Raw genomic sequence first — 57,671 nt, 5'->3', positions numbered from 1 at the left:
CTTGACATGGCTGTGGAAGCCAATGTTGTTAACAAAGCAGGGGCATGGTATTCCTACGAAAGCAACAGGATAGGCCAAGGGAGAGAAAATTCAAAGGAATTCTTGCTGGCTAACCCTGAGCTCATGGAAGAAATAGAAAAGAAAGTAAGAGAAAAATTTGAAATGGGAGACATTAATTTAAGCTCCGACGATACTGAAAAAAATGATTTAGATGATTAATAGGCACTCATGTGCCTTAGACTTATTGACAAACTTTGACGCTGTCATCCTGAACGATAGTGAAGGATCTCATCTTTGTTGAAACATGAGATTCTTCGAGCAAGCTCTCAGAATGACAACGTCAAATATATTCTTTTATAATCAACCTTAGGCACTCATGTGCCTTTTTTTATTGTTTGCAATATTTTTAATCTCTTATTTCATTAACAAATTATTTTATGCAACAATTCGCCAAAAATTATATAAAAATTCATATTCTTGCAAAATAAAGATTACCGAAATATAAATATGTAAACTAACATAGCTTGTCAGAAGTTTATAAAACGCCTAAAATTGCAAACTTTAACATTATATCTTGACATTGGGCATAAAAAATTATAAAATATAGTATATTCAAGTATAAAGAAATAACTTTTACTATTTAAATATAACTTAGAAGATAAACATTTTTTATTTTTCATACTATAGGATATGTAAAGAATGTATATATTTCGCAGCTTGAAAATTTAATATTGGGAGGTGCTGAATTGTTATTCAAAGAAGTAATAGTAGGTATTATCTGCGCAATAATAGGTATAATTGTAGGAATTATAGTTCGTAAAAATATATCTGAAAGCAAAATAGGTAGTGCTGAAGAAGAAGCTAAAAGAATAGTTGATGATGCAACAAAAGAAGCCGAAACAAAGAAAAAAGAAATACTTGTTGAAGCAAAAGATGAAGCTCACAAAATGAGAAATGAGTACGAAAGAGAAAACAAAGAACGCAGAAACGAATTACAAAGATCAGAAAAACGATTAATTAAAAAAGAAGAAATGCTCGACTCCAAAAGTATGCTTGTTGAAAAGAAAGAAGAAACGCTTCAAAAGAAACTAAAAGATATTGAAACAAAGCAAAATAAGTTAGAAGCGATTCATGAAAAGCAGGTCGAGGAATTAGAAAGAATTTCCGGATTGTCAACAGATGATGCAAAGAACATGTTAATCGACAATATCAAGAGGGAAGCGGAACAAGAAGCCTCAATAGCAGTCAAAGAAATTGAGAGAGATGCCAAAGAAACTGCAGACAGAAAAGCACGTGAAATTGTTACATATGCAATTCAAAAATGTTCTGCAGATCATGTAGCGGAAACAACTGTATCAGTAGTTGACTTGCCTAACGATGAAATGAAGGGCAGGATTATAGGAAGAGAAGGTAGAAATATCAGGGCTCTTGAACAACTTACGGGTATAGATATAATAATAGACGACACACCAGAAGCCGTAGTAATTTCTGGATTTGATCCTATTAGAAGAGAAGTTGCCAGAATAGCTCTTGAAAAACTCATTGCAGATGGAAGAATACATCCTGCAAGAATTGAAGAAATGGTTGAAAAGGCCAAAAAAGAAGTTGAACAGCAAATCAAAGATGAAGGTGAACAAGCAACTCTTGACACCGGTGTTCATGGTCTTCACCCTGAACTTGTAAGATTGCTGGGAAGATTGAAATTCAGAACAAGTTACGGTCAGAACGTATTGAAACATTCTGTTGAAGTATCATATTTGGCTGGAATTATGGCAGCTGAATTAGGCGCTGATGTTAAATTGGCTAAGCGTGCAGGTTTATTGCATGACATAGGCAAGGCAGTTGACCATGAAGTTGAAGGACCTCATGTTACAATAGGCGAAGATTTGGCTAGAAAGTATAAAGAAAGCAAAGCAGTAATAAACGGTATTGCAGCTCACCACGGAGATGTGGAACCTCAGTCTGTTGAAGCAGTATTGGTTCAGGCAGCCGACGCTATATCAGCAGCAAGACCGGGAGCAAGAAGAGAAACACTTGAAACTTATATCAAGCGTTTGGAAAAATTAGAAGAAATTTCGAATTCATTTGAAGGGGTAGAAAAATCTTTTGCTATTCAGGCAGGAAGAGAAATTCGTATCGTAGTTAAACCAGAAGTTACAAGCGATGCAAGCATAATCCTCATTGCTAAAGACATAGTTAAGAAAATTGAAGAAGAAATGGAATACCCTGGACAAATTAAAGTAAATGTCATAAGAGAAACAAGAGCAACAGAATATGCAAAATAAATAAAACGAAATATACGGAAGTAAACAAATTTATTGTTTACTTCTTTTTAATTTAGTTATAGAATATTAAAAAAAGCAATTAAGAATTAAGAGTTAAGAATTAAGAATGAAGGTAGGAAAGATTAAATGTCAAGAGATACATATGAAAACCCGTTAATAACCCGCTACGCAAGCAAGGATATGAGTTACATTTTTTCAGATGAAAGCAGATTTTCCACATGGAGAAAACTTTGGATTGCATTGGCTGAAGGAGAAAAAGAATTAGGACTTAACATAACTGATGAACAAATAGATGAAATGAAAGCAAACATTTATAATATTGACTACGACCTTGCAGCTAAAAAAGAAAAAGAATTCAGACATGACGTAATGGCTCATGTCCATACTTTTGGCACCGTATGTCCTAAGGCAATGCCCATAATCCATCTTGGAGCAACCAGCATGTATGTGGTTGACAACACTGATGCCATACTCATGAAGGAAGCACTTCTTTTAATTAGGAAGAAACTTGTAAATGTTATTAAAGTATTATCTGATTTCTGCATGAAGTATAAAGATGTGCCAGCCCTGGGATACACACACTACCAGCCTGCCCAGCTTACTACAGTAGGCAAGAGAGCCAGCCTCTGGCTTCAGGATCTGTATCTTGATTATGAAGAAATCAATCACGTAATAGATATGGTTAAATTAAGAGGAGTAAAGGGAACTACAGGAACTCAGGCAAGTTTCATGAGCTTGTTTGACAACGACAGTGAAAAAGTGAAAAAACTAGAAGAACTTGTGGTCGCTAAAATGGGCTTTAAAGAAGCGTTTAAGCTTACAGGGCAGACATACACAAGAAAGGTAGATTTTTATGTGTTGGCTGCTTTAAGCGGAATAGCGCAGAGTCTTCACAAGGCTACCAATGACATAAGAATTCTCCAGAGCCAGAAGGAAATAGAAGAACCGTTTGAAAAAAGCCAGATAGGGTCTTCGGCCATGGCATACAAAAGAAATCCTATGAGAAGCGAAAGAATTGCATCGCTTTCAAGATTTATCATATCAAATGAAGCAAACATGGCAAACACCGTAACAACACAGTGGCTTGAAAGAACATTAGATGACTCTGCAATAAAGCGCCTGAGCATTCCTCAGGGTTTTCTGGCAACAGATGCAGTGCTTGGAATTGCCATAAATGTTTTCAATGGAATGGTTGTAAACGAAAAAGTAATTGAAAAGCACATTCTTGAAGAACTGCCGTTCATGGCAACTGAAAATATAATCATGGAAGCTGTTAAGCGCGGCGGAAACAGACAGGAACTTCATGAAGAAATAAGAGTATTGTCCATGCAGTCTGCAGAACAGGTTAAAAAATTCGGAAAGCAAAATGACCTCATAGAAAGAATGTATGGAAGTAAAATAATAAACATGACTAAGGAAGAAATAGATACAACTATAAATCCTTCCAATTATATAGGAAGGGCACCTCAGCAGGTGGAAGAGTTCTACAATGAAACTATAAAGCCAATATTGGAAGAAAACAAAGAACTGCTAGGTGTAAATATAGAACTTAACGTTTAATATTAGTTTGAAAGGTGACATTTAAATAAATCATCCGGGCAATGACTTTTAGTTGTTGCCCTTTTTATAAATATTTATAAATAATAAGGAGAGGGAAATGAAAGTAGCTGTTGTTTATGGAACTGAGCATAAAGGAAGCACTTATAACATAGCTCAATTATTTTTAAAAAAACTTGAAAATGAAATTACTGAAGTGACTGAATTTTTTCTTCCCAGAGACATGTCAAATTTCTGCAGAGGCTGCGCTTTATGTTTCATGAAAAATGAAAATTTATGCCCGGATTTCGATCAGGTGAACAAAATCAAGGAGACAATGGAAAAAGCAGACTTGCTGATTTTCACAAGCCCAGTATACGCATATCATGCTTCAGGGCAGATGAAAACGTTGCTTGATCATTTTGCATATCAATGGATGGTTCACAGACCAAATAAAACAATGTTCAAGAAAATGGCGCTTGTTGTTACCACTGCAGCGGGAGCCGGCATGAGGAAGACAAATACAGATATGATCGACAGCCTTTCTTTCTGGGGAGTGGGAAAAATTTATAAGTTTGGAAAAGGCGTTGCAGCAATAAACTGGGACGGAGTCAAAAAAGAAAACAAGGATAAAATTGAAAAAAAAGTTGACAAAATAAGTTCGAAAATCATCAGCACTTCAAAAAATGTAACACCAAATTTAAAGGTTAGAATTTTGTTTTACTTAATGAGGTATGCCCAGCGGGGCGGAGGGTTTAACCCAGCTGACAACAATTATTGGAAGGAACAGGGATGGCTTGAAGGAGCAAGACCCTGGTAATTCATAATAGGAGGATAACATGGAATACAATCCATCTGAATACAAGTACAATTCTAGAAGAAACTTAGTTTACGGACAAAAAGGCATGGTTGCTACATCACAACCTCTTGCAGCTCAGGCAGGACTTGAAATTTTAAAGAAGGGTGGAAATGCCGTGGATGCTGCTATTGCCACTGCAGCATGTTTGACAGTTGTTGAGCCCACATCAAATGGTATTGGAAGCGATGCCTTTGCAATAGTTTGGTTCAAGGATAAACTACACGGGCTTAACTCAAGCGGTTATTCTCCATACAGCATTTCCATAGAAAAATTAAAGGACAGAGGCCTAAAGGAAATTCCAAAATACGGAGTTATTCCTGTAACAGTTCCGGGAGCTCCTGCTGCATGGGCAGAGCTTTCTAAAAAGTTCGGCAGATTATCACTTGAAGAAGTATTAAAACCAGCCATAAGCTATGCAAGAAACGGATTTGCAGTTTCAGTAACTGTAAAAAATGCATGGGATAGAGCTTTTAATATTTACAGCGGTCAAAATGGTGAAGAATTCAAAGGATGGTTTGATACATTCACAAAAGACGGAAGAACTCCAGGGTATGGCGAACTGTGGAAACTGCCATGTCATGGAGACACCCTTGAATCCATAGGAAGAACAAATGCTGAATCCTTTTACAGAGGAGATATAGCTGATAAAATTTCATATTTTTTTGAAAAGCACGGCGGATTTCTTTCAAGAAAAGATCTTAACGACTACAAACCACAGTGGGTTGAGCCAATCAGCGTAAACTACAGGGGATATGACATATGGGAAATACCTCCCAATGGACACGGCATTGTTGCTCTCATGGCGCTTAACATATTGAAGGGATATGAATTTTCCAAAAAAGAAGATGCAGATACAATCCACAAACAAATTGAAGCAATGAAACTTGCCTTTGCAGATGGCAGGAAGTACATAACAGACAAAAATCATATGACAACAGAAGTTGAAAAACTATTGTGTGACAGTTTTGCAGAAAAAAGAAGAGATTTGATAAATGATGCAGCTCAAATGCCGGAAGCAGGGGATCCGGACAGCGGAGGAACAGTTTATCTTTGCACTGCTGACGGCGATGGAAACATGGTTTCTTACATACAAAGCAACTACATGGGTTTTGGCTCAGGCATAGTAGTACCAGAAACAGGCATAGCTCTTCAAAACAGGGGACATAATTTTAATTATGACAACAATCATGACAATTGTCTAGCTCCTCACAAAAAACCATACCACACAATAATACCCGGATTCATAACTCATGGCTGCAAACCAGTAGGACCTTTCGGAGTTATGGGAGGATTTATGCAGCCACAGGGCCATATGCAGGTAGTTATGAACATGATAGATTTTAACTTAAATCCACAGGAAGCACTGGATGCACCAAGATGGCAATGGATCAAAGACAAGAATATTGAAGTGGAATACGATGTTCCCGTTCATGTTGTTAAAGAACTTATAAAAAAAGGACATGAAATAAAAATACAAACAGATGAAACATCTTTTGGAAGAGGGCAGATAATAATCAGAACAGAGGAGGGGACTTTGTGCGGCGGCACAGAAAAAAGAGCCGACGGTCACATAGCAGTGTGGTAAAATGAAGACTTTGATTGTGTATTATTCAGCTTACAGAAAAAATACCGAAAAAATAGCAGAATGTATGGCAGGACAATTTAGCGGAGATTTAGTACATGCAAAAGACTACAATGAAAATGATATTGATAATTACGACATGGTAGGGTTTGGTTCAGGCGTTTACAATCAAAAAATGCATCCGTCAATTTTTAAAGCAATTGAAAAATCAAATTTATAAAACAAAAATACTTTTGTTTTTTCAACAAGTGCTGTTGGTATAAAAAAGTACAATAATGACGCTATAAAGCTTCTTTTAGACAAAAACGCAAAAGTTGTAGGAAGCTTTTCCTGCAGAGGCTTTTTTACAACAAAAATTTCTTGATATCTTTGGAGGCACTGCAAAAGGTCATCCTAACAATGTGGATTTTCAAAATGCAGAAAAATTTGCAGAAAACATTATAAAGGAAATCAATTAATATTTAACATTAAAAATATACACAAATGTTATTAATTGCCGATATGTTATAAAATAATTGCATGATATAATCATTTATCTATGTATATTTAAATTTGCAAGGAGATAAAATGACAAAAGAATTATCATTAAAGAACTTAATTCACAAAGATGAAAAAAGATATTTTACAGTGGCACTGATAGTCAGCATTATAATTTATGTATCATTACTATTTTATTTGGAAGGATTGGGAGTGCTTTTATTATTAACTGCAATTTCTTTATTTTCAAATGGATTAATGATAGCCCGCATTAGGACAAACGGAGTACGCTTAAGTGCTAATCAATTTCCTGAGGTTTATAATAAAGTTGTTGAATTATGTAACTCTATGGAAATACAAAGTATTCCAGAAGTTTATGTAATTGAATCAGGCGGAATATTAAATGCATTTGCTGCAAAATCATTTAGAAAGAATATAGTTATTTTATATTCAGACATATTTGATTTGATAAATACTGAAAACAATGATGAATTATCATTTATAATTGCTCATGAGCTTGCTCATATTAAAAGGCGGCATGTAGCTAAACATCTGTTTATTTTGCCGGCTATGTGGATTCCTTCGCTTGGAAATGCTTATTTAAGAGCTTGCGAATATACCAGTGACCGCATTGCTGCTTATTATATCAATAATTCAGAAGCTTCTATGAATGCACTGACAATACTTGCAATAGGCAAGACATTGTTTAATAAGGTTAATCGTGATGAATATCTTCTTCAACACAGCAAAAATAAAGGTTTTTTAAATAAAGTAGCTGAAAAAAGCTCCACACATCCTTCATTGCCTAAAAGAATTTATGAAATTAAAAACTATTTTGAGAATAATTTTAATCCCATTGAAAAGAATTTTAAAAAAATATTATCATCATCAATGTTAGTTCTTGTGGTAGGTATTATAGCATTTATTGTAATAAAGTATAACAATAATATAATGATGGCAGCAGATAACTTTTTATCAGATACACTTGTTGAAGAAGACGCAACAGCTATTACTGAGGCAGTAGCTGAGAGTGATGTTGAAAGGGTCAACGAATTATTAAATGATGGAATGTATGCTGATGTACAGGACATGGACGGATGGACGCCACTAATGTGGGCAGCTCAAGATGGTGATGTTGAAATTATGAATATTTTAATCCGGGCAGGAGCCGATCCAAACATGGTTGATTATTATGAAGAAACAGCGTTAATAAGAGCCATATACAGTCAAAATGTTGAAGCAATCAATTTATTGCTATTATCTGGCGCTGATCCAAATATGGCTGACTCTTCTGGTTGGACTCCATTGATGTTTGCAGCAGCCAACGGTGTTATTGAACCTGTTGAAGCATTATTAAATGGCGGTGCTGATCCGGAATTAAAAGATGCAAATAATTTTTCTGCATTTTTATATGCAAAAAAATACGGATACAATGATATTGCAGATTTATTAAAACAGTAATAAGAGAATTAAATTCATGTGATAAATAAATTAAATCTATAGCTAAGAGCTGAGAGAAATTCTCAGCCTTTTTTTATTAAAGGAACATAACGTACTGGTAAATCGTCTATTTATATGTTAGGCTATATTATGAAGAGCTTTGCATTAATAATATGGTGTATATCAATTTAACTGTTTTAATAGAGGGGGGATAGTAGTGAGAAAATCAATACTTTTATTTGCGGTGATATTAATGACATTAGTTCTTGTGGGGTGCTCTTCAAATTCCATGAAAGAACCGCCGGAGTTAGTAATTAATATTGGGGATAAGGAAATTGAATATATTTCAGCTAAAAATAAATGGAATGGAAGTATTTATGATAGAGAAGATACATTTGTTACAATATTAAAGGAACAAAAAGATATTCCTGTTTTTGAAAATGACAGCATTGTTGAAATAGCTTTTAAAAGCAATCCACCTGGCAAATTTACTGTTTCGGATATTTTAATTGATAAAAACGGACGGCAAATTTATACGGACAAAGAAATAAAAAATATTCCCGTAGAATTAGTTGACGGTAAGTATGCTTTTGAAATAGAGAATCATTTTGCCTCAGCCTTAAGTTCATATTATGAGCCAAATAAACAAGAATTGAGAGGATTCAGGATGATTGCTTCCTGGGGTGAAAATGAATGTGAATATGCTTTTGTTATCAAGACATATTCTGCTTCAGAAAATATAAACCGAAAAAATTAATTAATAAATTAATAGCAATGTAAATACCTGAAAGTTTTAAATATCACATTAAAATATTGTTTAAATTTAAGGAGAAATTATGAAAATTAAAAATGTATATTTAATATTACTTATTATTTCACTATCAATATTTGGATTAGTGGGTTGTAATAAGAATGATTCTAAAAATGAAGAAATTGGAAGTGATACTGGTTCTGGATCAAGCTTCAAAGCCACTCATAAAGTAGAAATAGAAGTAGAAAACTATGGAACTATTTATGTTGATTTAGATGCAGAGAGTGCTCCGATTACAGTAAATAATTTTGTTAAATTAGCTGAAGAAGGTTTTTATGATGGATTAACATTTCATAGAATAATTTCCGGTTTCATGATTCAAGGAGGCGACCCTCTGGGGAATGGCAGGGGTGGTTCAGATGAGAAAATTAAAGGTGAATTTGCTGAAAACGGAGTAAATAATACGTTGTCTCATACAAGAGGAGCCATATCCATGGCTCGTTCAGATGATTATGACAGCGCCAGCTCTCAATTTTTTATTGTTCACGAAGACAGTACTCCATTAGATGGCAGCTATGCGGTTTTTGGTTATGTTACAAAGGGAATGGATATCGTTGATAAAATATGTGCCCAGACACCGGTGCAAGATAAAAATGGAACCGTACTCAAAGAAAATCAGCCGGTTATTAAATCAATTAAAGTAATAAAATAATATGATAGGGTTCATTCCGGCAAAGAAAAAGAAAAAATCAGGATGTTTTATTAGTTCGAGTTCCTGAATCCAGAGGGGGTAATACAGTGAATGATTTGTTAAAACAAAGATGTGAACTGTTTGTAAGAAACAGAGATGTAATGAAGGAAAATTTCAGATGGGAAAATTCAATGATGTTTCCGTTATGTGCAAGTATTTACACAGAACGCGGATTGGAAATGCATGCAGACAAAATTAAGCTGTGCAAGGAAATAATAAAGACTAATACAGGAATTTTTTCAAGCTTTAAAGGTATTCCATTTATGGCTTTGGTAACATTGCTTTCTTTAGAAGATTATCCTGAAAGAAAGTTTTCAGAAGTATTAAAAGTATATGATATTTTAAGAAATGAATTTCATTCGTCATCATATTTGCCTTTATCAGCATTCATTATTTCATATATATCAGAAACCGATGATTACGGGAGAATAGCTAAAAAATCCAAGGACATTTATAACAAGATGAAAAACGAACATCCATTTTTGACTTCAAATGAGGATTGCAGTTATGCGGTATTAACTGCATTAAGTAATTTAAACGAAGATGAAGCTATAAAGGAAATGGAAAAATGCTACCATATTTTAAAAAGTAAATTTTTCTCATCAAATGCTGTGCAGTCACTTAGTCATATTTTGGTCTTAGATGAAAAAAACGCAGTTGACAAATGTAATATTACCATTGATATTTTCGATAAATTAAAAGAAAAAAATTGTAAATTTGGAACCGGCATTGAACTTTCGGTGTTAGGCTTGCTTGCCATAACAACAGAAGATATTGATACAACAATTAATGAAATAGTTGAAGTAAATGAATATCTTTCATCTATTAAAGGCTTTGGCACTTTTGGAATAGGAAAGACTCAAAGGATTATGTATTCAGCTATTTTAGTTTCACAAGAATATCAAAAACAATTTTCTAAACATGCAATGAATATTGCAGCAGTTAACAGCATAACAAACTTAATTATTGCACAACAAGCTGCCATGACAGCAGTTATAGCATCCAGTGCAGCTGCTTCATCAGCAAATTCTAACTGATATTAGACTATAATTTCATATAAATAGCAATTCGTATTGCAAGTATGCTCATTGTAGGATAAAAATGTATAAAGGAGTAGAAAATGAAAGATAGAAATATTAATGTTAACACTGAAGAATATAAAAAACCCAATGATGATGAAATTAAGAAAATGCTTTCTAAAGAGCAATATGATGTAACCCAAAAGAATAACACAGAACCTCCTTTTCAAAATGAATACTGGAGCAATAAAGAAAAGGGCATATATGTTGATATAGTTACCGGAATGCCTTTGTTTGTATCTTCTGATAAATATGATTCCGGCTGCGGCTGGCCCAGCTTTACTAAACCAATAGATAAAAACGCTATTGTTTATAAAAGAGATACATCCCATGGAATGGAGAGAACAGAAGTCAGAAGTAAAAACGCTGAATCTCATTTAGGTCATGTTTTTTCAGATGGGCCTATTGAAGAAGGCGGTTTAAGATATTGTATAAACAGTGCATCATTGAAATTCATACCATTGTCTCAAATGGAGGAAAATGGATACGGCGATTATATTGAATTGATTGATGTAAAATAGAGTGACTTACCATTTGAATTATTGTTAAATATAGAGTGGGATATTATGAGTGATATAAATAATTTAAAACCAATAAAAAGAAGCAAATGTCGGTTATTAGTAGGGAAAGTTTATTATACATTGTCCCGTTACTTGTTATGGCATTGTGGAAAATTTAAATTTGCTAATCAGAAAAGTGAACAATCATTAAAATTTGAGTGTTATTCACATATGTCTCCGCTATTTAGAGAATTAAAGGAAGTAGATATGCAATATCAGTATAATAAAATCATTAACCTGAAAATAGCTATAAAAAGGATTGATGGTATTATTATTAAACCTGGAGAAACATTTAGCTATTGGAAGCTAATCGGCAAGCCAACATCAAAAAAAGGGTATGTTCCTGGAATGGTATTGTATTGTGGCAATTACACTATGGGTATTGGAGGAGGGTTATGCCAACTTTCAAATTTGATTTATTGGATGACTCTTCACACTCCATTGACTGTTGTAGAACGTTACCGTCATTCTTTTGATGTATTTCCTGATTCAAAACGCACGCAGCCTTTTGGCAGCGGAGCCACATGTGTTTATCCATACAGAGACTTAATGATTAGAAATGACACTGCAGAAGACTTTCAGCTAAGAGTTAATGTAGGACATTCTTTCCTGAAAGGCAGCTGGTTATCAAACAATAAACCAATTTATACATATGAAATATTTGAAAAAAACCATCAGTTCAAGAGTGAATTCTGGGGTGGCTTTAGCAGGCACAATGAATTGTACCGCAGACGATACACCATAACAGGTGAAATAATAGATGAAGAATATATAACAGAGAATCATGCTTTAATGATGTATTCACCGTTTTTAGAAACAGATTCAGATGTGGGAAAAGTTCATGAATAAAGAACGAAGCGGGTTTATAAGTAAAATTATACAATGATGATGGGATAATTTTATTTTAGCTATTCAATAAATTATTATAAAGGTGGTTTATATGAAAAAGAAAAATATTTTTGTAGTATTCATTTTTATAGTAGCAATATTTATGATTTTTTTAAACAGAATAAATAAAAATGAAAAAGGTATTCCCGATAAAACAGGCTCATGGGCACAAATTAATCAAAATATACAAAGAAGCAGTAATTGGCAGCAATTTGTAAAAGACAGTGAATTTAAGCTGGGTGAAAGAAGGGTGAAGGGAAGCTGGAATACTCCAAACGGTAAAGAAGATTACTATGAAATTAAGTTTGGAACATATCCAAGCCTTGATGGATCAACAGTTGCAATACCAATGGCAGTTGAATTTGCAAGGCAGCACCTGGGATTTTCAGATGAAGATGCCAATGATTTTGCTTCATTTTCAACAACTCATTATGCATATGAAAATTTAATATTGAAGCAACCTAACACGTTGGGGATGATAAGAACCACCAATACTTTTTTAGATGAATATCACCCTGTTGATTTAATTATTGTAACTGAGCCTTCAGATGAAGAAATTAATTTAGCAAAAGAAAAAAATGTTGAAATGATAATAGAACCTGTTTGTTATGATGCATTTGTTTTCATAACACATAAGGATAACGCTGTTGATAATCTCACTATTGATCAAATACAAAAAATATATTCCGGTGAAATTACAAATTGGAAAGAGGTTGGGGGAAATAATCAAGAAATCAAGGCATATCAAAGAGAACAAAATTCAGGCAGCCAGACTGCTATGGAAAATTTAGTAATGAAGGGTATACCTATGCTTCCGCCAAATATAATTAAGATTGCAGCAGGAATGGGAATGCTTGTTGATGTTGTCGGAGAATATGAGAACAGCCAGGCAAGTATAGGATATACATATAAATATTACATAGATACTCTATATAAGAATGAAAACATTAAAGTTCTTAAGGTGAATGGTGTTTCACCTGAAAATGAAAATCTAAAAAATAAAACGTATCCATTCACTACTAATTATTATGGGGTTATACGCAAGGAAGATGAGCAAAATACTGCAGGTAAGTTTTTAAAGTGGATGTTGTCGTCAGAAGGACAGAAATGCATTGAACAAGCAGGCTATATACCATTAAACTAAAATTAGGTTAGAATATACTCTTTTTTTATAAAACAAAACTTTTAATAATGTAAATATGAGACTATGATTAAATTGAACTTTGTAATTTACTTTAATAATCTTGATGGCAACTCCATCTGGAGGTACAATGAAAAAAATCATTCTATTAGTTTTAATTATGATGTTGTTAACATCAGCATGCACTAAAAATGTGCAAAATACTGTTAGCAAGGCAAGTGGTAATGTAGCGAAAGAAGCAGATAATAATAATACTGCACTTGAAAGTACTGAAAACGTTGCCTTAGATTCAGAAGTTGATTATTCTAAATTACATGAATTCGTTGCTTTAAATACAGAAGTTGATTATTCTAATTTAAATGAATTTGTAAAGCAATATGAAAAATTTGCAGGAGGCAATTTAAATGATTTAACGCCGGTATTTTTTACTATAGGTATTTTACACGAGCTAAATAAAGATGAAGAGTTTAAAGATGATAATTTTTATACAATGCCTTATGAAAAGGTAAAAGAGATGGCACCTTTGTTTTTTAATGATGAGCTCATTAAATATTATGAAAATGATCTTTATGCTTCGGATTTTAACACATATAAGGATATCATTCTTGAACCATTTGAAATATGTGACAGTGGCAAAGAAATAAGTGTTTTATATGGTCGGTTCATAAATGATGAAGAGGGCAGATGTCATTGGCTTTACCCTGTCAGATATACAGTAGAACCCTATATTCTTAATGAAGATGAAATACCCTTGATTTTTTCTGACGTTTTTAAAGACGGAGAACAAAGATATAGAATACTAAATGTTGAAAATTATGATTTTAAAATGGCTGAAGAAATATATTCAAGCAATGGATATAGTGAGCTTTTTGAGCAAAAGGAATATGAAATATACAGCCCAGAAGATATTATCGAAATGTCAAAAAGAGTAAACAGCAAAATTTATAATGAATTAAATGCAACATATATACTTAAAAATGATATAGATATGAGCAATGTTGATGGGTTTTTACCAATTGGAAAGAGCAATTCATATAAATATCCTGATCATAGGGATCCAAATAGCAATGGATTTTCAGGAATTCTTGAAGGAAATAATTATACAATATCTAATTTAACCTACATGGGGGAATCTTCCGATAGTGATTTGACCGAATTTATTGGATTTTTTTCTATTTTGGGTAAGGGTGCACATATTAAAAATTTAAATATAGAAAATGCCAAAATAGGATATAAAAATGAATGTTCTAATGTATCAGCAGGAATACTTGCAGGTAGGATTATATGTACAAAAATTGAAAACTGTAGCGTCAGTGGAACGGTTAAAGGAATTTATGATGTAGGCGGACTTGTTGGTTCTTCATCATTTGATTTAGAAGATATATACAGTGAAATTATAAATTGTAAAGCAGATGTAGAAGTATTTGGCGAGAATTGGATTGGAGGTTTATTAGGCAGTGATTACAGGACGATTGTAAGAAATTGCAATGTAGAAGGAATAGTTACATGTGATAAATTTACCAATAGCGCCAATATGCCAATAGGTATTGGAGGACTTATCGGTCACAATATTGAGGCTGAAATAAGAAACTGCGGAGCAGATGTATGGGTTAAAACAATGGTAAATGCAAGCTGTGTCGGCTCTTTTGCTGGGTTAAATGAAGGATATACATATGGGTGTTTTTATAATTCCGATATTTCTAACTGGAAGGCTATAGGAGACAGTCCAAGAGAAGAATTTCAAAATAATATAGTTGGTCTTTCCAATGATGAGTATAGCAATAGGATGTTAATTTATCCGGAGTTTTATCCTTTATTTGAAAAAGCAACAGAGGCCTGGGGATGGTTCTGGGTTGATACTATGCCATTAGAAGTAACATATGCATATGGCCCTAACGGTGAAATCACAGTAGAACACAAAGAATATAACGAAGTTGATTATAAAGGTATAGAAACATTGAAAGATTTGGAGAACTATTTAAAGACAATTTTTTCGGATGAAAAGGTTGAAGGCATGCTTAAATCGGGCAGGTATTTTGATGTAGACGGTAAATTGTGTACCGTTGCTATGGGGAGAGGTACTAATAACAGCTATGGCAAAATAGTTGAGGTAAATAAAAACATTATAAATGACACCAAAATCGAGTATATTGTTCATGTTGAAAAATTTGGTGATTATCAAGAGTTAAAGGGATATGAAGAATTCACTTTTGTTTACGAAAAAGAAGGGGACAGATGGGTATTTACTGAATTTCCTGCTTGGTGGTAAATTAATTAACTATCAAAAACAATAACCCCATCTACAGAGACAAATACAAACAAATACAAACATAAACATAAACTATTAAATGAGGATGGAAATTATTATGAAACTTATTATAATATTTGGACCACATGCAGTGGGTAAAATGACTATAGGGCAGGAGTTGGCCAAAATCACTAAACTTAAATTATTTCACAATCATATGACAATAGATATAGTCAGTGAATTATTTGAAAACATACCCAAGGAAAGAAACAGACTAATAAACCTTTTTAGAAGAGAAATATTTGAGGCATATTCTAAAAGTGAAGAATATGGAATGATTTTTACATATATGTGGGCTTTTGATCGTAAAGAAGACTGGGAATATATTGAATATGTTGAAAATTTATTTTCTTCCAGAGGAGCAGAGATATGTTTCGTTGAATTAGAAGCAGATTATGATCTGAGGATTGAGAGAAATAAGACTGATAATAGACTTCTGAATAAGCCTACAAAAAGAAACATAGAAAAATCTGAATCATTATTTATAAGTTTAGAAAATATGTATAGATTAAATTCATTTGATGGGGAAGTAGCAAAAGAAAATTATATAAGAATAGACAATTCAAATCTACGGCCGGAAGAAGCAGCTTTAATTATAAAAAATAAGTTTTCGCTTATTTAGTACATAGAAAGTAGGTTTTATGAAAATATACATAGCATTATTCATATTATCAATTTTAGTTCCGTTCCTATTTTGGCAGAACAATAATATTGATATAACAAGATTTAATTATATAAATAGTAAGATTCCAGATAATTTAAGCGGTTTGAAAATTGTGCATATATCTGACTTGCACAACAAAAATTTTCATGGAAAATTAACAAAGATAATTAAAAAAATAAATCCTGATATTATCTTTATAACTGGAGATTTAATAGACAGAAGAAAAACAAATGTAGCTTTGGCAGTCAAATTTGTAAAAGAAATTGTTACAATTGCACCTGTATATTATGTTTCCGGCAATCATGAACAGTTATCAGGAAATTATAAGGAACTAAAAAAAGAATTAAATAATTTACACGTTATAATAGTGGATAATTCTTATACTAAAATTAATATCGAAGGTAGTGAAATTGGCTTGTTAGGTATTGCTGATCCTGCAATTAACCAAAATGAAAAAACATATCATATTGAAAACAATACAACATATATGAGAAATACATTACATGAGCTAACTCACTACATTAAAACAGATTTTAATATACTTTTATCTCACAGACCTGAGCATTTTGAAATTTACAAAGAATTTAATGTAGATTTGGAATTCAGCGGTCATTCTCATGGTGGTCAAATAAGAATTCCTTTTTTAGGAGGGATTTTGTCTCCAAACCAAGGTTTTTTTCCAAAGTATTCAGAAGGAATGCATAGGGAAGGCTTAACATCTATGGTTGTAAGCAGAGGATTGGGGAATAGTCTCTTTCCCTTTCGAATATTCAATCAACCGGAATTAATTGTTGTTGCTCTAAATAAAGAATAAATGCAGTGTTATAAAATATTTTATGTACACTTTAACCAGTACTTAACTTAAAAATATTTAACAAGTGTCATGACATATTAATTAATGTTTTTATTATATAATTCAATAAACAATTTCAAAATCAAAATGAGATTTTTCAGATTTATGCAAGTTAACAATCTATACATGACAGCAAATTGTATATGATGAAATTTTAGAAATATTCCTGTGGAAATAGTGGAGATTTGACATTTTAAGAGAAAAATGTGCAAAAATCTCCACTTCAAAGGACCTTTTAAATGTCGCAAAATAGATATTTTGCGACAAAAGGAATTCTAAAAAAAGGGGAAGGTTCTAAATATATTGAAATTTAAACGTTTATTGAATTGCAGTCTCTCAACGTTTTTTTGCTTTTAATAATTAATTTTTACAGTTCTGTTGACAACTTTTATATTATTTTTGATTTAGCTTTTCTGATATCATTTTTAAATTGCAATTTTAGTTTTCGATTATTGTTTTGACAAATATTTTTACTTATTTAGTTTTTACTGCAGTTATAAATTTATGTTAAACATTCTTTAAATGTTCAAAATTTCAAAGCTTCAAAATGCGTTTAAACAAAAGATATTTTCCTTGTCAAGTATTTATACCTTTTGATTTTGTTAGCCAATGCTTTGACCTGCTAATTTGCACTTCATGGATAATAACTCTTCAATTTTTATCTTAAAAAACGAGGCCGTAAAATGCGTTTAAACGAAAGATATTTTGTTTGTCGATATTTATACCAATGAATTTTATTATTAATGTTCTATTTTGAGGTTATTATTATTAATTGAGCAAATTAATTAGCTCATGTAAAATTTTTTGATTAAAATTCATGATTCAATTTGTATTATTCGAAATAATAATTAAATTTGCAGTTTCCATTGCATTTAATGTAAATTTTGTCTATAATTGTATTATAATTATTTTGCGACATTTTTGCAAAGGAGAAACTATGTACATAAATTACAGTGACCTATGCCCTGCTCCCATGAGCAATTTTTTAGAATATCTTTTGTCCATCAGAGGTAAATCAGAAAAAACAGTTAACGAATATTTTCTTGATCTCCGCACTTTTTATAGATTTCTTGTAATGAGATACAAATTAAGCGACAATATTGATGTGTTTGAAGATATAGACATTTCCCTGGTGGACATTGACACCATCAAAAAAATTAAGATCATGGACCTTCACTCCTTCATAGGTTATATTGACAGGGAAAGAAACAACTCCAACAGGACTAAAGCAAGAAAAATCGCATGCCTGCGTTCTTTTTTCAAATATTTGTATTCAATTGTAAAACTTATTCCGGAAAATCCGGCATTAGACCTTGAAACTCCAAAGAAAAACAGCCGTCTTCCAGTTGCCTTGTCACTGGATGAATCAAAAAATCTTCTTACATCAATAAACGGCTCAAACGAAAAGCGCGATTATGCAATCATTACTCTCTTTTTGAACTGCGGACTGCGTTTGTCTGAACTCATAAGTATTAATATTGATAAAATCAAGGGAGACACTCTTACGGTTGTTGGAAAAGGAAATAAGGAAAGGACAATATATCTCAATGATGTATGTGTACAAGCAATTGAAGAATATCTGGAAGTCAGGCCTGATCCTAAGCCCGGTCATGAAAAGGCACTTTTCATCAGCAACAGAAAAAGCCGGTTTTCGCAAAAAGGTGTCCAGCACATGGTTGACAAGTACCTGGCTGAAGCTGGATTGTCAGGTAAGCACTACTCTCCTCACAAGCTTCGCCACACAGCTGCAACGCTCATGTATCAATACGGTCATGTGGATATTCGAACTCTGCAGGAGCTCCTTGGTCATGAAAGTGTTTCAACCACACAAATTTACACTCATATAAATAAAGAACAGCTGCGGGATGCAGTTAAATTAAATCCGTTAAATTTAGAAGAATCTGAAACATAAAAGGACTGTTGCATTAAGTTCATGTCATCCTGAGGGGTAGCGATGGATCTCATCTTTTGAAGTATGAGATTCTTTTTGGCTAGGCCTCAGAATGACACGATAGTAATCACTATGCAACAGTCCCTTTATTACTGCCTTTCTTTTCTTGCCTTCTGCAGTTTTTTAAGTGCTTTTTTTGACCCTCTTGCAATATCTTTTTCTAATTTTCTATCTGCAAAGCTTGTAAATAAAGAATTCAAATCATAATCTTCCGGATACAGCTCTGAAGCCTTAAATTCCAATTTGATTTGTTTTACATTCACTTCCATAAACTTATTACTATATAAGACTGTTACATTGTTGAATTCGTCTTTTGGTTTATAAATCAAGCCGCTTTTTTTGTATTCTGTCAAATAAACTTTGTCGCCAATATCATAATCATAATTTTCATATGGAACATTTTCTGTAATCTCTTGTTCGATTCTTATTTTATTTTTACTTACAAAGTTGTAATTGTAATCTTTGTTTTTAATATAATGTTCTGCTCTTTGTATTACGTCTTCATGAATACCCATTTTTTTAGAAATCCACAATGCGTTGCTCTTTCCTGATTCGCCAATTGACAATTTATATAATGGTTCTAAAGTATCGCTGTTAAAAAGCATTGCAGCATTTTGAAAATCGCTGTGTCTTAATGAAAAGTTTTTAATTTCGCCGTAATGTGTTGTTGCAACGGTTATGGCGCCTCTATGATATACTTCTTCTAATATGGAAATAGCCAGTGCTGCACCTTCGTTTGGTTCAGTTCCGCTTCCTATTTCATCAAAAAGTAAAAGAGTTGATTTATTTGTTTCTTTTATGATTTCAGCAATGTTCTTTATGTGGGAAGAAAATGTACTCAATGCATTTTCAATGCTTTGATCATCACCTATATCTGCAAAGATGTGACTGAATACTGAAATTACACTTCCTTTTTCACATGGTATATGAAAACCTGATTGTACGGCTAATGTCAACAATCCCACAGCTTTTAACACAACAGTCTTGCCGCCGGCATTAGGTCCTGTTATAACAAGTGTTCTGTAATCCTTTCCCACCGAAAAGTTCAAAGGTACAACTTTTCCTTTAAGCAGCGGATGTCGACCATTTATTATATTTATATAACCATAATCATTGATGTCCGGAGAAATGCCTCCTATGGATATGCTGTATTTTGCTTTGGCTAAAATCATGTCATATAAACCTATTACTTCTACATTTGTTTTTAATTCATTTATATACTCACGAACCATGCCTGTTAAATAACATAAAATCTGATATTCTTCATTTGACTCTTCAGCCCTTAGCTGCATTAGTTCTGCTGTCAGCTTGCTCACCATGGATGGTTCAATAAAAACAGTTGAACCTGTAGAAGAAGTGTCTACTAGAATTCCATCAACCTGATTTTTGTAGGATGATTTAATTGGTATGGTAAATCGTCCATTTCTTTTTGTCACAAAGAAATCCTGTATTAAAATTTTATTGTTTGCTGATTTTAAAAACCCCTCCAGTTTTTCTTCTATTTTAATTTCTGCGTTTTCAATGAGTCTTCTTATCCTTTTCAATTCTTTCGTTGCATTTGAGTCAATAACATTATTGTGAATAGAATTATTTATTTCTTCTTCAACGTTTTCAAGCTCTCGTATTGAATAACTGTAACTCATTAATGTTGGAGCAAAAAATTCTTTATCTTTCATGTAAAACTTTATTTTTCTGCATCCTCTCAAAAAGTCGGATACATTACTTAATTGTTCAGGGTTTAAAACACCATCTTTTTCAACGTTTATAATAATATTATCAATGTTGACTATGCCTTGCAGTGGAACAGTGCTGCTTTCCAGAAGTATTTTTCCTTCTGAAGTTTCAAGAAGTCTATTTTTGACAGTCTGAATATTTGAAGAAGGCAAGAGCTTTTGGATCATATTTTTTCCAAGATTGCTTACACAAAAATCTTTTACAATATTTTTTAATTCTTCAAATTGTAATTTTGTTAAGGTTGTATTATTCATTTTCATTCCTTTCTTATTTAAAAAAATAAGCTATGGAAGTACCAGGTAGACATTTAGTTGCACAAAAATAGCTGCGGATATCTCCACAGCTATATATTTTCTCTATTTTTAAAAGGAAATATAACATTATAAATAATGCTTCAGTAGTGTGATTGTATCTTCCATAGACAATGATAATAAGCAAATTCAAATAAGCGTGACATTTTCGTTATCACAGCTTTTGCTTATTATATATTAATTTAATCTATTGGTTAGATACACTCTCTAACATAAAATTCTCCTATTGATCACTTAAAATCTATAATCTACCTTTAAATTTATTATATTCACTGAAATGATGAATGTCAATAAAAACTTAATATATTATTCTACATTCATAGGAACTTTAATCACATCACCGGGATGAATAGAAGCATTATAAATGCTGTTTTCATTAGAAATTTCGTAAACCAGTTCCCTTATGTCCGCATTGCTGTCAGCAGCATAGCTTGATGCAATTGACCAAATTGTATCTCCGTACTGAACAGTTACAATGTCAAACTGCGGTATGTCTTTGGAATATGCATTAAAAGTTGCAGCAAATGTAAAAACAAGCATGCTGATTGATAATATTGATAAAAACATAAATCTTTTAAACTTTTTCATATTGGTTACTTTGTACTTGTTAAATATTATCATAATTCACCTCGAACATATTTTCTGTATTAATTCTAGCAGAACATCTGTTCGATGTCAACATGTTTTTGAAATTTTCTCAAACAAATGTTTGATTTATTATGAAAAGTATGGTAATATAAAGAAAAACAAAAGAGGTGGAACCATGAATTATGAAGGCTTAAGCGATAAGCAAGTTAAAATACTGCAATACATAAAGAATGAGCTGGCGCTGAGAGGTTATCCCCCGTCAATCCGTGAAATCTGCAAAGCTGTAGGTTTAAGCTCTACTTCTTCAGTACATGCGCACTTGAGCACATTGGAAGAAAAAGGTTATTTAAAAAAAGGAACAAACAAACGACGAGCTCTCGAACTTATTGATATAGATGATATTTGCTGCAATCTTCCCAAAAAAGAAATTGTGAATGTTCCAATTATAGGTACAGTTACCGCCGGAGCTCCCATACTTGCCGTTGAAAATGTTGATGACACTCTTCCTATTTCCGTAGACTTTGTAGGAAACAAGGAATCTTATGTGCTTAAAGTAAAAGGTGAAAGCATGATTGAAGCAGGAATTTTAAACGGCGACTTTGTAATTGTAAACTCTCAGAATACTGCAAAAAACGGAGACATAGTTGTTGCTCTCATAGATGATGAAGCAACAGTAAAAACTTTTTACAAGGAAAAAGACCACATTCGTCTGCAGCCTCAAAACAGCACAATGGATCCTATTTTAGTAAAAAATCCTTATATCCTAGGTGTTGTAAAAGCAGTTGTTCGCAAATATTAACAGATTTATATTAATTATAAAAGGAAGCTTTCAGTACAATCAGCTTCCTTTTTTTATGCTACAGATTACTAATAATATTTTTCACTTCTCCAAACTCCATCATTTTTTCAAGAGACAACATTACACCCAACTTGCAGTGGTCATAAAACAACCCACCCTGTATGTATGCTATGTATGGAGGTCTCATTGGTGCATCGGCGCTTAATTCTATTGATGAACCCGATACAAAGGCACCGGAAGCCATGATTACCTGGTTTGAGTATCCCGGCATATCCCATGGAACAGGTGAAACATGAGCATCAACAGGTGAGGCGTTTTGAACTGCTTCACAAATTTTGACAACCATGTCCTTGTTGTTGAACTTAATTGCTTGAACAATATCGCTTCTTTGTTCCTCCAGTGCAGGAGTAACTTCAAATCCAAGCGAACTGAAAACTCCTCCGAACAACATTGCACCTTTTACTGCTTCGCTTACTATGTGTGGAGCAAAGAAAAGTCCCTGCAGTGTGTTTCTGGTTGTACCAAATGTAAGACCTATTTCCTTTCCAACTCCCGGTGCTGTAAGACGATTAGCTACACGGTCTATTATTGCTTTTTTACCTGCCACATATCCTCCGGAAAGAGCAATTCCTCCTCCTGGATTCTTGATCAAAGATCCTACTATTACATCGGCTCCTATGTCAGAAGGTTCAATTTCATCTACGAATTCTCCGTAACAGTTATCAACCATTATATAAATGTTAGGATAAACTTTTCTGATTTTTGCTATTGCATTTTTTATTTTTTCAAGTGTAAGAGCAGGTCTGAAGCTGTATCCTGTGGAGCGTTGAATCATGAGAAGCTTTGTCTTCATAGTAACAGCCTTTATTGCACTTTCCCAATCGATGTCGTTGTTGTAAAGAGGAATTTCCTTGTATATTATTCCTGCTTCTTTCAAATTGCAGGGCTCATTTCCTTCTTCGCCAAGAACAGTCAATAATGTGTCATATGGACGTCCTGATATAGCAATGGCTTCGTCGCCATACTGAAGTATAGCTGACAATGTAAGATAAAGAGCATGTGTTCCTGAAGCTATAGAAGGTCTTACAAGTGCATCTTCAGTATGAAAGACAGAAGCAAATATTTTTTCTGCTTTTTCTCTACCTACATCATCGTATCCATATCCCGTGTTCCAGTAAAAGTTTGTGTAGTCAAGCTTGTGTTCCTGCATTGCATAGATTACTTTATATTGATTTGCTTCCCTTATTTTTTCGATTTTATCAAAATAATTTTCTTTTAAATCTTTTTCGATTTTTGTTACATAATTATAAACAGTTTCGCTTATGCCAAACTGTTTACATAATATTTCTTCTGTCGACATTTATTACTCCTCTATAATTTCGTTGCTGAAAAGTCTTACCTGCTTGTATGGCAGTATTGACGTTATTGCATGTTTGTAAACAAGCTGCTGTCCCTTGTCTGTTTCAATAAAAACCACATAGTTGTCAAAGCCTATTACTGTGCCTGTAAGTTTATAACCGTTGTTTAAAAATATTGTTATTGTTATTTTTTCTCTTCTGACATTGTTTAAAAAAGCGTCCTGCAAATTGATTGAATTCATACAATCTCTCCTTTCATGGTTAAATAAGGTCTAGGTAATCATATATATTTTCTAAAGATGCATCAATTTTATTTACATCTTCAATGTCAAACCATTTCACATTTTCATCCTTTAAAAACCATGTGAACTGCCTTTTGGCAAAATGTCTGGTATTTTGCTTGAGAATGTTTACGGCTTCTTCAAAAGTGATGTTTCCTTCTAGAAATTCTATAATCTCTTTATACCCGATTGCTTGCATTGAAATCAGGTTTTTTTCAAAACCTTTGTCGATAAGTGATTTTACTTCTTCTACCAGTCCTTCATTTATCATTTTATCAACCCTTTGGTTAATTCTTTCATAAAGGATCTTTCTGTCCATGCTAAGACCAATAAGTATGAAGTCATATTTGCTGCTTTTTTTTCTTATGTCAGTGTTCGTTTCTGAAAACTTTCTTCCTGTGAGGTCATAAACCTCCAATGCGCGTATTACGCGCTTTACATTATTTTTGTGTATTTTTTCTGCAGATTCAGGATCAATTTTCTTAAGTTTTTCATAAAGGGCATCTTCACCGTGTTCCTTATGATAATAAGTGTAATAGTCTCTTAGTTTTTCATTGGATTTTGCATTGGAAAAATCAAGATCATAAATGAGGGAATTTACATAAAGGCCGCTTCCTCCAACAATTACGGGAACCTTTCCTCTTGAAATCATTTCGTCGATGTTTTTTTCTGCTTCTCTTTTAAAATCCGAAACAGAATAATTTTCATCGGGATAGATTAAATCAATCATATGATGTTTTATCCCCTGCATTTCCTCAGTTTTGATTTTTGCGGTACCCACATCCATACCTTTATAAATCTGCATTGAGTCTGCTGAGATTATTTCAGTGCCCAGCTTTTTTGCAAGCTCAATTGAAACATAAGTCTTTCCAACAGCAGTAGGTCCGACTATAACTATTATTTTATTACTCATTTTAAATTTCCTTTAACTTTGGATTCTTTCAAACATTTTTTCTATTTCATATTTTGTCATTTTAATTATTACCGGCCTTCCGTGAGGGCACGTATACGGATTTTCTGTTTGTTTAAGATTATCCAGCAGTGCTCTTACTTCTGATATATGCAATCTGTCTCCAGCCTTAACGGATTTGACGCATGCGTTCTTAATAATTTTGTCAAGGAGTAAGTTTAAGTTGGATTTGCCAGAGTCTTTCAACGAATCCAAAATGGTGAAAAACACGTCCTTGATATTTGAATCTACGAATATGGTCGGCACATTATTTATAAGTATAGCATTTATTCCAAAGTTTTCAACGGAAAATCCTAAATTTTCGAAAATTTCCATATTATTTGATGCTGTGCAAAAGTCATCATATGACAAATTTACAACTTCAGGCACTAAAAGTTCCTGCTTAATGATTTGTTTGTTGTTGTATTGGCCAAGGAATTTCTCGTAGTTTATTCTTTCATGGGCAGCGTGCTGATCGATCATAAACATCTGGTTTTTTTCCTGATTTTCGCAGATTATATATGTGTCCATGACAATTCCAACAACCACGAGCTCCGGAATTTTTTGTTCAGTTTGCTCCTCATGTTCTAAAAACGTGTGCTGCATGGGAATGTTTATGTCAATTTCGTCTTCTGCATAATCTAGTTGTTTTTGTTCATTTTCTTCAAAGATATCCATGTGGCATAAATCGGCATATTTATGTTTACTTGATTCTTCTTCTATAGCATTTTCAAAAATATCAATTGTGTTATTTTCAGTGAAGCTTACTTCCTTGAACTTTATGTTATCATAGTTTGAACTGTCAGAATAATCCGTATTGTCATACAGGGACGGATTGTTATCTTTATTTATTTTTTCAAATACAGAAAAATTGCTTGAGGGTTCTTTTGTTGCCCTATGTTCTTCTCTTAAATAAATATCGTTTGTTACTTCCTTCATTATGCTCTTAGAGTTTAGTGATTTGTATATGGCTCTTTTCACTTCATTTAAGATGAATTCCTCATTTTGGAAGCGCACTTCAGTCTTGGCTGGATGCACATTAACATCAACAAGTGAAGGATTTATTTCAATTTTTAAAAAGCATGCAGGATATTTATTTTTTGGCAGAAGCGTGTTGTATGCAGCCTCAATAAAATAATTTATTCTCTTGTGTTTTATGAATCTGTCGTTGACAAATACCACCTGCTGCTTTCTGTTTCCTCTGTAGTAATTAAGATTTGTTGTATAACCAGTTATTTTTATGTTGTTCTCTTCATATTCCACTTTCAGTAGTGAATTGTACAAATCCTTATCGTAGAGGCTTGAAATTGTGTTTAAAAAGTTTGTTGTCTTGGGTGTTCTGAATGCCACAGAGCCGTTGTTCACATATTTAAATGAAATATTTTGTTTGCTCAGTGCAAGTGACACAACTACTTCATTTATGCTTCCGCTTTCCGACGCATCGCTTTTTAAGAACTTTTTCCTGGCCGGAACATTGTAAAACAGTTCTGTCACCGTGATAGTTGTTCCAACAGGACATCCCACATCTTCCTTTAATTTAATTTCTCCGCCTTCAATTGACATCTTTATGCCGTAGTCATCATTTGCAGTACGTGTTATCACTTCCACATGAGCAACTGCTGCAATGCTTGCCAGTGCTTCTCCTCTGAAACCAAGAGTGAAAAGAGAATTAAGATCGTCTGATGTCTCAATTTTGCTGGTGCAGTGTCTTCTGAAGGCATCCTCAACTTCATCCTTGTTGATTCCTTTACCGTTATCTGATATTCTGACTAAACTTTTACCGCCGTTTTTAATTTCAACTATAATTTCGTCAGCTTTGGCGTCGATGGAATTTTCAACAAGTTCCTTCACTATTGATTTAGGGCTTTCAATAACCTCGCCTGCAGCAATTTTGTTGATTGTTTCGTTGTCCAACAAATGTATTTTAGCCATGGTCCACCTTCTTTAAATGTGTTTTGCCTTTTCAATTATATCATTTAAAAGTGTAAAGGCTTTAACCGGAGTTACATTGTTTATATCAATGTTTTTTATTATTTCAGAAAGTTCCTTGTATTCTTTGTTCTTGCTGTTTTCAATGGAGTCGACCTGGAACATGGAAACCTGGAATGTATCGGTTATTCTGTCTTTCTTTTTCCTTGCAAATGGTTTGTTTATGTCGCTTTCGTCAAGCTGTGATAAAATTTCCTTTGCTCTTACTACAACTTCATCCGGGAGACCTGCAAGATTTGCTACCTGGATGCCGTAGCTTCTGTCCACGCTTCCTTCAACTATTTTTCTAAGGAATATTATTTTATCGTTGTCTTCCTTTATTAAAATCCTGTAATTTTTAACACTTTTCAATTTGCTTTCAAGCTCTGAAAGCTCATGGTAGTGAGTTGCAAACAATGTCTTAGCTTTGATTTTTTTTGTGATATACTCAACAACGCTCCAGGCAATGCTTAAGCCGTCATATGTGCTTGTGCCTCTTCCGATTTCATCAAGTATGAGAAGGCTGTTTTCCGTGGCATTGTTCAGTATGTTTGAAACTTCGCTCATTTCAACCATGAACGTGCTTTGTCCCTGGGAAAGATCATCGGAAGCTCCAACACGTGTAAATATTTTGTCCAGAATGCAAAGCTCTGCGCTTTTGGCAGGAACAAAGCTTCCTATGTGAGCAAGGAGTGCTATAAGGGCAACTTGTCTCATGTACGTGGACTTACCGGCCATGTTTGGCCCTGTAATGATTGACATGCGGTGTTCTTTGTTGTCAATGTATGTATCGTTAGGAACAAACATTTCGTTTTTCATAATTTTTTCTATTACCGGGTGTCTCCCATCAACAATTTTCATGTAGCCGTTGTTGTTCATGACAGGCCTTACATAATTGTTTCTGACAGCTGCAATTGCAAGTGAATTAAGTGTATCTATAATTGCTATATTAAATGCAGTTTCCTGAATTCTAACAACCTGACTTTTAATTTGTTGTCTTATTTCAAGAAACAGTTCATATTCAAGCTTCATGAGCTGTTCATCGGCATTGAGAATTTTTGCTTCCATTTCCTTTAGTTCCGGTGTGACATATCTCTCACAGTTTGCCAGTGTCTGCTTTCTGATATAGTGCTCAGGTACATTTCTAAGATATGACTGTGTAACTTCAAGGTAATATCCGAAAACTTTTGTATAGCCAATTTTTAAGTTTTTAATTCCCGTTGATTCTCTTTCCTTGTTTTGAAGTTCAGAAATCCAATTTTTGCCGTGTACGGTTATTTCCTTTATTTCATCAAGCTCAGAGTTATAGCCTTCTTTTATAATACCTCCTTCTTTAACTGAAATTGGAGGTTCGTCAACAATTGATGAGTCTATAAGAGCATAAATGTCTCTCAGTGTATCAAAACTTTCTTGAATTTCTATAAACATTTTGGAGGAAAGTTCCGAAAGCTCACTTTTTAAATCAGGAAGGCTTGAAACAGACTGCTTCAGTGCATTCATGTCTCTTCCGTTGCAGTTTCCGTAAACTATTCTGCTTATGAGTCTTTCTATGTCATAAATGCTCTTTAAGCATTCTTTAATGTTGTTTGAAGCCATTACATTTCCATAAAGCTCTTCAACTGCATCAAGTCTCTTGTTGATTAGAACAATATTTTTTAACGGTTCTTCAATCCATTTTTTAAGATGTCTTCCTCCCATGGCTGTCATGGTATGGTCAAGGACGTGGTACAGTGTGCCCTGACCTTTTTTGCCTCGAACAGTTTCAATGAGTTCAAGGTTTTTTCTTGTGCTTGAATCAAGGTACAGATATTCTCCCACATTGTAAAAATGAAGTTTGTTAATGTGGTCAAGATTAGTTTTTTGTGTATTATTAAGGTAGTTTAAAAGCATGCCAAGAGCCATGACTGCATAGTTGTTGTCAGAAAGCCCGAATGAGTCAAGGGATACCACTTTGAAGTGTTTGAGTATTATTTCCTTGTATTCGCTGTAGCTTAGAGGCTCAGAGCATGTTATCATGGAATCAATTACATCATTATGTGTGAGCTTGTTTGAAATAATTTCTGAAGGGTTTATTTTATATAATTCTTCCTTCAAAAGATCAAATCTGTTGCTTTTTAGATCAAAATCACTTAGTGATATGTTTTCAGTTACATATAAATCTCCAGTAGAAATGTCTGTGTAGCACATGCCGAAACCCTTGTCTACATATGTGCAGCAAAGGTAATTGTTGCTTTTTTCATCAAGCATTCCCTGGTCGATTATTGTTCCTGGCGTAATGACTCTTATGACATCTCTTTTTACGATTCCTTTGGCAGCTGACGGATCTTCAAGCTGCTCGCATATAGCAACCTTGTATCCGTTTTCAATGAGCTTTGAAATGTAATTGTCAACGGCATGAAAAGGAACACCACACATGGGGGCTCTTTCTTCCTGGCCGCAATCACGGCCTGTCAATGCAATTTCAAGTACCTTTGAGGCTTTTAGTGCATCATCAAAGAACATTTCATAAAAATCTCCAAGCCTGTACAAAAGAATGCAGTCCATATACTGCTCCTTTATACTGAAATACTGCTCCATCATAGGTGTATATTTTGCCATTATGAATCCTCCCGATTACAATTAAGAATTAAGAATGAAGAGTGAAGAATTAAAAGTTTGAATTATGCATTGCACAATTCCTTCACCCATTCTTAATTCTTAACTCTTCATTAATTAAACTATTTCGCCTTCCATGTGGAATGTTTTGACGTTTGTTATTTTTACATTCACTATCTGCCCTAAAAGCTCCTCAGTTCCTTTGAAGTGAACAAGTCTGAAGTGCTCTGTTCTTCCTGTGAGGAAGTTGTCGCTTGTCTTGCTGGTGGATTCAACCAACACAGGATACGTATGTCCTATGCACTGGGAGTTTCTTTCAAGAACTATTTTGTACAGAACATCTAATAGCCTGTCAAATCTTTCGTGCTTAACTTCATCAGGTATCTGGTCTTCCATTAAAGCAGCTTTAGTTCCCTCTCTCATGGAATAAAGGAATGTAAATGCAGAATCATACTGCACATTTTTAACAACATCCACAGTTTCCAGGAAGTCTTCCTCTGTTTCTCCGGGAAAGCCTACTATGATGTCAGTAGTGATTGCAACATCTGGTATTTCTTTTTTTAGCTTGTAAACTAAATCGAGATAATGTTCCTTAGTGTATTTACGGTTCATTTTGTTCAATATATCATTGCTTCCGGCTTGAACAGGCAAATGAACATGGTTGCAAACTTTGCTGCAATGTTTTATTGCCATTATTAAATCGTCATTCAAATCCTTAGGATGGGAAGTCATGAAGCGGATTCTTTCAATTCCGTCAATTTTGTTAATTTCATATAAAAGCTCGGCAAAAGTGAACTTATTTTCAAGATTGCTTCCGTAGGAGTTTACATTTTGTCCTAAAAGCGTGATTTCTTTGCATCCGTCCTGTGCCAGTGCTTTAACTTCATTGATTATCTCTTCAGGCTCCCTGCTTTTTTCTCTTCCTCTTACATATGGAACAACGCAGTATGTGCAGAAATTGTTGCAGCCGTATGTTATGTTTACCAAAGCCTTGTATTTGAATTTTCTCTGCTTTGGCATGTTTTCATATATAAGTTCAGTGTTATCTATGATGTCAATGCTCTTATTTTTATGAACTTCGGCATTGTATATAAGGCCAGGCAATTCGTGTATTGTATTTGTACCGAAAATTATATCTACAAATGAATATTTTCTCATAACCTTTTGTCTGATATCTTCATTTTGCATCATGCAGCCGCACACGGCAACAAGCATATCCGGATTGTTTCTTTTTAATCCTTTCACTTCCCCTAATTTTCCAAAAAATTTAAGTTCAGCATTTTCTCTTATAAGGCATGTGTTAAAAATAACCAAATCGGCATTTATATCGTCATCTGTTTCTTCATATCCAATGGAGGTGAGCATTCCTGATATTTTTTCAGAATCATGCTCATTCATCTGGCAACCATAAGTAAGAATGTGATAAGTCTTTCGCTTGCCGTTCATTATAAAAAACTGCTCGTTTATATTTTTCAATTCTATTAATTTGTCGCTACTAAGTTTAGCATCATTAATGATTACTCTTTTGCTCATAATTCTCCAACTTTCTAAATATCCTATATAATTTCATCCTGAGTATTATATCATTTAATAGAAATTTGTTCAATAAAAACTCTTTCAATGTATTTATAATGAAAAAAAAGTAAACTATGAATACTGCTCTAGTATGCCTTTGAGGGCACTTGCACTGCTGCTGTGTGAGCGAGTAATAACAATTTTGTTTTTTTCAGACTCATTTACTGCACAATGTACCATTTTATGAGATGCTGTGGATGTAAAAAGAATCATCAGATCAGGGTTTCCTATCTGATCCTTTAGATTTACGGACATCTTAGTGAAAATTTTCGCTTTGAATTTATATTTTTTGCATATTTCCTTGTATTGAGCTTCCATTCGCTCATGTCCTCCAATTATTACAACGCTCATATATCCTCCTTAGGTTAGTTATAACTAACTCAACTGTAAAATTTTTTATTTATTTATTATATGTAGATTCAAAATTATTTTATATAGTTAGTATATGCTAACTTCAACCCAAAGTCAATATTGAAATAGATTGATGCTAAAATTTTATTTTATTCTAATATGAATTCCAGTTATTCTAAATTTAAAAAGTGTTGCCGTAAATCGTTACATATTTTATAATGTATGTGAACTGTAATATCATTGATAAAATATAACGGGGGAAAAAATGGCAACTATTAAAGATGTAGCTAATTTGGCAGGAGTTTCAGTTTCCACAGTTTCTGTAATAATAAACAACAAAGCAGAAGAAAGAAAAATATCAACAGCCACAAGAGAAAAAGTCGAAGAAACAATAAAACAATTGAATTATCAGCCCAGCGTTTCTGCAAGAAAATTGAGGAGCAATGAATCTAATGTATACACTGTGGGAGTTTTCTGGGCTTCTGACTTTCGCATGTCATTTTTAAGCCGGTTCATGTCAGGGCTGCAGTCAGAAATTTTAAAGCTTCAAATACCCATTGACATAGCAATATGTCCTTATGAATCTGACAAGCTGAGGTTTGAAAAAAGACTGTACAGCTTGAATACTTATAATGCAGTAATAATTGCCAATACCACTGATGACGATAATGATTATATAAATAATAATCCACTTCCCATTCCAACTGTATTGTTTAATAGAGAATCTGAAATATACCACACGGTAGGAATAGACAATGAAGAAGCAGGAAAAAAAGCAGCTGCTCACCTTATTGCTTCAGGTGTTAAATCAGTTAATATAATTTGTCAGAAGAAAAGCTATCTGGCCATGTCAAGAAGAAGCGGAGCTTTTTTAAATGAGTGCATAAAAAATAATATTAACATAAATGACATAATATATGTGGAAGGTTCAATTGCTGGCGGAGCTGAAGCAGGAAAGACTCTTATAAACAGAGGAAATCTTTCGGACGCTGTTTTTTGTGATTCAGACAGTATTGCCCAGGGGCTTATCTATGCATTAAAAGAACACAGTATTTTAGTTCCTCAGCATATAAAAGTAATGGCTGTCGGTATGGGAAATCCTGAATTCAGTAGGTTTTTCATACCTTCCATTTCAGTTGTGGATATTCCTATGGAAAAAATAGCAGCAAAATGCATGAAAATAATTACAGAGGTTGCATCTCACGAGTTAACTGTCCCCAGTCACACTATATATGAATCTGTGCTTCATGAAAGAGAATCAACACGTAGCATTAAAGCATTAAATCATAATTTATAATACATTCAATAATTTGCACAAATTATGGTTAAATTAAAAATAATCATTTTAATTTTATCAAATATGATGTAAAATACCATGGATAGAATTTGTAATATTTTAGAAAGGATTTTAAATGAATAATATAGATATTATTAACAAAAGACGAATTTTCGGTATAATTTCTCACCCTGATGCAGGAAAAACAACTTTGACAGAAAAACTTCTGCTTCACGGAGGTGCCATAAGAGAAGCTGGTACTGTAAGAGCAAGAAAAAATTCAAAATATGCCAAATCAGACTGGATGGAAATTGAAAAGCAGCGTGGTATTTCGGTTACATCTTCTGTAATGCAGTTTGAATATAACGACAAGGTTATTTCAATCATGGACACTCCCGGTCACAATGACTTTGGTGAAGATACATACCGTATTTTGACTTCTGTTGACAGCGCAGTAATGGTTATAGATGCTGCAAAAGGTATAGAAGCACAGACAAAAAAGCTGTTTCAGGTTTGCAGCATGCGAGGAATTCCAATTTTTACATTCATAAACAAACTAGACCGTGAATCAATGGATCCCTTAGAATCAATGCAGGAGCTTGAAGATGTATTGGGTCTTCCGTCAGTGGCAGTTACATGGCCTATAGGCTGCGGCAAGGAATTTGAAGGAGTATACGATCGTCTGAGAAACACAGTTTATTTGTTCAGAAAAAACGAACAAATTCATCTTGATGAGAACCGTGTAAATTCAAGTAAACTTGATGGAGTTTTAAGTCCCATAAATTTGAAGAATTTAAGATATGCAATGGACCTTTTGGACGGCGCAGGAAATGAATTTGATCTTGAAGCAGTTAAAAATGGAAAGTTGTCACCTGTATTTTTTGGTTCTGCTCTGGCAGATTTTGGTGTTACGGAATTTCTGGAACATTTTCTTCAGATATCCCCTCCCCCTTCTGCAAGAAAAACGACAAAGGGTGTTGTTAATCCAACAGATGAGGAATTTACCGGATTTATATTTAAAATTCAGGCAAACATGGATCCTAATCACAGAGACCGTCTGGCATTTTTAAGAATTTGCTCAGGAACATTTGTAAGAGGAATGAATGTTACATTGTCAAGGACAGGAAAGCAGCTTAAACTCAGCCAATCCACCCACCTCATGGCCAATGAACGTGAAACAGTTGACACAGCATATGCAGGAGATGTAATAGGAATTTATGATTCCGGCAATTTCCAGATTGGTGACACTCTCACAAATGGAAAGGATAAAATATTTTTCGAACCTCTTCCAACATTCCCTCCGGAATTGTTTAGCCGCGTAAGCGCTAAGAATTCCCTTAAGGGCAAGAACTTTCAAAAGGGTGTTGAACAGCTGGCACAGGAAGGCGCAATACAGGTTTACAAGAATGAATACAATGAAATTATTCTAGGAGCTGTTGGTATACTTCAGTTTGAAGTTTTCGAATACAGACTTGTAAATGAATACAATACAGACATACGCATGGAAAATATTGATTTCACTGTTGCTCGCTGGGTTAAGACTGATAATCCAGAAGAACTGAAAAAATATCAAAACTCAAGATGCATGCTTGTATATGATCATTATGACAGGCCGGTTTTATTGTTTACAAACACATATGCTCTGAAAAGCTTCCAGGAAAGAAACGAAGACGTTGAATTGGTTGAAGCTCTTGATGTATTAGACGAAATTGATGCTTAAAATATGATATATAAAAATATGAAAACCAGATAGCTGTCAGATTATAATCTGAACAGAGCAATCTGGTTTTTGTTTTATCTCTTAACTCTTAACTTTTAAATGGTTAAGCTTTTTGCTGTTCAGTTTCAAATAAAAATTTTATATATCTGTACAACACGTAAAGCACGATTAAAACAGCTGCTGCTTCCTGGAATTTAACAATATATTTGAGCACTTCAACAGTTTGGTTTGTCTTTATTAGAAATCCGTTTGTAAGCTTCATTGATATTCCGCTTATAACAAGAGGAAATGTAAATGCTGAATAGCTTGGGTAAAATTTATGCTTAAGAAGATTAAAAAGTGCAGTTAATGCTCCTATGTACATTATTATTGACAAAAAAGCCAGGAATACTACCATTGTCATGTTCTTTGTTTCAAAGGAATTCATATATCCTGCCAAAAGCAGGCTCGCCGGTGCTGCAAATATTACAAGGGTAGGTTTTGCAGGTTCTGCTATTTCCTTAATTTTAAAAACTCTGTACAAAACTATGGGAAGGAGTACAAGGTATGTAACAAATCCAAACCAAAATGCTGCTTGACCAACAGCCATCATTTTGTAAGCAGGAGCTGTAACACTTGAAACAACAATCCCCACATACACTATGAACCAGGACGGAAATACAGTCTTGATTTTAAAGTTCAAAACATATTTTTTAGTAAACAACACTATCAATGCTGTGTGAAAAATGACTGCTGCAATCCACATAGCAAAAGCAAAAGAAGGAGCAAGCGGCTTTATGTAAGTAGACAACAGCATTGCTGCCATTGAAAATGTAGGAAAAACACTGTCGACTACAGGATTGTCAAGGGCTTCCTTCACTCCTTTTGGAAATTTGATTATTTTTACGATCATTAAAATAAATAATGCTGCAGAAATCATTCCAAACGTAGTTCTTAAAATTTCGCCATATGATTGAACCAGGTTGCCTGCTGCAGCTAGGCCCAAAATAAGTCCTGTTGCCGGAACAGGATATTTTTTTAATATTGCGTTCATTGTTACCTCCAAGTAAAATTTCAAAGTAATTAATTATAGCATATGGACTGAAAAAGTTATCATCAATTAAAATTATATTGAGTCTTATTATCATGAATTTTATTTATTGGTAATTTTACTGAGCACAAACTATAATTATATAGATTACTAAATCGGAGGGTGACATGACTTTAATTAATACAATGGATTTTACAAAAGAAGAAGTTCTTGACAAAGTTCAGACTGATGCTGAAAATTTGTTTAAAAGCGGAACATATTTTTGCAGTGAAGCAGTGCTTCAAACTATTAACGAACTTTTAGGCTTGCCTTACGGTGCTGATGTTGTTAAGCTTGCCAGCGGATTTCCAATTGGAATGGGAAAATCAGGATGTCTTTGTGGGGCTGTATCAGGCGGACAAATGGCTCTTGGCATTGTTTATGGAAGAGTTGAAGGCGATCCAATGCAGGATAAAATGTTTGACATATCCAAGAATCTTCATGATTACATAAAAGATGAATACAATTCAACTTGCTGCAGAGTTATTACAAAACAATGGCAGGGAGACAATTTCAAAAGCCCTGAAAGAAAACAGCATTGTTTTACAATAACAGGCAAGGTTGCAAGATGGGTTGCCAACGAACTTATTGAAGACGGAAAAATACAAGTTAAACAATAGCGGCTATGCCGCTTTTTATTTTATCTTTAATTAATTCTATCATGTTTTTCTGGCTATGTCATATTAAGTTAAATTTATCTTCTTAAATATTTTATGATCAAATCTCCCATTTCACAGGTTGTAACTTTCGTTCTTTCCTCAGTACAAAAGTCTTCAGTTGTATATCCCAGTGAAATTACATTACTGATACTTTTTTCAATGTCATTCTGAGGGCGTAGCCGAAGAATCTCATGTTTTCAATAAAGATGAGATCCTTCACTATCGTTCAGGATGACAGCGTCAGGGTTTGTCATCAGCCTGAACCGCATATATCCGGCTATATTTTTAATTAAGAGCTATGAATAAATTTATCCGTTTACTATGTGGCCGCCGTTTATGTGTATAGTCTGACCAGTAATGTATGATGCACTGTCAGAAGCAAGAAACACATATGCTTCTCCAAGTTCCACAGGCTGACCCGGTCTTTTAAGAGGAGTATCTGCTCCAAAGGAATCCACTTTTGCTTTGTCAAATGTAGATACAATAAGTGGTGTCCAGATTGGTCCCGGAGCCACTTGATTTACCCTGATTTTTCTTCCTGAAAGGTTTGCAGAAAGACTTCTTGTAAAAGACGTCACTGCACCCTTTGTAGATGAATAATCAATAAGACTTGCATTTCCCTTGTAGGCAGTCACCGAGCTTGTGTTTATTATCGAACTTCCCTCTTTAAGGTATTTGAGGGCATATCTTGTAATATAAAACATGGAAAAGATGTTTGTTCTAAATGTATCATCAAGCTGTTCATCTGTTATGTCTTCAAGATTTTCCTGAGGATGCTGCTCTGCTGCGTTGTTAATTAATATATGAAGTCCTCCGAAGTGATTAATTGTTCTTTCAACAACATCATTGCAAAATGAAGAGTCTTTTATATTACCTTTTATAAGGAGCACATTGCCGCCATATTCTTCAGCTGATGCCTTTGTAATATTTGCATCGTTATCAGCAATATTGTAGACTATGGACACATTGCAGCCTTCCTTGGCAAATGCTACGGCAACAGCTCTTCCGATTCCGCTGTCACCGCCTGTAATTATGGCTGTCTTACCTTTTAACCTCTCAAAGCCTTTAATATTAGTGTCGTCATAGATAGGCTCCGGGTCCATATGGCTTTCCCTGCCGGGCTGAGCCTGAGTCTGTCCCTTTATGTCATCGGGTGTATACATTTCATTGTCTTTCATGTTTCCTCCTTATGCAAGCAAATCAATTTTAACATCAGCTAATTTGCTTCCCCACTTGCCGCAGCGGTCACCAAAATATCCTATTATTTTATTCTCTTCACAGATTTTTACAACCTCACATTTATTTGAACAACCTTCGCAATCAAAGCTTCTTGAAAAAATGTCTCTATCAGCAACATCAAACCCCCTGAAATTTGTGAATCCGTTTTTTCTTACGGCAGATTTGGCAATTATTGCAGCACCTATGGCTCCCATCATATTGAAATGTTCAGGAACAATCACTTCAGTTCCAAGGGCGTTTTCAAAAGCTTTTTTCATTCCGATATTTGCGGCTACGCCACCTTGGAATAAAATTTTTGCTTTGATTTGTTTTCCTTTTGCAATGTTGTTAAGATAATTCCTTACTAAAGCATCACAAAGGCCGCGTATTATTTCAGCCTGATTGTATCCTAGCTGTTGCTTGTGAATCATGTCTGATTCTGCAAATACGGCACATCTGCCTGCAATTCTGACGGAAGATGTTGCCTTAAGTGCGTAATTTCCAAATTCCTCAATAGGAATGTCAAGCCTTTCAGCCTGTCTGTCAAGAAATGATCCGGTTCCTGCGGCGCAAACTGTATTCATAGCAAAATCTGAAACAATTCCGTCATTAAGAAGAATTATTTTGGAATCCTGTCCTCCAATTTCAATAATTGTCCTCACATCTTGGTCTATTTCAAGGGCAGCAGTAGCATGAGCAGTTATTTCATTTTTAGCGGCATCAGCTCCGATTATAGCAGAGGCAATCATCCTTCCGCTTCCTGTTGTACCTGCACCTGTTATTTCATGCTTTTCATATTTGCCATTCAATATTCTGAATCCTTCCTGTATGGCATTTATGGGATTTCCCTTTGTCCTCAGGTATATTTTTTCTAAAACTTGCGAATTTTCATCAAGCAGCACAATGTCAGTGCTAACTGACCCTACATCAACTCCCAGATAATACATTGCTTCTCCTCCTTTCAAGCAAATCAATAAAAGCCTCTATTCTGGTTATGTATCCTGCTTCTCCCGTCATGTCATCAACAACCAAAGACATAATCGGAAAATTCATGTCATTAGAAATTGTTGGAAGTATAGATTTAGACACAATTTCAGGCATGCAGCCCATGGGGAAAATCTGAATAGCACCGTCAAAACCTTCCAGGGATGAGGCAACTGCTTCACCTACACATTCAACAGCATGGCCTCCTATACCGAGAGACAGGTACTTTTTTGCATTTTTTTTAATGGTTAATGAATTAAGCTTAAATGGGCTCAATGCCATGTTTTTAACCCACCAGCTTGGGGTCAGCCCTCTTTTTGAGGAAACTCCGTAATCCATGAGTTTATCTTCTATGAAAAAGTTTGAATATGGTTCGATTACAGTGTAAATTTCTCCGATTATTGCAATTTTTAAGGGATTCTTGTTTATGTCAACAGATAGGTGATGGATTTTTCCCTTGTAGTCTTTTAATAGCTTAAGCATTTCAGAAGGATTATTACATTTCATTGCTTCATCCTTGCAGTCTTTCAGCAATTTCTTACATTCACCCTTGTTTCTTTCATAGCCAGCATACATATGAGCAAGTCCTTCAATTTCATCAATTAATCTTGTTGATTTTAAAGCATCAGAAAGTGCAATTATCTTTTGATACGTTTTTTTGCTGCTGTTAGATGATATCATCCTTATTCTTCTGTAAAGTTCCTTTAAGCCAATGTCTCTTGGAAAATCAAGAACAACAAAGTCCAGATTGTGTCCTATACTTTTCAATAAATTCATCTGTAGTTCGCAATATTCTCCAAACCTGCAAGGTCCGCAGCTCCCTGGAAGTATCACTGTGTCAGCTCCATGTTCAATGGCCTGTATGTAGTTTCCAATCATTATTTTGAATGGAAGGCATATTTCTTCGGGAGAATAAAGTGATCCTATGTCAAGAGCAGTCTTGTTGCTGCTGGGAGGAACAGCATAATCAATGCCAAGACCGTCAAAAAGAGTTTTTACACCTATGTATACATTACCCATGTGTGGGAATGTTGCTTTCATTGTGGACCCTCCTTTCCAGCATGTCGGCAAATGCTTCAATTCTTGTATTTAGACCTGCCTCTCCTGTATGCTCATCAATTTTCAGGGTCAAAAATGGAAAGCTCCCTGAGATGTTTTTTATTAGTTCGATTATAACTGAATCGGTCCCGCAGTTGAATGATGAAACATAAATGATCCCTTCAACATTTTTCTCCTTAAGCACGTTTGCAGCAAAACCGTAATTTTCTTTTAAATATGTCCAGAAAGGCTTCTTGAATAATTGCTCTATTTCAAGGTCGATTGATAATGACTGAGTAAACTCCATTGTTTCAACACCTATTCCTAAATTGTTTAGTTTATTTACAAGATTCATGTTAACATAGCTGTCATAGATGTTGTAAGGGTGGCCTATAAGTGCCACATTTATATCATAACCTTCATCCTTTATACCGCTTGTACTTTGTAAATGCTTATCATATGCTTTTATAAACGCATTTTTAACAATAAAAGAGTTGGGTGTAATTTTTTTTCCTGCTGTCTTGGCCCAATTGTAAAGACTTTTTTTTGAAAAAGCATAAATAGGATCTGTAATGGACGGTGGCATGTTGTCAATGCTGTTTAGGACCATTTCAGGAAGTCCGCAGAACTTTGGACAAATATATTCATTTTTGTATAGCTGCATAATTCTTGGAAGCACAATAATATCACATTTATCTTTTATCTTTGAAACATGTCCGTGAAATATCTTCACAGGTAGACACGCCTCATCAACGCAGTATTTTACACCTTCATCCAAAATTGCTTTGTTTGTATCTTCTGATGTAACAACTTCAGCACCCAGTTCGCTGAAGAACACAGTTAAGAAATCATTGTACTTGCAATACAACAATCCCTTTGGAATTCCAACCTTCATAATACCTCCACAATAAAATAATATCACAAATTACAGTATTGCCTATAATTTGTGATATTATTCCTGTTGTGTAATTTAATTTATTTTATACCATATACTAATAAAAGCTGGGTATACATATCAATATTTATGTCAACCGATTATCTTTATTAAGCGTAATTATCATATAATCCTGCATCAAAAGATCTATAAAAAGCATCTTTTTTCTTAAAAGTTCACCCTTTCCAAGAAGATATTTAATTGTTTCTGCAACTTCTGCAGAAGCAATCATTGCCGGTGTAAATGATGGGTTGCCTAATTTCTTTTCTACTCCGGCCCCCTGCTTATCTGTGTAAATTAAATCAAGAGTATCGTCTCCGGGAGCAATGAAGCAAACCTGACCGTACCATCCTCCTATGGAGCCGTGAACCAAGGGAAGATTTAAATCTTTACAAATTTTTTGCAGAACAAAACGGGTTGTTATATTGTCAACAGCATCTACAACAATATCAACGCCGGAAAGCAATTGAGATGCAGTGGATTCATCAAAATAAGCTGAATGACATTTCAAATTTACATTTGAGTTAACCTTGGCAAGTCTTTCCTTTGCTGCTTCAGCTTTTAACTGTCCTATGTTTACTTCTGTTGCAAAAAGTTGCCTGTTCAAGTTGCTTTCATCAACTTTATCGGCATCAATCAAAACTAAAGTTCCTATTCCCAATCGAGCAAGCTGCTCAGATATGTGACCTCCCAAACCTCCCAGACCTATAACTGCAACAGTGTAATCAGCAAGTTTTCTTTGTTCATCTTCGCTTATGAGTTCCTTGTTTCTTGAATATCTTGGTTCTCCCATTTAATCCTCCTGTTAGTTTCTGCCATTGGCCAGTAAAAATTCCTGGCTTTCTTTGTTGTATATGAATATTTCTCCTGTTTCTATTATATAATGCCATCCGCTTAGTTTCAACGAGCCGGCACATACTTTTTCCTTAATATAAGGATAGGTTAAAAGATGTTTGAGCTGTTCCACTACATTTCCTTGTTCCATCATCCATTCTCTTATTTCAGGATATTCTTCTCCAACTTCACTCATGACTTTGTCCCTGATTGGATAACTTAATTCAAGCCACTTTTTAGTGTGAGGAAGATTATTCAGGGAGTCTATTGGCTTAAGACAAGCTGCACAGCCTCCGCAGTTTGAATGTCCGCAAACAATTATGTTTTCAACTCCAAGATTAAGAACAGCATATTCAATGGCTGAAGTTGTGGCAACATATTCTGCAGTCTCTCTGTATGGCGGGACTATGTTAGCAATGTTTCTTATTATGAATAATTCTCCAGGCAATGTCTTTGTTATCATGTTTGGATCAATTCGGGAATCAGAACATGATATGAACAGTGTATGCGGATTTTGACCTTCTTTAAGCCCCATAAACAGCTCCTTGTGGTTTTCAAAATCTCCCTGTCTGAACTTTACAATACCTTCTAAAAGTTTTTTCATAGAATCCTCCCATTCTGGTATAAAACAAACAGGATACCGTAGTATCCTGTTAATATAAAAATTATAGCATTGTAATTTATGATTGTAAAGAAAACTGATTTTTTATTCCTGTTCCGTACTTACTGAGCCGATTATTGTGGCCGGATCATCTTCTATTTTGTAGATGAACAATTTAAGGAAACCGAATATAACAACAACAAGTGGCATCATGTAATTGAATATGGCATATTTACCGTATTCCCATGCAGTTACACCTAATACTCCATACAAAAATGCTCCGCAAGTATTCCATGGAATAAGAGATGATGTTACCGTACCTGCACCTTCCAAAGTGCTTGAAAGCTGTTTTGGATGAAGTCCTCTTTCCTTGTACGCGCTGTGATACATTCTTCCCGGAAGAACGACAGAAATATATTGTTCAGGCATTGTAGCATTGCATGCTATACAAGTAAGTACAGTGGTTGCTATAAGACCGCCTGTTGATTTTATTCCCTTTAATAAAGTGTTTACTATTACTTCAAGCTGTTTTGTTTTTTCCATTACTCCGCCAAACATCATGGCGATGATTGTAAGAGAAATAGAATACATCATGTTGCTCAGTCCACCTGCAGAAAGAAGTTCATCTATTACAGCTATTCCTGTTTCTGATGTGAAGCCGTCATATGCTGCAGACAACAAAGCTCCTAAATCAGCTCCCTGGAATATAAAACCTTCTATTGCACCTATTAATATACCAATTGTAATACCAGGTATTGCCGGCATTTTAAATGCCATGGCAAGTATTACGGCTAAAGGAGGTAAAAGTAGCAACGGAGAAATATTGAAGTTTGCTGCCAGACCTTCTCTTATTGATAATATTGCGCTTACATCTGAGCCTGTGTTGGCATATTGAAATCCCATAACAAGGAAAGAAACAAAAGCTATTAAATATGCAACCAATGTTGTAGGTAGCATGGCCTTAACGTGAGTAAATACATCAGTACCTGAAACTGCAGGAGCAAGGTTTGTTGTATCAGACAAAGGTGACATCTTATCACCGAAGTATGCTCCGGAAATTATTGCGCCGGCTGCCACAGGAGCAGGAATTCCCAGACCCTTTGAGATACCCATGAGAGCTATACCGATTGTACCTGCTGTTCCCCAGCTTGTTCCTGTTGCTAATGAAGTAATTGAGCAGATAATCAATGTTGCAGCAAGGAATATACTTGGCTTTAATATAGCCAAGCCATAGTAAATCATGCTTGGTACAACTCCTGATACCAGCCAAACACCAATGAGAACACCAATTATGGCAAGTATGATTACTGCCTGAAGCGCCTGATAAATTCCATCAAACATGGATTTTTCGATGTCATTCCACTTATACCCTATTTTCATAGCTATTAGTACTGCAAATAATGTACCGATAAGCATCGGTATGTGTGGATTAGCTTCATATTTGGCAATACCAATTGCCATTACTAATATAAGGAATCCAAAAGATAGCATTGCTTCCCATAAATAGGGTTTTCTTACTGTTGTGTCTTTCATTATTAAACCTCCGTTGATTTATGTTTGCTTTATATAAAGCAATAATCGTACCAATATGAAAATATTTTCCCAAGAAACATATTTTACTTTTAAATTTCAATACATATTTTTAATAAAAAAAGAATGATAAAAATGTGTCATTTATCAGTCTTTTTAAGTTGAGCAATTAATTTCCCAGTGCGTGCAATTTATTTCCACATCAGTGTTTAATATCGTATTCCACAAGCTTGTTGAAGAGCTGCCTTCTGCTTATGTCCATGAGCCTTGCTGCTTCACTGACGTTTCCGCTGCACATAGCAAGGATATTTCTGATGTATTTTTCTTCTGCATTTTGTCTTATGTCCTTCAGTGATTTTATTTCTTCCGGTGACTGCAAAGAGTCATCGTACATTTTCAAATCCGGCAAGTCCCTTTTTCTGATTGTTCCGTCGTCAGCAAGCACCACAAGCCTTTCAATTATATTTTTAAGCTCTCTTATGTTCCCGGGATAATCATAGACAGTCAGCAAATCTAAAAGACCATCTTCCACTCTTGTAATTTTTTTCTTCATTTCCTGCTGCAACTGGTTTAAAAAGAAATTCAGTAGAATGGGGATATCTTCCTTCCTTTCTCTGAGAGAAGGAACTTCAATAGTTATGGTGTTTATTCTGTAAAACAAATCTTCTCTGAATCTGCCGATTTTAACTTCCTCCGACAATTTTCTGTTTGTGGCGCTAATAAGTCTTATGTTGGTGGAAATGTTCTTGTTGCTTCCTATTCTTTCAAAAGATTTGTTTTCTATGGCTCTTAGAAGTTTCACCTGCGTGTTCAGGGAAAGTTCTCCTATTTCATCTAAAAACAAGGTTCCGTTGTTTGCTTCTTCAAATCTGCCTATACGCCTTTCAATTGCACCTGTAAAGGCTCCCTTTTCATGGCCGAAAAGCTCTGATTCCAAAACACCATCTGAAAATATCTGACAGTTTACAGCAACAAAGTTTTCATCTTTTCTTTGGCTTACATGATGAATGTATTTTGCTATTACTTCCTTGCCTGTTCCTGATTCTCCGAGAATCAAAATATTGGAATTGCTAAGAGCTGCTTTTTCAGAAACCTTAAGAATATTTTTAAACTTTGTGCTGTTGCTTTCAAGCAGGTAATTGAAATCATTGAGCCTGCTTCTTATTTTCATGTTATCTTGTTCAAGAGTCTTTATTTTTACCAGCTTGTCGATTTCTTTCAATAATACCTCAGGGTCATTTCCTTTGATAAAATATCCAAATGCTCCAAGCTTCATGGCATTTACTGCACTTTCTATGGTTCCATAGCCTGTTACAAGCATCACTTCGCAGTTGTATTTATGCTCATGAATTGTTTTTAAAAGTTCCATTCCGTTCATGCCGCCCATTTTCAAATCAGTTATGACAAGGTCAAAACTTTGAACTTTCAATAGTTCAAGACACTCTTCCCCTGAAGAGACACTATAAGTTTCAAAACCCTTATCTTCAAAAATAATTTTATAAACGTCCGTGAATTCTGTTTCATCATCAACTACCAATATTTTAAAGCCAATCACCTAGTCCTCCTTTAATAAAAACTTCAATTTAAATGTTGTGCCTATTCCTTTCTGGCTTTCAACAGATATATCTCCGTTTATTTTTTGTATTTCATTGTAAACAATGTATAATCCTAAGCCCGTTCCCTTGCCTGTTGTCTTTGTGGTGAAAAACGGGTTGAAAATATGTTCAATGTCAGTCTTTGAAATTCCTTCACCTGTATCTCTTACGTTAATATACAAATATTTAGTATCGGTCCAGCAGTCTATTTTTATACTTCCTCCTGATGATACAGCATCAATAGCATTTGAAAGCAAATTAAGAACAATATGAGTAAGAGTTTCCAAATTTGAAAAGAACATCAGATTTTTATCACAGTTTATTGTTACATCAATATTTTTTTCAGATATTCTCTTGCATTCAAAAGCAATTATTTCATTTAATGATTCAAAAAGGTTGATGTCTGTTAATTCATGATCATTGATCCTTGAAAAATTAAGCAGATTATCTACCATTTTTCCGGCTCTTAAAACAGACGATTCAATAATGTTTATTGATTTGTCAATTAGAGGATCTTTATCTTTTACCGGAAGTTTCCCTTTTAGAACATAACTGTAGTTTCTAATAAGACCCAGAGGATTTCTTATTTCATGAGCCACACCGGCAGCAAGCTGTCCAACTGCTATCATTTTATTCTGCTGCAGCATTTGCTGTTGTGTTATGATTTTATCCGTATCATCTTCGATTACTATGAGGTCACGATTGTCATCATATTTAAGGGGTGTAATGTACAGCACATAGTGACGTCCGTTGTAATTGGTTTCAATGATTAAATTTTCTTTTACATTTAGTGACGCTTTGTCTAAAACAGGAAACATTCTCAAATTGTTTCCTATTACTTCATCTCTGTCTTTTTTGAGCCATTGACAAAATGAATTGTTTACATTTTCTATAGTTCCTTCTTCTGAAACCACTGCAATGAAATCAGACATTGCATCAAAAGTCATTTGCAAATCGTTTCGACTCCTTAAAAGTTCAAGAGTACGCTTTTTAACCTCAGATTTTAGAGTATAGCTCCATAATATTACCACAATAAAGAAAATAACAAAAATAACTATTATGGTCATGAAAAAAAGCATTACATTTGCAGACATTCTGTCATTTAATATAGGTTCTGAAAGTCCCAGCCACTTTTGCTGGATTTTTTGAACAAAATCTTTTTGCTTAAGGTTTAGTATCCCCTTGTTTAATATGGTTAAAAGCTGTGAATCTGATTTATTTACTCCAAAACATATGTCTCTTTCATACAATGGAGGATGTAGTATTTCAACGTCATCTTCTATTCCAAGCTGTCCCGTGAAATAAACAACAACTGGCTCATCTCCAACCACAGCGTCAACTTCGCCGTTAATTAGTAGTTTTATGGATTCTAGCACATCTAAGGTGCTTACAATTTCAACACCGGGTATGTTTTTTTCTATATATTCCTCTGCATAATCACCTGATTGAATTGCCACCTTTTTTCCTGAAAGATCCTTGCTGGTAATTATATGAAAATTTTCATTTTTAGTCATTATTATTGATCTGAAGGTGTAAATACTTTCAGAAAAAGCAAAGTACTGAGACCTTTCCTGACTTGGAATAAGTTCTGTCATATCTGTTTCGCCGGAGATAACGCTTGAAAGAGCCTCTTCCCATACCTTGGGAACAAATTCCATTTCAACTTCAAGCTCTATGGATAATGCAGACAGATAGTCGATTACCAGCCCTTTGTACTGACCATTTTTTTCATCCTTAAAAGTAAAAGGAGGAGCGTTTTTGTCAGAAGCGTGATAAATAACTTTCTTTTTTGTAAATACTCTCTTTCCTGCTCCGTAATGTCAGAAGAATACTTAAAATATTCAAAAAGGGTTAAATCATATGTATTGCTTGTAAACTGGTCTGCAAGGAATAAAAATGCGCATGCCACCAGCAACAGCATTACCTTTATAATTTTCTTGTCAAACATCAATTGATTTCTTCCTTTGCTAAAGATCTATATTTGCTTTTGCAGCTTGTGAATGCTGAAGTTTTCTCTCAATATTGTACAAACGACCATCCTTTACAAATTTTGCACCTGTCTGTTTAAAATGAAAATGAACATTTTTCTCCATACACTGATTACGAATGTCAAGAATCCAGTCGTATCTGCAAATTCTTGCTTCATTTCCGGATTCACCTCCCACGGTGACTCCTTCAATGGAGGAATCAAGGTAATTGGACAAATCTATTTTTTCAAGTATTGGCTCACAGATTATATGCTTGTGCTTGATGGGAAGGCTTTTGAATATTGGGAGTCTGAAGTCTGCCATGTCCTGATTTTCGCATGTGCAGCAAATTGTAACATTGTCATACCCATCTCCCCAGTCCCATGGAAGATTTATGCCGAAGCGATGGATTCTTTTGGTGACAATCAAAAAATGCAAATCTCTTCTTGCAGATATCATGTTCCACGCTTCAATTCTGAAGTTGTCAGCATCTTCGAGAAAAAAATCCGATGTGAAGCATGTGTAAACAATTTCATCTGTTTGAAGTTTGTATTGTCCATTTCTTGTTTTTTTAACCGGAAGATTGAAATTTCCTGTTTTTGAAACCACCGAACTGTCTCTGTCATATTTTGCATCTGTCCGATAAACATAACAGTTTTTGCAGCCGGCACTTAATTTATGGCATCCATGCCATGGATTCCAAATGGCCATATATACTCCTTATAATTTATTATATATTATATCATAATTGAGCCGGCAAAACAATTGTTTGGACAGTATGGATTTAACAGATAAATTAAAGAAGCAACAGCGCAAGAAATATTATGTAGATGTTGTAAAGCCCATGGGCAATTATTAAGGACAGCACAGAGCAGTATTTGACCTTGTAAAGGCTTATTCCGTAAAAAGCTCCAAGTACTGTTGTTATGAATACCTGAACAAAATTATTGCCTCCCGGAAAATGCCATAAACCAAATATTATGGCTGATAACACAACAGATATCTTTTTAGAACCGCTTATAGCTTCAATTCGCTGCATGAAATATCCTCTGAACAAAATTTCTTCGCTGGTTCCTACAAACAAAATATAAAAAAATATGTTATATATAATAAGGATTATGTCAGTCTGCTTTGGACCGATCAAAAAATATTTATAATCTCCAACCGTAAGTGATACTGCCGTAAGAATCATAGCGCTTATTGAAAACACATACAAACCTGCAGCAAGCTGTTTTAAAATATCTTCTTTTTTAAAAATCAAAGGCCCTAAATGATTATCTGTAATTTTTCCTGCAATAAACGGAATTATGGTAAGAAGTACATAAAATAAAGGACTTACAGCCAGTCTTGCATAAAAATTTCTGATAAAACCCATTAAAAACGGTGCGTAATACACAATTCCAAATGCCAGGAAAGCAACAACTGTAGCTTCAATTACAGATATTTTATTTTTAGCTTTTAAAAATTCTTCGTTCATATATTCTCCAATAAGTTGTCTGTTTTAAATGAATGCAATCCATCCATTATTAATAAAATTTAATTTGTTAATGTTTGCACCTGTATTATTAAATCATACCAATGAACTCAAGTCAATAATGCTGTTTTTAAAAATTAACCCCAGAATATTAAAAAATTAAATGCAGAAGATATATTACATTCTTATAGAGAGGTGATATTATGAAAATGAACAAATCTGCAGGAAGCATGCTGCTTGGCGCAGGATTGACTGCTGCTGCTGTTTATGCTGTTCCAGCAATAAAAAACTTTGCAGTTAACAAAATGAATAAAAAAGATATGTCAAGCGGTGCAAATTCTGCTTATGACAAGTTATCAATGCGTTAGAATAAAATAAACATTAAAGCCCTGATGTTCAAGACATCTATAACTGACTCCGTTAAATCATCCATTGTAACCATATAGCCGGAATGTTCTTAAGTCATAGTATGCCTGTTTATCAGGGCTTTATTTATTAAAAATATATGTCAGAAAACTCAATTTTAATTTTTTCCGGTCTGTTCAGTAAGGATTGAACAATCCAAGATTCTTCTGGTTCACAAAATCTTCGACAGAATCATAGAGCTGGACTATGTGAGTCCCCCAATAAATTTTTCCGATATTTTCGATGCCGGAAGTTCTTAAACTATCATCCATATTTTACCTTTCTCGTAAAGCAAATTTAAACCATCTATATATGTCCGAGTATATATCGCACATATATAGATGGTTTAAATCATTATACACTAAATTTGCAATTTATTCAATGATTTCATAAAAATATAGTTATTGGAAAATAAACTAAAATGCTTCATTGCCTGACATTGTAAAGAGTTTTGTGATTGTTCTCCGGTTTCTTACCGTCATTTAATTTTAAAGAGATAATAATTTATTCTTAAGCTTTATCCTGCACATACTTTTTTCCTGATACGATAGACAATTCTGCCAATGTGAGTTCTTTTCCAAGATAAGCTGCATGGCTTAGTTCAGAAATCCAATTATGTTCTATTATCGTCCAATATATGTTTCTTGCATTTTCACCTTGTATGATGTGAAGTAGCTCATTATTGTTGCTGTAATGTTCCACAATAATTGTTTTTCTTTTATATTCAGGCATTATTACAAAATATCCTTCTTTGTCCAGCTTTACATTGTCAGGATTTTTTTCTAATGCTGTAACTGTTTCAATGGTGTTAGTATTAAGTACTTTATTTTCAGCAGATTTCATATTGATATTTTCATGGATTTGAAAGCCTTTTTTTCTTAATTCCTCAATTTTATTAAGAATTTCGTATGTGTTTTCACAGCCTATCATGTTTATTATTAAAACATTATTTCTGAATGATTCAATTTCTTCTGCAAGGGTATTAATTAAAACGGGTTTCCTTCCTTTTGAATCAATGACCTTGTTATTGTAATCCACTCCGTTTTCAAAGATTTTCATCAATGTATTACCACTGTAATGACCTTCAGAATCTTTTCCGCAAAGAATAAGATACTTTATTGATGGAACAGCTAAGATATTTTTGATGATTTTTTCGACACCTATATTCTCTGTTTCAGTCTTTCCCACGATGCTTAATCCCTTTGGCTTTAAACCGGCTAACTCATCAGCAAGTTTAGAATTGCTCAATGTAGATACAGCAACCGGACTTAATTCATCTAAGTTTAGTACATGATACTCGCCTGCCGCAGGAAGTATATTAGTATTATTGCTTACAATATTGTCTTCAATGGAATGAATGTTTTTTAAATCAGAAAATACTTTGTCAAAAGTATTTGTAACAACTGCTGACCAGCATGGATTACATCCAATTCATGTGTATTCAGATGGTTCAGTTAGATCAAGTGCATTTTGAATTTCATCTATAAGTACTGCATAATCATTATTCCTGGTATCTAAAGCACACTTCATACTTTCAAGAGACTTTTTCATGCATCCGCATTTCCTGCATTTCATAAGTTCCATGGATTTTTGCATTACATCTATTATTTCTGCGGTATTGTCTTTTATCATATTTTGCTCCGATTTTTTAATTGTTACTGTAGATTTCTTTCTGCATGGTGTTATTTAATATGCAGTTTAATTATGTCCTTACATATCCCTGACGTCAATAAATGTTTTGTTATAAATATTATAGTTTCTGACACTCAGTACAGAAATAGATCATAGTCATTAAGTTCAGATTATGTCATGTTTGATTTTATACTACACAAATGTCAAAAAATTGTCAAGTAAAACAAAGAGACCCTAAGGCCTCCTTGAATCATGATTGTGCTGATGGAGATGAAATGGATTGTGCGTTTCAGTCCTCGTGGGCTGAATGATAAAATTGAATTCAACATCACTATATCCGTAGTGGTTTAAGTTAACCTTGTAAGAAGTCAGTATATTCGAATATACCTGTACATTCATGATGAAGGCATTGTTAAATCCATCAGCTCTTACAGTAATATAATAATAATGTTCACCTGGCAATAATTCATTTAGTACAGGCAACTCAATTTTTTGAGTGTAACCGAGGCTATCAGTTTTATAATGGCCTACTCGCCTTCCTACAGCCTTTTCATTGTATAAGCCCGAATAGGAAATTTTATAAATTGTTACTTCAGCACCCTCTATGGGTGTTTCTACTACATCGTGAAATACGCTAAGCTGCAGAAAGCCATATTCATTACTATTTAAATAAATACAATCATAATCCATGTATTTACTTCCTAAATATTTCATTTTCAGCATCCTTTCTGGATATATCTATATATATAATATGCGTATATAAATTAATTTGTAACAACAAAAGTTCGTAAAAAAAAGCCATTGAAAAATCAACGGCTTTTAAAGGTAGTTAGTTTATTTTGATGCTGAAGTTGCTTTAAGAAGTTTAATGCATTCAAGCACATCATTTTTATTTATTATTTCTGCAGCTGAATGAAGGTTTCTTGTGGGTATGGAAATTACTCCGCTTGGAATTCCTTCTCTTGTCATATGAATAGGTCCAGCATCTGTTCCGCCGAACTCAAGAACCTCATACTGATACTTGATGTTGTTTTCTTCTGCCAGATTTGTTAGAAGGTTCTTTACATCAGGATGTGTGATCATTGATTTGTCCATGAGTTTTATTGCTGCTCCACCGCCAAGTTTTACATCCATTTTGATTCCATCAAGAGAATCTCCTGTTGCTGTAACATCAAGTGCCACTGCAAGGTCAGGATTTACGCTGTAGCCCGCAGTCTTGGCTCCTCTTGTGCCAACTTCCTCCTGAACGGAAAACACATAATAAACATCATTTTCAGTGACAGGATGGTCTTTAATGGCCTCTATCTGAATGTAGCAGCCTATTCTGTCATCAGCAGCTCTGCATATTGTGCAGTCAGGTGTTTCGTAATATTCAGATTTGAATACGCACATGTCTCCTATGTGGAAGTTTTTCTTTACAAATTCAGGATCAGTTGATGCAACGTCAATATAAAGTTTGCTCATTGTAAGCTTTTCATTGCCTTTTAATTCTTCGCAGCACACAACTCCCTGAAGTCCGTTGTCAAACACCATGGACAATCCTATTATTTCTTTTGCGTGTATTCCTCCAACATTTGAAAATCTCAAGAATCCCTTATCATCAACATGAGTGATGATAAGTCCTATTTGATCCATGTGTGCTGAAAACAATATTTTTTTGCCGTTTCCTTTTTTTCTTGCAATAAGATTTCCAAGAGGGTCAACTTTTATTTCGTCAACATAATCTTTTATTTCTTCTGTTATTATATCGCGGATATTTTTTTCTCTTCCTGATGGAGAAAAACAATCTGATAATTTTTTCATTAATTCGCTGTTAAAATTCATTTTATTCCCCTTTCTGATTTGCTAATATAACTGCTTTTGCAAGATTTACAACGCTGTTGTAATCATTTTTATTGGCTACATTCACTGCTGAATGAATGTATCTGCAAGGAACTGAAATTGCCATTACCTTGGAGCCGTCCTTTGTTTTGTGGATTGCTCCTGCATCATTTCCTCCTGCAGATGATTTTCTGTACTGATATGGAATGTTGTTTTCTTCTGCAATTTTAGCAGCAGCTCTTACAATATCAATATCGTATATTGTTGAATTGTCCATAATGGATAGGGCGGCACCAGCGCCTATTATTGTAGATTTTGAGTGTTCTTCAATGCCGGGCATATCTGCACACACTGTTCCTTCTATAACAATCCCAAGGTCTGGTTCCAATGTGTATGCTGCCGTAATTGCTCCCCTGCATCCCACTTCTTCCATTACAGTAAATACTCCATAAAAATCAGCATCAAGCTTCAAGCTTAAAAGTTCAAGAATGGCGCTGCAGCCTGCACGGTCGTCAAGAGATTTGGCTTTTATGAGGGAATCTCCGAACTCAACATAATCACTTACAAATACAACGTAATCTCCAATGTTAACAAGTTTTTCGGTTTCTGATTTTGAACCTGAGCCAATGTCAATATAAAGTTTTTCAACAGGTATTGTTTTTCCTCTCTCATCATCACTCATTAGATGTACTGCCTTGGAGCCTATTACTCCCGGAATTTTTTTGTCTCCAACAAGTACTTGTTTTGAATTTAAAACTCTTGGGTCAATTCCGCCCACAGCCTGAAAACGGATGAATCCGTCACCGTCAATGTGTGTTACTATGAGTCCCACTTCATCCATGTGTGCAGCAACCATTATTGTCTTGCTTTTCTTTCCCTTATTGTGGGCAATGACGTTTCCAAGCTTATCAACGTAGTAGCTGCAGCCCATTTCTTCAAGTTTTTTCTTTATGTAATTTCTTACTTCATACTCGCAGCCTGATACACCAGAAAGTTCAGTCAATTCTTTTAAAAACATAATATTTCCTCCAAATCAGAATTATCAAGCTCGTTGATGAAACGGGCAATTGCTCTGCCTGTGTTTTCAACATCAGCAATGTCAATTGTTTCCACAGAGGTGTGCATGTATCTTAGAGGAATAGACAGCAAAATGCACGGTATTCCTTCCCTGTTTACCTGCAGGGCTTCTGTGTCAGTTCCTGTCCTTGACGGAATTGCTTCATACTGCATTGGAAAGTTGTACAATTTGCATACTTCAACGAATTTTTTTGTAAGCTTATGGTTAAGTCTTCCTCCATATGCCACAACAGGTCCTTTTCCTAGGTGAGCTGTTTCTGAAGGCATATCAGGAGCCATTCCAAATCCCACATCAAGGATAATTCCTATGTCAGGATTTACCTTGTAGCTTGCAGTTGTTGAACCTCTGTAGCCTGTCTCTTCCTGGGCTGTTGCTGCATAATAAATTGAACTTTTGTGTGAAAGTTTTTTAAGCTCCTTTGCAGTTTCAAGCATTACTGCAACGCATGCCCTGTCATCAAATGCCTTGGCAGAAACAACAGTTCCCTGAAGCTGAAGAGGTTTTCTCTTTATTGTTGCAACGTCTCCGACTCTAACCATTTTTTCAAGCTTTTCTTTTGTATATCCTGTGTCTATATATAAATCTTTTAACTTTAATGGCTTGTTTCTTTCATCCTCAGTTGTTACATGAGGAGGTTTAATTCCTATTACTCCAAATACATTTTCCTTACCGTAGACTGTTACTTCCTGTGCTACCAGTGAAGCAGGATTTATTCCTCCCACGGATGTAAAGCTTAAAAATCCTCCGTCAAGAACCTTTGTAACCATGAGACCGATTTCATCAATGTGGGCTGCAAGCATTATTTTTTTGCCGTTTGTTCCTTCCGACTTGAATATGTAGCTTCCAAGTTTGTCTCTTTCAAATGAATCTGTGTAAGGTTCAAAATATTTTTTAAGTATGCTGCCGTTTGAATGTTCAAAGCCTGAAACAATTTGATTTGAACACACATCAAACAAAAATTCCTTTATCAAGTTACCCCTCCTAAATTATATTATTTATATCGCTAAAAGAGCATAAAAAATGTTAGATCATATGACCTAACATTTCTAAAATTTACTTCAACAAATCTCCAAGAGCATTTCCTATGGATTCGCCAATAGTAAAGTTTGCTTCTTCTGGCTGATATGATGCAGCTTCAGTATTTTCAAATTCGTCTCCCTTGTCTTCAAGTATGAATGACAAGTTAAGATTCTTTCCTTTTAAATCAATTCCAAGAACTTTAGCATCTTTCATTTCTCCAACTTTAACAACCTGAGCAGGAGTTCTTAATTTTTCAGATGATACTTTAGCTATTGGAATGAAGCAGTCAATGTTTCCATTTACGCTTACATGTACTCCGTCTAGAAGTATACGAGTAACTTCAACTTGAATTATGTCATCTTTCTTAAGATCTTTTGCGTATTTGTCAAATGGATGCTCAACAAGCTGTTTCATGCCAAGGCTTACTTTTCTGTCTTTTCTTGTGATGTTCAGTATTTTTGCAGTAACTTCCTGTCCTTCATGGAGGATGTCAGTAACTTTTTCAGTTCTTGCCCAATCAAGATCTTTGATGTGAAGCAGACATTCAATGTCATCAATCATTACAAATGCGCCGAAGTCAACAATTCTTGTTACAACCCCTGTTACAACATCACCTTTTTGATGTTTGTCAAGGAACAATGCCCATGGGCTCTTGATTGTTGCTTTGTAGCTCAATGACAATTTCTTGTTTTCTTTATCTATGCTTTTTACTTTTACGCTTATTTTATCGCCTGTTTTCAAAACTTCAGAAGGATGTTTTATTCTGGTCCAAGCAATTTCATTAATATGAAGAAGTCCGTCAATTCCGTTGATTTCTACGAAAGCGCCGTAATCCTGAATATTCTTAACTGTTCCTTCGTAAATTTCGCCTTCTTTGATTGTTTCCCATACTTCGTTGTCTTTAGCTTCTTTTTCCTGCTTTTCAATAGCTCTTGATGTAAGAACAAGCTGTCTTCTTCCTTTGTTGTTCTTTGTTTCAAGTACTTGTACTTTCAGATTCTTGCCAACATATTCTGAAGGATCAGCATTTCTGTTGATTGATATCTGGTTTCTTGGAATGAATCCTTTAATGCCTTTTACTTTTCCGTAAATTCCGAATTGAGATGCTTCAACTATGATGGTTTCAACAACTGTTCCGTCGTTTTTCATAGCCTCAAGCTCTTCCCATACCTTGTGCTCTTCCAATGGCTTTCTTGTCAATACTACATTGCCGTCCTGATCTGAAATTTTAACTACCTGAGCTTCAATTTCATCTCCTTCTTTTACCAGCTTTGTTAAGTCTTGAACTTCTCCCATTGAAAATTCATCTCTTGTGATAATTCCATCTGATTTATAATTGATGTTCACAGAAACAGCCTCTGGAGTTACGTAAATAACAGTACCCTTGATTCTTTCGCCTGTTCTGATATATGATACTCCGCCATAATTTTCAAGCAATTCATGCATAGTACCGGCTTGTTCTGCTTGTTCGTTCTTTTCATTCATGTCGTTATTTAGGTTTTCCAACATTTTAATAACCTCCTCAATGATCCAGTCAGGGGCCGAAGCACCTGCGGACACTCCCACAATAGTTTTTTTATCAATATATTTATAAGGGATTTCCTTATAATTTTCAATTAAGAATGTGTTCTCACAAACTTTTTTGCTCAGCTCATAGAGTTTTTTTGTGTTTGAACTTTTTTTGCTTCCTACTATGAGCATCACGTCACACCTCGAAGCAAGCTCAAGGCATGAATCCTGTCTTTTTCTCGTGGCATCGCAAATCGTATTTTCTGCCACAACATTTGTTAAGTATTTTTTTTCAATATAATCAGTTATTTCATCAAATGTCTTTGAATTAAATGTTGTCTGGGACACCAGCAAATATTTTTTAGAAGCATCAATGTCCAAGCTTTTAAATGCATCAACACTGTCTATAACTTCTGCCTCAATGCACCAGCCAATTATACCAAGCACTTCAGGATGATTTTTGTCCCCTGCAATGATTATATTGTAATCATTATTTTTAAATTCTTCAACTATTTTGTGTATTTTTTTTACTTTTACACAAGTTGCGTCAATTACTTCAACATTATTTTCACGGATTTTATCATAAACATATTTTCCAACACCGTGAGCCCTTATTAAAAGCTTAGCATCAGATTTTTCAGGAACTTCATCAACCACAGTCAGGCCCATTTCCTTAAGTTTGTCTATAACATCCTTATTATGTATTATTTCTCCGTAACTGTAAAGCTTTTTTTCTTCTTCCAGTACATTAAAAGCTTTATTGACTGCAACTTTTACTCCTGCGCAAAATCCATTGTACTTTGACACTTCAATTCTCATTATTCTTACCATCTGACTTCAAATTATAGATATCTTTTAAAATTTCTTTGCCGATTTGTGTATATTCTTCTGTCTTGATTTTTTCGGTGTAATTTTCAAAATAATCTTTTTCTTCACCCACATACAGCTCTAGTTTCCCTCTGAACTTGTATGGTCCCTTGATGTATACCGGGAGTATTTTTGCCTTTGCTTTGTTGGCAATCATTGCAATTCCAGGCTTTGCATTGCTTTCATCATATCCGGTCTGAATTCTTGTTCCTTCAGGATATATGCCTAATACTCCGCCTTCTTTAAGCACGGCTATGGAGCTTTTAATTGCTGACAATGAAATACCCTGTCTGTCTACGGGAAATGCTCCAAGCTTTCTGAACAGAAAACCAAGAATTTTATGGTCAAAAAGTTCTTTCTTGCCCATGTAGTGAATCTGGCGCTTAGTTGAAACAGCCAGTATAACCGGATCAATCATTGATATGTGATTTCCGCAAACAATGAGGCCTCCTTCAGTGTTGTCAATGTTTTCTGAGTTGTGAACTTTTAGGTCAAAAAGAATGAAAACTAAAAACTTTAAAATTTTTACAACAATTCTATAGAACATTTTGCCCTCCGACAAAGTCTTTAATTTTCCTGACAACATCAATAATTTCCATATAAGTTGTGTCAATCAATATTGCATCATCAGCTTTTTTCAGAGGTGAAAATTCCCTTGTGGAATCATTGATGTCTCTTTTCTTTATATCCTCAAGAACATTGTCCCTGTCTGCTGCTGTTCCACCGGCAAGAAGCTGTTCGTATCTTCTATCTGCTCTCGTTTCAACAGATGCTGTTATAAAGAATTTGAAGTCCGCATCAGGAAA

52 protein-coding genes and 1 pseudogene (1 of these 53 running past the window's edge) are annotated in these 57,671 nt (G+C 34.5%); 22 read left to right on the top strand and 31 right to left on the bottom strand.

Annotation, left to right across the window (positions count from 1 at the left end):
- From recA to BN358_RS05140, 17 genes and pseudogenes are all read left to right on the top strand, one after another.
- On the top strand, positions 1-219 hold the 3' portion of the coding sequence (gene recA, locus BN358_RS05225; protein WP_019226995.1) for a recombinase RecA. It extends 813 nt beyond the left edge of the window; 219 of the gene's 1,032 nt are visible here — the last part of the coding sequence; the start codon falls outside the window, past its left edge; the stop codon is at positions 217-219.
- 527 nt (positions 220-746) lie between these two features.
- Complete coding sequence (gene rny / locus BN358_RS05220; protein WP_019226996.1) at positions 747-2,285, top strand: ribonuclease Y; 1,539 nt, start codon at positions 747-749, stop codon at positions 2,283-2,285.
- 126 nt (positions 2,286-2,411) lie between these two features.
- Positions 2,412-3,845: an adenylosuccinate lyase gene (gene purB, locus BN358_RS05215; protein ID WP_019226997.1), complete on the top strand. Its 1,434-nt coding sequence runs from the start codon at positions 2,412-2,414 to the stop codon at positions 3,843-3,845.
- Positions 3,846-3,942: 97 nt separating this feature from the next.
- The gene (locus BN358_RS05210) at positions 3,943-4,641 is read left to right on the top strand and encodes a flavodoxin family protein (RefSeq protein WP_019226998.1); all 699 of its coding nucleotides are present in this window, start codon (positions 3,943-3,945) and stop codon (positions 4,639-4,641) included.
- Between the two features lie 19 nt (positions 4,642-4,660).
- Complete coding sequence (locus BN358_RS05205) at positions 4,661-6,265, top strand: gamma-glutamyltransferase family protein (protein ID WP_019226999.1); 1,605 nt, start codon at positions 4,661-4,663, stop codon at positions 6,263-6,265.
- A 1-nt stretch (position 6,266) separates the two neighbouring features.
- Positions 6,267-6,482, top strand: coding sequence for a flavodoxin domain-containing protein (locus BN358_RS05200; RefSeq protein ID WP_019227000.1), 216 nt, complete (start codon positions 6,267-6,269; stop codon positions 6,480-6,482).
- A gap of 347 nt (positions 6,483-6,829) precedes the next feature.
- Complete coding sequence (locus BN358_RS05190) at positions 6,830-8,200, top strand: M48 family metallopeptidase (RefSeq protein WP_019227001.1); 1,371 nt, start codon at positions 6,830-6,832, stop codon at positions 8,198-8,200.
- Between the two features lie 196 nt (positions 8,201-8,396).
- Positions 8,397-8,936: a hypothetical protein gene (locus tag BN358_RS05185; protein ID WP_019227002.1), complete on the top strand. Its 540-nt coding sequence runs from the start codon at positions 8,397-8,399 to the stop codon at positions 8,934-8,936.
- A 79-nt stretch (positions 8,937-9,015) separates the two neighbouring features.
- A complete protein-coding gene (locus tag BN358_RS05180; protein ID WP_019227003.1) occupies positions 9,016-9,642 on the top strand; it encodes a peptidylprolyl isomerase in 627 nt (208 codons plus the stop codon).
- 86 nt (positions 9,643-9,728) lie between these two features.
- On the top strand, positions 9,729-10,718 hold the full coding sequence (locus BN358_RS05175; RefSeq protein ID WP_019227004.1) for a DUF4003 family protein: 990 nt from the start codon (positions 9,729-9,731) through the stop codon (positions 10,716-10,718).
- Between the two features lie 119 nt (positions 10,719-10,837).
- Positions 10,838-11,281 (top strand): annotated as a pseudogene (msrB, locus tag BN358_RS05170) (peptide-methionine (R)-S-oxide reductase MsrB); the annotation flags it as partial.
- A gap of 45 nt (positions 11,282-11,326) precedes the next feature.
- A complete protein-coding gene (locus BN358_RS05165; protein ID WP_232233025.1) occupies positions 11,327-12,169 on the top strand; it encodes a VanW family protein in 843 nt (280 codons plus the stop codon).
- 91 nt (positions 12,170-12,260) lie between these two features.
- A complete protein-coding gene (locus BN358_RS05160) occupies positions 12,261-13,352 on the top strand; it encodes a PstS family phosphate ABC transporter substrate-binding protein (protein WP_019227007.1) in 1,092 nt (363 codons plus the stop codon).
- A 127-nt stretch (positions 13,353-13,479) separates the two neighbouring features.
- The gene (locus BN358_RS05155) at positions 13,480-15,618 is read left to right on the top strand and encodes a GLUG motif-containing protein (RefSeq protein WP_019227008.1); all 2,139 of its coding nucleotides are present in this window, start codon (positions 13,480-13,482) and stop codon (positions 15,616-15,618) included.
- A 97-nt stretch (positions 15,619-15,715) separates the two neighbouring features.
- Positions 15,716-16,279, top strand: a complete 564-nt coding sequence (locus BN358_RS05150) for an AAA family ATPase (protein ID WP_019227009.1) — start codon at positions 15,716-15,718, stop codon at positions 16,277-16,279.
- 19 nt (positions 16,280-16,298) lie between these two features.
- Positions 16,299-17,135, top strand: a complete 837-nt coding sequence (locus tag BN358_RS05145; protein ID WP_019227010.1) for a metallophosphoesterase — start codon at positions 16,299-16,301, stop codon at positions 17,133-17,135.
- A 976-nt stretch (positions 17,136-18,111) separates the two neighbouring features.
- A complete protein-coding gene (locus BN358_RS05140; protein ID WP_019227011.1) occupies positions 18,112-19,086 on the top strand; it encodes a tyrosine recombinase XerC in 975 nt (324 codons plus the stop codon).
- A gap of 128 nt (positions 19,087-19,214) precedes the next feature.
- On the opposite strand, the gene BN358_RS05135 is transcribed toward BN358_RS05140, so the two are convergent.
- Complete coding sequence (locus BN358_RS05135; RefSeq protein WP_019227012.1) at positions 19,215-21,113, bottom strand: endonuclease MutS2; 1,899 nt, start codon at positions 21,111-21,113, stop codon at positions 19,215-19,217.
- Between the two features lie 363 nt (positions 21,114-21,476).
- The gene (locus BN358_RS05130; protein ID WP_019227013.1) at positions 21,477-21,791 is read right to left on the bottom strand and encodes a LysM peptidoglycan-binding domain-containing protein; all 315 of its coding nucleotides are present in this window, start codon (positions 21,789-21,791) and stop codon (positions 21,477-21,479) included.
- A gap of 142 nt (positions 21,792-21,933) precedes the next feature.
- On the opposite strand from BN358_RS05130, the gene lexA reads away from it, so the two are divergent.
- Positions 21,934-22,557: a transcriptional repressor LexA gene (gene lexA, locus BN358_RS05125; RefSeq protein ID WP_019227014.1), complete on the top strand. Its 624-nt coding sequence runs from the start codon at positions 21,934-21,936 to the stop codon at positions 22,555-22,557.
- A 58-nt stretch (positions 22,558-22,615) separates the two neighbouring features.
- Here the strand turns inward: lexA and BN358_RS05120 are convergent, their stop codons facing one another.
- The 7 genes from BN358_RS05120 to BN358_RS05090 all read right to left on the bottom strand — a co-directional run bounded on the left by BN358_RS05120 (position 22,616) and on the right by BN358_RS05090 (position 31,634).
- Positions 22,616-23,917, bottom strand: a complete 1,302-nt coding sequence (locus BN358_RS05120) for a methionine gamma-lyase family protein (RefSeq protein WP_019227015.1) — start codon at positions 23,915-23,917, stop codon at positions 22,616-22,618.
- A 3-nt stretch (positions 23,918-23,920) separates the two neighbouring features.
- Positions 23,921-24,157, bottom strand: a complete 237-nt coding sequence (gene hfq, locus BN358_RS05115) for an RNA chaperone Hfq (protein ID WP_019227016.1) — start codon at positions 24,155-24,157, stop codon at positions 23,921-23,923.
- A 19-nt stretch (positions 24,158-24,176) separates the two neighbouring features.
- The gene (gene miaA, locus BN358_RS05110; protein ID WP_019227017.1) at positions 24,177-25,109 is read right to left on the bottom strand and encodes a tRNA (adenosine(37)-N6)-dimethylallyltransferase MiaA; all 933 of its coding nucleotides are present in this window, start codon (positions 25,107-25,109) and stop codon (positions 24,177-24,179) included.
- A 12-nt stretch (positions 25,110-25,121) separates the two neighbouring features.
- Positions 25,122-27,077 (bottom strand): DNA mismatch repair endonuclease MutL, encoded by a 1,956-nt coding sequence (gene mutL / locus BN358_RS05105; protein WP_019227018.1) that lies wholly within the window; start codon positions 27,075-27,077, stop codon positions 25,122-25,124.
- Positions 27,078-27,089: 12 nt separating this feature from the next.
- On the bottom strand, positions 27,090-29,711 hold the full coding sequence (gene mutS, locus BN358_RS05100; protein WP_019227019.1) for a DNA mismatch repair protein MutS: 2,622 nt from the start codon (positions 29,709-29,711) through the stop codon (positions 27,090-27,092).
- 114 nt (positions 29,712-29,825) lie between these two features.
- Positions 29,826-31,241, bottom strand: coding sequence for a tRNA (N6-isopentenyl adenosine(37)-C2)-methylthiotransferase MiaB (gene miaB / locus BN358_RS05095; RefSeq protein WP_019227020.1), 1,416 nt, complete (start codon positions 31,239-31,241; stop codon positions 29,826-29,828).
- A 114-nt stretch (positions 31,242-31,355) separates the two neighbouring features.
- Positions 31,356-31,634 (bottom strand): DUF2325 domain-containing protein, encoded by a 279-nt coding sequence (locus tag BN358_RS05090; RefSeq protein WP_019227021.1) that lies wholly within the window; start codon positions 31,632-31,634, stop codon positions 31,356-31,358.
- Between the two features lie 265 nt (positions 31,635-31,899).
- Here BN358_RS05090 and BN358_RS05085 point away from each other — a divergent pair, with 265 nt between their 5' ends.
- Positions 31,900-32,931 (top strand): LacI family DNA-binding transcriptional regulator, encoded by a 1,032-nt coding sequence (locus BN358_RS05085; RefSeq protein ID WP_019227022.1) that lies wholly within the window; start codon positions 31,900-31,902, stop codon positions 32,929-32,931.
- A 115-nt stretch (positions 32,932-33,046) separates the two neighbouring features.
- Positions 33,047-34,630 carry a peptide chain release factor 3 gene (locus BN358_RS05080; RefSeq protein WP_019227023.1) on the top strand — a complete coding sequence of 528 codons (1,584 nt, stop codon included), beginning with the start codon at positions 33,047-33,049 and terminating at the stop codon, positions 34,628-34,630.
- Between the two features lie 103 nt (positions 34,631-34,733).
- Here BN358_RS05080 and BN358_RS05075 read toward each other — a convergent pair whose 3' ends face one another.
- Positions 34,734-35,663 (bottom strand): TDT family transporter, encoded by a 930-nt coding sequence (locus BN358_RS05075; protein ID WP_019227024.1) that lies wholly within the window; start codon positions 35,661-35,663, stop codon positions 34,734-34,736.
- A 164-nt stretch (positions 35,664-35,827) separates the two neighbouring features.
- Between BN358_RS05075 and BN358_RS05070 the strand changes: the two genes are divergently transcribed.
- Complete coding sequence (locus BN358_RS05070) at positions 35,828-36,319, top strand: C-GCAxxG-C-C family protein (RefSeq protein WP_019227025.1); 492 nt, start codon at positions 35,828-35,830, stop codon at positions 36,317-36,319.
- 347 nt (positions 36,320-36,666) lie between these two features.
- On the opposite strand, the gene BN358_RS05065 is transcribed toward BN358_RS05070, so the two are convergent.
- The 12 genes from BN358_RS05065 to BN358_RS05010 all read right to left on the bottom strand — a co-directional run bounded on the left by BN358_RS05065 (position 36,667) and on the right by BN358_RS05010 (position 48,536).
- Positions 36,667-37,536: an SDR family oxidoreductase gene (locus BN358_RS05065; RefSeq protein WP_019227026.1), complete on the bottom strand. Its 870-nt coding sequence runs from the start codon at positions 37,534-37,536 to the stop codon at positions 36,667-36,669.
- A gap of 9 nt (positions 37,537-37,545) precedes the next feature.
- On the bottom strand, positions 37,546-38,523 hold the full coding sequence (locus BN358_RS05060) for an acyl-CoA dehydratase activase (protein WP_019227027.1): 978 nt from the start codon (positions 38,521-38,523) through the stop codon (positions 37,546-37,548).
- On the bottom strand, positions 38,504-39,601 hold the full coding sequence (locus BN358_RS05055) for an acyl-CoA dehydratase activase-related protein (protein WP_019227028.1): 1,098 nt from the start codon (positions 39,599-39,601) through the stop codon (positions 38,504-38,506). Before BN358_RS05055 ends, BN358_RS05060 begins: the two co-directional genes overlap by 20 nt.
- On the bottom strand, positions 39,573-40,493 hold the full coding sequence (locus tag BN358_RS05050; RefSeq protein ID WP_019227029.1) for an acyl-CoA dehydratase activase-related protein: 921 nt from the start codon (positions 40,491-40,493) through the stop codon (positions 39,573-39,575). Before BN358_RS05050 ends, BN358_RS05055 begins: the two co-directional genes overlap by 29 nt.
- 127 nt (positions 40,494-40,620) lie before the next feature.
- Positions 40,621-41,325, bottom strand: a complete 705-nt coding sequence (locus BN358_RS05045; RefSeq protein WP_019227030.1) for a HesA/MoeB/ThiF family protein — start codon at positions 41,323-41,325, stop codon at positions 40,621-40,623.
- A 12-nt stretch (positions 41,326-41,337) separates the two neighbouring features.
- Positions 41,338-41,970, bottom strand: a complete 633-nt coding sequence (locus BN358_RS05040; RefSeq protein ID WP_019227031.1) for a carbonic anhydrase — start codon at positions 41,968-41,970, stop codon at positions 41,338-41,340.
- Between the two features lie 102 nt (positions 41,971-42,072).
- On the bottom strand, positions 42,073-43,500 hold the full coding sequence (nhaC, locus tag BN358_RS05035) for a Na+/H+ antiporter NhaC (protein ID WP_019227032.1): 1,428 nt from the start codon (positions 43,498-43,500) through the stop codon (positions 42,073-42,075).
- A gap of 199 nt (positions 43,501-43,699) precedes the next feature.
- A complete protein-coding gene (locus BN358_RS05030) occupies positions 43,700-45,052 on the bottom strand; it encodes a sigma-54 dependent transcriptional regulator (RefSeq protein ID WP_019227033.1) in 1,353 nt (450 codons plus the stop codon).
- Positions 45,053-46,870, bottom strand: a complete 1,818-nt coding sequence (locus BN358_RS05025) for a transporter substrate-binding domain-containing protein (RefSeq protein ID WP_232233028.1) — start codon at positions 46,868-46,870, stop codon at positions 45,053-45,055. It abuts the gene before it with no gap.
- On the bottom strand, positions 46,792-47,040 hold the full coding sequence (locus BN358_RS05020; RefSeq protein WP_019228196.1) for a hypothetical protein: 249 nt from the start codon (positions 47,038-47,040) through the stop codon (positions 46,792-46,794). The genes BN358_RS05025 and BN358_RS05020 overlap by 79 nt, the downstream gene beginning before the upstream one ends.
- A 19-nt stretch (positions 47,041-47,059) precedes the next feature.
- Entirely contained in the window at positions 47,060-47,770 is a 711-nt protein-coding gene (locus BN358_RS05015) for a DUF5131 family protein (RefSeq protein WP_019227035.1), read from the bottom strand.
- 85 nt (positions 47,771-47,855) lie between these two features.
- Positions 47,856-48,536: a CPBP family intramembrane glutamic endopeptidase gene (locus BN358_RS05010; protein ID WP_019227036.1), complete on the bottom strand. Its 681-nt coding sequence runs from the start codon at positions 48,534-48,536 to the stop codon at positions 47,856-47,858.
- A 200-nt stretch (positions 48,537-48,736) separates the two neighbouring features.
- On the opposite strand from BN358_RS05010, the gene BN358_RS25970 reads away from it, so the two are divergent.
- Entirely contained in the window at positions 48,737-48,901 is a 165-nt protein-coding gene (locus BN358_RS25970) for a hypothetical protein (RefSeq protein ID WP_019227037.1), read from the top strand.
- A gap of 547 nt (positions 48,902-49,448) precedes the next feature.
- Here the strand turns inward: BN358_RS25970 and BN358_RS05005 are convergent.
- The 9 genes from BN358_RS05005 to BN358_RS04965 all read right to left on the bottom strand — a co-directional run.
- Entirely contained in the window at positions 49,449-50,255 is an 807-nt protein-coding gene (locus BN358_RS05005) for a DUF4346 domain-containing protein (protein WP_255346877.1), read from the bottom strand.
- A 114-nt stretch (positions 50,256-50,369) separates the two neighbouring features.
- Positions 50,370-50,570, bottom strand: a complete 201-nt coding sequence (locus BN358_RS05000; protein ID WP_019227040.1) for a hypothetical protein — start codon at positions 50,568-50,570, stop codon at positions 50,370-50,372.
- Between the two features lie 234 nt (positions 50,571-50,804).
- On the bottom strand, positions 50,805-51,284 hold the full coding sequence (locus tag BN358_RS04995; protein ID WP_019227041.1) for a hypothetical protein: 480 nt from the start codon (positions 51,282-51,284) through the stop codon (positions 50,805-50,807).
- Between the two features lie 120 nt (positions 51,285-51,404).
- Entirely contained in the window at positions 51,405-52,394 is a 990-nt protein-coding gene (locus BN358_RS04990) for a M42 family metallopeptidase (protein WP_019227042.1), read from the bottom strand.
- A gap of 1 nt (position 52,395) precedes the next feature.
- Positions 52,396-53,409 (bottom strand): M42 family metallopeptidase, encoded by a 1,014-nt coding sequence (locus tag BN358_RS04985; RefSeq protein ID WP_019227043.1) that lies wholly within the window; start codon positions 53,407-53,409, stop codon positions 52,396-52,398.
- Positions 53,400-54,440: a M20/M25/M40 family metallo-hydrolase gene (locus BN358_RS04980; RefSeq protein ID WP_019227044.1), complete on the bottom strand. Its 1,041-nt coding sequence runs from the start codon at positions 54,438-54,440 to the stop codon at positions 53,400-53,402. Before BN358_RS04980 ends, BN358_RS04985 begins: the two co-directional genes overlap by 10 nt.
- Before the next feature lie 82 nt (positions 54,441-54,522).
- A complete protein-coding gene (gene ispH / locus BN358_RS04975; RefSeq protein ID WP_019228195.1) occupies positions 54,523-56,829 on the bottom strand; it encodes a 4-hydroxy-3-methylbut-2-enyl diphosphate reductase in 2,307 nt (768 codons plus the stop codon).
- Positions 56,807-57,412: a 1-acyl-sn-glycerol-3-phosphate acyltransferase gene (locus BN358_RS04970; protein WP_019227046.1), complete on the bottom strand. Its 606-nt coding sequence runs from the start codon at positions 57,410-57,412 to the stop codon at positions 56,807-56,809. The genes ispH and BN358_RS04970 overlap by 23 nt, the downstream gene beginning before the upstream one ends.
- Positions 57,402-57,671: d(CMP) kinase (locus tag BN358_RS04965; RefSeq protein ID WP_019228194.1), on the bottom strand; the 270-nt coding region annotated here is incomplete at its 5' end. The genes BN358_RS04970 and BN358_RS04965, both read right to left, overlap by 11 nt.

It is taken from the genome of Sedimentibacter sp. B4 (genome assembly GCF_000309315.1).
In the GTDB taxonomy this organism is placed as follows: Bacteria; Bacillota; Clostridia; order Tissierellales; family Sedimentibacteraceae; genus Sedimentibacter; species Sedimentibacter saalensis.
The sequence above is the reverse complement of the archived record's forward strand: the minus strand, read 5'-3'. Positions and strand labels throughout refer to the sequence as shown.

What these genes read in the sequence shown, in the direction of transcription:
- BN358_RS05130 (WP_019227013.1), bottom strand. Translation starts at nt 21,791, where the DNA reads ATGATAATATTTAACAAGTACAAAGTAACCAATATGAAAAAGTTTAAA.
- BN358_RS04970 (WP_019227046.1), bottom strand. Translation starts at nt 57,412, where the DNA reads ATGTTCTATAGAATTGTTGTAAAAATTTTAAAGTTTTTAGTTTTCATT.
- BN358_RS05190 (WP_019227001.1), top strand. Translation starts at nt 6,830, where the DNA reads ATGACAAAAGAATTATCATTAAAGAACTTAATTCACAAAGATGAAAAA.
- BN358_RS05015 (WP_019227035.1), bottom strand. Translation starts at nt 47,770, where the DNA reads ATGGCCATTTGGAATCCATGGCATGGATGCCATAAATTAAGTGCCGGC.
- BN358_RS05140 (WP_019227011.1), top strand. Translation starts at nt 18,112, where the DNA reads ATGTACATAAATTACAGTGACCTATGCCCTGCTCCCATGAGCAATTTT.
- BN358_RS05200 (WP_019227000.1), top strand. Translation starts at nt 6,267, where the DNA reads ATGAAGACTTTGATTGTGTATTATTCAGCTTACAGAAAAAATACCGAA.
- BN358_RS04985 (WP_019227043.1), bottom strand. Translation starts at nt 53,409, where the DNA reads ATGTTTTTAAAAGAATTGACTGAACTTTCTGGTGTATCAGGCTGCGAG.
- BN358_RS05055 (WP_019227028.1), bottom strand. Translation starts at nt 39,601, where the DNA reads ATGAAAGCAACATTCCCACACATGGGTAATGTATACATAGGTGTAAAA.
- nhaC (WP_019227032.1), bottom strand. Translation starts at nt 43,500, where the DNA reads ATGAAAGACACAACAGTAAGAAAACCCTATTTATGGGAAGCAATGCTA.
- BN358_RS05010 (WP_019227036.1), bottom strand. Translation starts at nt 48,536, where the DNA reads ATGAACGAAGAATTTTTAAAAGCTAAAAATAAAATATCTGTAATTGAA.
- BN358_RS04990 (WP_019227042.1), bottom strand. Translation starts at nt 52,394, where the DNA reads ATGAATTTTAACAGCGAATTAATGAAAAAATTATCAGATTGTTTTTCT.
- BN358_RS05180 (WP_019227003.1), top strand. Translation starts at nt 9,016, where the DNA reads ATGAAAATTAAAAATGTATATTTAATATTACTTATTATTTCACTATCA.
- ispH (WP_019228195.1), bottom strand. Translation starts at nt 56,829, where the DNA reads ATGGTAAGAATAATGAGAATTGAAGTGTCAAAGTACAATGGATTTTGC.
- BN358_RS05155 (WP_019227008.1), top strand. Translation starts at nt 13,480, where the DNA reads ATGAAAAAAATCATTCTATTAGTTTTAATTATGATGTTGTTAACATCA.
- purB (WP_019226997.1), top strand. Translation starts at nt 2,412, where the DNA reads ATGTCAAGAGATACATATGAAAACCCGTTAATAACCCGCTACGCAAGC.
- BN358_RS05060 (WP_019227027.1), bottom strand. Translation starts at nt 38,523, where the DNA reads ATGTATTATCTGGGAGTTGATGTAGGGTCAGTTAGCACTGACATTGTG.
- mutL (WP_019227018.1), bottom strand. Translation starts at nt 27,077, where the DNA reads ATGGCTAAAATACATTTGTTGGACAACGAAACAATCAACAAAATTGCT.
- miaA (WP_019227017.1), bottom strand. Translation starts at nt 25,109, where the DNA reads ATGAGTAATAAAATAATAGTTATAGTCGGACCTACTGCTGTTGGAAAG.
- BN358_RS05145 (WP_019227010.1), top strand. Translation starts at nt 16,299, where the DNA reads ATGAAAATATACATAGCATTATTCATATTATCAATTTTAGTTCCGTTC.
- BN358_RS05165 (WP_232233025.1), top strand. Translation starts at nt 11,327, where the DNA reads ATGAGTGATATAAATAATTTAAAACCAATAAAAAGAAGCAAATGTCGG.
- BN358_RS05000 (WP_019227040.1), bottom strand. Translation starts at nt 50,570, where the DNA reads ATGATAAAAGACAATACCGCAGAAATAATAGATGTAATGCAAAAATCC.
- BN358_RS05085 (WP_019227022.1), top strand. Translation starts at nt 31,900, where the DNA reads ATGGCAACTATTAAAGATGTAGCTAATTTGGCAGGAGTTTCAGTTTCC.
- BN358_RS05150 (WP_019227009.1), top strand. Translation starts at nt 15,716, where the DNA reads ATGAAACTTATTATAATATTTGGACCACATGCAGTGGGTAAAATGACT.
- BN358_RS05020 (WP_019228196.1), bottom strand. Translation starts at nt 47,040, where the DNA reads ATGTTTGACAAGAAAATTATAAAGGTAATGCTGTTGCTGGTGGCATGC.
- BN358_RS05065 (WP_019227026.1), bottom strand. Translation starts at nt 37,536, where the DNA reads ATGAAAGACAATGAAATGTATACACCCGATGACATAAAGGGACAGACT.
- BN358_RS05045 (WP_019227030.1), bottom strand. Translation starts at nt 41,325, where the DNA reads ATGGGAGAACCAAGATATTCAAGAAACAAGGAACTCATAAGCGAAGAT.
- BN358_RS05135 (WP_019227012.1), bottom strand. Translation starts at nt 21,113, where the DNA reads ATGAATAATACAACCTTAACAAAATTACAATTTGAAGAATTAAAAAAT.
- BN358_RS05080 (WP_019227023.1), top strand. Translation starts at nt 33,047, where the DNA reads ATGAATAATATAGATATTATTAACAAAAGACGAATTTTCGGTATAATT.
- hfq (WP_019227016.1), bottom strand. Translation starts at nt 24,157, where the DNA reads ATGAATTCAATCAATTTGCAGGACGCTTTTTTAAACAATGTCAGAAGA.
- BN358_RS05040 (WP_019227031.1), bottom strand. Translation starts at nt 41,970, where the DNA reads ATGAAAAAACTTTTAGAAGGTATTGTAAAGTTCAGACAGGGAGATTTT.
- BN358_RS05120 (WP_019227015.1), bottom strand. Translation starts at nt 23,917, where the DNA reads ATGTCGACAGAAGAAATATTATGTAAACAGTTTGGCATAAGCGAAACT.
- lexA (WP_019227014.1), top strand. Translation starts at nt 21,934, where the DNA reads ATGAATTATGAAGGCTTAAGCGATAAGCAAGTTAAAATACTGCAATAC.
- BN358_RS05050 (WP_019227029.1), bottom strand. Translation starts at nt 40,493, where the DNA reads ATGAAGGTTGGAATTCCAAAGGGATTGTTGTATTGCAAGTACAATGAT.
- BN358_RS05210 (WP_019226998.1), top strand. Translation starts at nt 3,943, where the DNA reads ATGAAAGTAGCTGTTGTTTATGGAACTGAGCATAAAGGAAGCACTTAT.
- BN358_RS05160 (WP_019227007.1), top strand. Translation starts at nt 12,261, where the DNA reads ATGAAAAAGAAAAATATTTTTGTAGTATTCATTTTTATAGTAGCAATA.
- BN358_RS05205 (WP_019226999.1), top strand. Translation starts at nt 4,661, where the DNA reads ATGGAATACAATCCATCTGAATACAAGTACAATTCTAGAAGAAACTTA.
- BN358_RS05070 (WP_019227025.1), top strand. Translation starts at nt 35,828, where the DNA reads ATGACTTTAATTAATACAATGGATTTTACAAAAGAAGAAGTTCTTGAC.
- BN358_RS05090 (WP_019227021.1), bottom strand. Translation starts at nt 31,634, where the DNA reads ATGAGCGTTGTAATAATTGGAGGACATGAGCGAATGGAAGCTCAATAC.
- miaB (WP_019227020.1), bottom strand. Translation starts at nt 31,241, where the DNA reads ATGAGCAAAAGAGTAATCATTAATGATGCTAAACTTAGTAGCGACAAA.
- mutS (WP_019227019.1), bottom strand. Translation starts at nt 29,711, where the DNA reads ATGGCAAAATATACACCTATGATGGAGCAGTATTTCAGTATAAAGGAG.
- BN358_RS25970 (WP_019227037.1), top strand. Translation starts at nt 48,737, where the DNA reads ATGAAAATGAACAAATCTGCAGGAAGCATGCTGCTTGGCGCAGGATTG.
- BN358_RS05075 (WP_019227024.1), bottom strand. Translation starts at nt 35,663, where the DNA reads ATGAACGCAATATTAAAAAAATATCCTGTTCCGGCAACAGGACTTATT.
- BN358_RS04995 (WP_019227041.1), bottom strand. Translation starts at nt 51,284, where the DNA reads ATGAAATATTTAGGAAGTAAATACATGGATTATGATTGTATTTATTTA.